Raw genomic sequence first — 57671 nt, forward strand, 5'->3', positions numbered from 1 at the left:
GAATGCCCATGTGAAAGTAGGTCATCGCCAAGCGCCTAATATCTCTCGTAAGAGAGTCGTTAAAGCCCTGACTTAACAGTCAGGGCTTTTTTCGTATTGGGGCAAAAAGAATAAATCCTAACGCTGATAACTTGAGTCATTAGCTGCTAGATAATATCGTAAGTGGTGAGTGGTGAGTGGTGAGTGGTGAGTGGTGAGTGGTGAGTGGTGAGTGGTGAGTGGTGAGTGGTGAGTGGTGAGTGTGGACGAATCCCCATGTAAAAGTAGGGGGGTAATGTCTGTGGTTATAAAGCAACACTTTATACAAACATGAAACGCGAAATACTTATCCGCAGCTAAATAGCGCCAAGCGCTTAATCTGGATTAAGAAGGCTATTGTTGTTCGCTTTTAGGATAATAGTGAACATGAGTTAGTGGCTGATATCTATTATGATTTTTTTGCTATAAACAATTGTTAGTGGTGTCTGTGAATTACATAGCTAGAGCAGCTAAAGGATTGTGGTTTCACTGTTGTTTAGAATAATTGATTAAAGCACTCATTAACATAGTGCTTTATATACTTTCTAATAGCGATGGAATTGTTGCTGTTACGCGAGTAACCTCTTAAGGATGGGGATATTGGCTTCAGGGAAATCAAAACTAGTTAGATTGGTTTTATTAACCCATTCAATTTTTTGGCCTTCAACACCACTGGCAGTGCCTGTAAAGTCTTTCACTAGGTGGATCTGAAGAAGCACTTGCTTATCTGGGTAATCATGTGAAATGACCATAAAAGGCTCAGTTGTATTAACTGTTAGGTTTACTTCTTCTTTTAGCTCTCTAATTAATGCTTGTGAGACCGTTTCATTTACTTCGACCTTACCACCTGGGAATTCCCACTTATCACCTTGGTGCAGGTGTGCGTGCCTCTTAGCTAATAAAACTTGTTGTTGGTCATTGATGATTATGCCGACGGCAACATTGACTCTTTTCATTAGAATGCTCGCTTGAGTGGAGGAGGTGATTAGTGTTTAAAGAAGTCGCCTTCGTCAAAACCTTCAGAATCTAACATTTCATGGTCAAACTCTGGCTTAACGGGAATAGCATGTTTTTCGCTGGCCCAATCGCCGAGGTCGATTAATTTGCAACGTTCACTGCAAAATGGTTTGAATTTAGATTCTTGACTCCACTCTACTTGAGTCTGGCAGATTGGGCATTTAACTGAAATAGACATAAGATTCCTCGCTGTAAAATTCTTGGTGATATTAAAGAATTTAGTTGCAAGTAGCCAGTTTGAATTTTACTTTTTTGTCAGTATGTTTTTGGTTGTCAAAATTGACAAAATGAATGGCATAGCGACTTTTGTGACCACTAATTGTGGGGTAACAACCTTCTTTGCTTTTGATTTTTACTCGAACAAGTGTCAGAGGGTGTGGACTGTTTCCTTGCAAGAAACCTTGTTCTGCTTCAGCGCTTCTAAATTCTGCAGTACTTCTTGTTAAATCGAGTAGTATTTTAATGGGTTCTAAAATGGGCAGGTAATGGGCTATCCATGTTTTTAAATCTTGCTGTCTTTCATCCCATGGTTTTGATAACCAGAAATGCAGTTGCGGTAAGTCGAAATTACAACAAGCACCTGGCATACCAAATCGTTGTTTTAGTGCGGCAATAAATCTGTCTTGCTTTAAATGGCAACCTATTCTTTCGTTGGTTTGTAGCGGTGCTTTTGCTTGAATCAGCTGATCAATAATACGTTGGATTTGAATTTTATTAACATGAGGTAAAACATGCCACTTTTCTAACAAGATAAGTTGTTTGTCGATATCTTTTAAGATGTCAGAACGATAGTCACAGCGATCTGTAAGTTCTGATAATGAAAACAATGGATAAAAACAATGATGCTGATGATCTGATTTTGTGTGTAGCTCGAGCTGTTCAGCTAAATACTCAAGGCGTAAGTAGCTTCTAGTTTTTTCGTTTAATGGTTGCTCATAAATCAGGTCATCATTCATTATTATTATCTTGAGATGCTTTATCTAAATATTGCTGATGTAATAACTGAACAGTGTGACGAAGTGCTTCAGGTGTCTGGGTATTATCAATGATAGCGTCAGCTTTTTGTAATCTTTGCTCTCTATCTATCTGACTATTAATTATTTGTTCAACTTGGGTTGAATCAACACCATCACGCTTAGCTGTTCTTGCTATTTGTTGGTGTGGTGGAATATCCACCACTAAAGTTGTATTGACTAACCTATCTAACCCATTCTCAAATAGCAAGGGTACAACCATAATTACATATATTGATTTAGCATCTGCTACTGCCTGAAGCATTTGCTGGCGTATCATGGGATGTAACAGATTATTGAGCCATAATCTCTGTTCGGGCTGATTGAATACCTTTTCACGCAGCGCAGGGCGATTAAGTTCGCCAGTGTCGAGTAATACACTGGCGCCAAAATGCTGCTGTATTTGTTGTAAGCCTGCTGAGCCTTTGGCGACCACTTGCCGGGCAATGATATCGGCATCAACGAGTTCGATGTCTAAATCTGCAAATAAGTTTGCCACGGTGGTTTTACCTGAGCCAATACCACCTGTTAGGCCAACAATGAAGTTACTCATAAATTTCTCACACACAGGAGTTAATAACTGGTTATAGAGTGCTTAGATACCAGTTTATGATGTCTTGTCCCCAGATTAATGCTACCCAGCCAGCAATGGCAATATAAGGTCCAAATGGAATTGGTTTGTCTTTGGCTAACTTTTTAAAAATGATTAGGGTGATACCCACAATAGCACCGACTAATGATGATAGTAAGATGATAAGGGGTAAATACTGCCAGCCAAGCCAAGCGCCAAATACGGCTAATAATTTGAAGTCACCATATCCCATGCCTTCTTTGCCTGTTGCCAGCTTAAATAACCAAAAAACTGACCACAAACTTAAATAGCCTGCCGCAGCGCCAATAATGGCATCGGTAGGGCTGGTAAATACGCCATTGAGGTTAATGATTAAGCCTAACCACAAAATAGGTAGTGTGAGTTGATCTGGCAGCAGCATTTCATCTAAGTCGATACCAGTAAGGGCAACTAGCACAAAGGTTAATATGGAGGCGAATAAAAACTGCCATGTTGGGCCAAAATGCCAAGCTAAGGTGGCAATGAGGGCTCCGGTAATAAATTCAACGATGGGATAGCGGGGACTAATCGCCGTTTTACAACTGGCGCACTTGCCTTTAAGTAGCAACCAACCTAAAACCGGCAAATTATGCCAAGCCTTAATGTTGTCGTTACATTTGGGGCAGGCAGAATTTGGCACCACTAAATTGTATTTTTTAGGGAAGTGGTCAATGGGTTTAGTTAATCTTGTTTCACCCACTTCTTTGACTATGTCTGGGTGATATTCAGATAAATAATAATTACACTCAGTTTGCCATTCTCGCTTCATCATTACTGGAAAACGATGAATGACAACATTTAAAAAGCTGCCAATGGTGGCCGCAAAAATAAAGCTAATCAGCATAAATAGCCAAGGATATTGGCTCATGCTAGTGGTAAATATTTCGAAAAATTCGGTCATTTTATTCTTATTTTAATTTAACTTAATGTGACTTGGAGTGCTAGCCAACAATATTACCCATTTGGAAGATAGGCAGATACATACCAACAATTAGTCCGCCGACAAGTGTACCAATAACCACCATCATAATGGGTTCAATTAAACTTGATAAACCATCAACAGCATCATCAACTTGCATTTCATAAATATTGGCGACTTTATTGAGCATATCGTCCAACCCACCAGATTCTTCACCGATCATCACCATTTGAATGAGCATGTCAGGGAATAAACCTGTGGTACGCATTGCCACGTTCATCTGCATTCCTGCCATCACTTCTTGGCGAACTTTTAGTAATGCTTTTTTGTATACAGCATTACCAGAAGCGCCAGCTGCAGATTCTAAGCCATCAATCAATGGAACACCGGCCGAGAAGGTAGTGGCGAGTGTTCTAGCAAATCTTGCCATGGCCGCTTTATGTAGAATATTACCTATTGCTGGGATTTTTAATAATGCCTCATCAACTCGGTCGCGAAAAGCTTGAGAATTTCGGTGAGCACGTCTGAACAAAAAAATACTAGCAATTATTCCAATGGCAAAGAAATACCAAGAACTTTGTAACCAGCGCGAAATGCCGACTATGAATTGAGTAAATGCAGGAAGTTCTGCACCAAATCCCTGGAATATACTTTCAAATTGAGGGACTACAAATAACAATAATAAAACGGTCACGGCTATAGCGACAATAACTACAGCAGCAGGATAAAACATGGCTTTTTTGATTTTTGATTTTAATTGTTCAGCTTTTTCTCGATAGGTGGCAATTCTGTCAAATACGGCATCTAGCGACCCTGAGTGTTCACCTGCCGCGACTAAATCCACATAAAGGTCATCAAAATACTGTCTGTGAGGTCTTAAGGCATCAGATAGTGGGATACCTGATTGGACATCAGTGACAATGGTGCCGAGTAACTCACGTACTTTAGCTTTTTCATGACCTCGACCGAGTAGCTCAAAGGTAGTCACCAATGGCACCCCCGCTGCTAGCATTGTTGCAACCTGTCGAGTAATCATTGCAATGTCCATTGCAGTAATTTTTTTCTCAGATTTAAACAAAGAGACTGACTTTTTTCTCACTCCCTTAGGCGTGACGCCTTGGGCTTTTAAAACACTGCGAATTTCAGCAATACTACTGCCACGTAATTCACCTGAAGTACGTTGACCATCACGATTGACACCTTTCCATTCAAAAGTGAACACCTTAGGTTGGTGCTTGATATCTTTTTTGCTCTTTTGCTTTCTTCTTAGGGTTGCAGTTGCCATCAAGCAAATCCTTTTTGTTTTTATTTGACAATTCTGTTGTTAAGCAATTTGTTATAAAACTGCTTGGTTGCTTTAGTTAAAACTGGTAACACGATTCACTTCGGCAATGCTAGTAATGCCTTGGGTGACTTTAAGTAAGCCAGAGAGTCTTAAATCACGCATACCATTGGCCTTGGCCTGTTTGGCTATTTGCAGTGAGTTACCGCCTTCCATAATAGTTCTGGCAATCTCATCGGTCATTTTCATCACTTCATATATACCCACACGGCCTTTATAACCGCCAGAGCAATGCTCACAGCCGACAGGTTTATAAACCGTAAAGTTAGAACTTATATTTTCGTCAGTAAAGCCTAGGCGTTTTAATTCTGCCTCGGGCACATCTTCAGGTGCTTTGCACTCTGGGCATAGGCGTCTGGCAAGGCGCTGAGCAATAATTAGGTTCACCGAACTGGCAATGTTGTAACCGGGCACGCCCATGTTAATCAGACGAGTCAAGGTTTCAGCGGCAGAGTTAGTATGCAGAGTCGATAATACTAAGTGACCGGTTTGGGCGGCTTTAATGGCAATTTCGGCGGTTTCTAAATCACGGATTTCACCCACCATGACCACATCAGGGTCTTGACGTAAAAATGAGCGTAATGCAGATGCGAAGGTTAAGCCGGCTTTTAGATTAATGTGAACCTGATTAACGCCTTCTAAGTTAATCTCTACCGGATCTTCAGCGGTGGAGATATTACGTTCTTCAGTATTGAGGATATTAAGGCCAGTATATAGGGATACGGTTTTACCAGAACCCGTTGGGCCTGTTACTAATATCATTCCCTGAGGTTTGGCGAGCATTTGCTCATAAAGCTCACGTTGGTCATCGTCATAACCGAGCTTTTCAATGCCTAATTGCGCTGAAGATGAGTCCAAAATACGCATTACAATTTTTTCGCCCCAAATAGTGGGCAAGGTGCTGACACGAAAATCGATTGATTTGGTGCGTGACAGTTTCATTTTTATGCGGCCATCTTGGGGCACGCGGCGCTCGGCAATATCAAGCTTTGACATCACCTTTAAGCGAGCGGATAGCCTGTTAGAAAGATTAACCGGTGGTTCAGATACTTCGTGCAAAATACCGTCGATGCGAAAACGAATGCGATAGCGCTTTTCATAGGGCTCAAAATGTAAATCAGAGGCGCCTTTACGAATAGCGTCAGTAAGGATTTTATTAATATAAATGACAATAGGCGCATCGTCGCTGCTTTCAGCTTCTTTTTCTTGATGCTGTTTATCGGTATCAGTTATTTCAATGCCAGCTAGTGCTTGCTCATCCATGCCGTCTAAGCTTAAGCCAGATATATCATCTTCTAGAATCTTTTCAACTGCGATTGTTAATTTATCGTCTTCAACGATAATGGCTTCGGCATGTAAGCCTAGGCTGAATTGAAAGTCTTCTAGGGCGGCAATGTTAGTTGGATCAGAAGTGGCGATATATATGCGATTACTGCGCTTAAATAATGGCAGGCAGCAGTGATTGGCGATGAGTTTTTTATTGATTATGTCTTCGGGGATATTGGCTAAATCAAACTCAGCTAAATCTAATAGTGGCGAGCCATACTCTTCATAACACAATTCAGCAATTGCTCTGGCGGATATGACTTTTGAATCAACTAAGGTTGTTACCAATGAATGTTTAGATTTACGGGATTGAGTAATAGCAGAAGATACCTGCTCATCAGATAATATCCCTTTACGGATAAACAAGGTTGATAAACCAAGATGTAAGCCGTTAGATGGCATGGAGGCTCCAGTTGAAACTAAGTATTAAATGATAACGTCTTTTTCAGAATTTGTCATAAATTAGAAGATTAAAAATATATCAATTTCAACAATAAATAGATATCTGTAAGAATAATATTTTTATTCCTATTTTAAGTGAATATTTCATTTGTGAATGACTTGCGTTAACAACCTGTTTAAACTGCGTTACCGGTCGATTGGGGCTACCTGTTGTGAAGTGTCTGTATTTTATAGATAATTCAATTTGTATTTACTTATGGGTGTTTATGAATTGAAATTTTTACAATGGATAATGTTGCTCAAGTAATGCTGGGCAGGATATTAATTTTGGCAAAACATGTGAGTCAACAATGGATAATGAATTGAACTTCCAAAGTTTGAATGTTCAAGGGGTGGTTAGCTGATGTACATTCAATTAAAAACTTATTCTAAATTGGTATTCATTAGCTTTGTATGTGTATTACTTCTTGGAACTGTATTTGCGAATGATTTTACACCTTTTGTTGGTGTCGATAGTCAATACGATATAAAACGCATGCTGGTAGTGTTTTTTATATGTTTGTCCTCTCTTGGTTTGTGTTTCGTTAAAGAAGTCGAATTCATCAGAGTATCTAAAGTAACAGCATCTTTTTTGGGTATATTTTTTTCATTAGCTATTTTATCTGCTTTGTACAGTAAGCATCCATTTTGGGGGATGGTTGAAATTGCCAATATGGGATTATTGTTGTGTGCATTTTTAGTTCTTGCTACCTGCATTAAAGCCCTTAACAGAGAAAGCTTTTTTTTAGGTCTTTACCTTTGTGCTTTACTATTCTCTATATTTACATTTATTAAATACATTTTATTTTTACTGTTTTCGTATGCTGATGCGCAAAGTTTTGACATTCATGGCCTAATTTCTGGCTATGTTAATGTTCGTTTTTTTAACCAATTACAAGTGATGGTTATACCACTGCTTTTTTTACCGTATTTTTGTCAAAATTTAGCTAAGTATAAGCATTTTTCATTCATTGTTTTATCGTTACATTGGCTAGTATTGCTACAGACGCAAGCGCGCGGTGGCATGCTATCCCTAATCCTTGCATCTAGTTTGATCGCATTTTTTTTATCTCAACATACTCGTCAGCAATTTATTTCAATTGTACTTAAAACAATAATGGCTGGAGTAGTTTTATGGTTGGTGTTTATCATTGCAATCCCTCATTGGTTAATGGAGAGCGCAAACTTTCAAATAAGAACGACTAGTTCAGGGCGAGTAGATTTATGGCTTTATATTCTAACTCGTATTCCTGAAAATCTATGGCTTGGGTTTGGTCCAATGAGCTTTACATGGGCTGAAGCAAAACCACTACCGCATGCACATCCTCATAATCTTATTATGCAAATATTGTATGAGTACGGTGGTATATCATGTGTAGCATTTACTACTTGGTGTGCTAATCGGTTATACAGCAGGTTAGATTCTATACAGCAACAGACTATTCCAGAGATTACCCCTATAGTATTTGCCGTATCATCAGGCCTTATATATTCGTTATTTAGCGGTGTCGCTGTAATGCCATTTTCACAGATTACTTTAGTCTTTTTAGTTGCAATACTTACAACGTTTGATTCTGGTCGTCATTATCAGCTTGAGTTACCTGTTAAGACTTTATTATTCCTTTTCGTTGCAGCTATAAGTTACTTACTATTTTTGACATACAAAAATGAAGAGCTGCTATCAGCACTTTTCCCAAGGATATGGGTGAATGGGTTGGTTAGTTATTAACTAAGGTTATGTATTAAACATTTCCAAAACATTATAAATGTATCCGATTTACCTGCTCACTTGACGAATAAAAGGACCTACGAGTTGGTATCCAACTATATATTGCTTCAACACGACTTGATTCGTTGTGCTATAGCTGCAAATTGCTTGAGTGGTCACACTACGTTACGACTGGGAGGAAGTAATAGCGGAAACTATTATAAGAGTAATTTTAAAGGCGGGCTTTTACTGAATCATTTTTAATTGCTTTATTAGCTTATATCTGAATTGAGTTAAGCTGTAGTAATATTTTACTCAAAGGTGAAATTACGCATGCTATGTTGTATGTTTCATCTTTAGATTATTGTATAGAAAAGGCCGCATATGAGCGGCCTTTTTGTGACAAAGGTGGGTAAATTAGGTACCTGCTTTACAAGTTGCAGTATCCCAAGTGCAGGTAATGGTGCTCGTTGACGTATCTGCAGCAGTAAAAGATACTGTACCGGTTAAGTCACCGATTGCAGCTGGTTTAGCTGTCGGGCCGCCACTTGCGCAAGCAACAGCGACATAGGCAGGAACATCAGCAGCATCTAATTCTGCAATTACTGCAGCAGAGGCGGCTTTAGTATATGCGGCAGCCTCGCCTAAACAAGAATTCACTTCACTTTTGTTTACATATTCTTTGTAAGCAGGCAATGCGATTGCTGCCAGAATACCGATAATCGCAACTACGATCATTAATTCAATAAGAGTAAAACCCTTAGTGTTTTTGATTTGGTTAATGCTTTTCATTTTTTATCTCTCTCTTATGATGCTTAAGTGTTGCGTCGGGTTTGTTGTCATCCTTGAATCTCATAACAGTTAAAGGCCCTTAATTGTTATGAGTGGTGTCCTAGTCACCACAACCTGTCGGCATTAATTTACTAGTGTTGTTTTGCATTACAGTCTACTGGGCAGAACTTACGGTTTAACTAGCTTGGCCCAATTGACTGTGATAACTGTTAAAAACTACAAAGGGTTTTAAATGAATGATTTCATCAAGAACAATCAAGCCGTTCTTGTAAAACGGATCAGTAAAACCAATATGTCCAACTAAATACCTCGAAAGCAGAATAGGCTAGTCATTAACAAATTGCTATCTAATCTGTAACTAGGGTCAACAAAGTGCTGCAAGGTCAGTTTGTTAACAAAATGTTTGATTTATCATTGTTCTTTTAAAAATCATTTTTCGCTCACTCAATGTTACATTTGTAACATGTTGAAAAGCTGATTATTAAAAGTTAAATCTGATACTTCATTCATCCAAGCTAAACGTTAGTATAAAGTTGCTGAAAATGGAATAGCTTGTGGCGAGTTTTTTAACTAAAAAGATAAAAAGGTTGTTTTAAGCTGCTGTTTGTAATGATTTTGCAGCACATTATTGACACTTTTAGTCGGTTATTTAGTCAATTTGACTTTGGTTGTTATTTGTCAAAAAAATGGCACCATAGAAAATGTAAGGTTATAGCGCTTGATTTATGTAGGTATTTAAGCCCTGGTGGTAAGGTTATTTGAGCTTTTAAGGGAGGTTATTTAAGCCCTTAGGGGGAGATAGTTGTCAAAGGTCAAAGGTGGGCACCAGTTTAATCTTTGTGGCTATTGATTCAAGCTACAGGGCTTATAGTAAGGCTACAATTGTTGTAAGGCTGCCATTGCGCTATCTATTTAGTCAGCCTTATTTAGCTAAGCTTTTAGTGCGAGCAAAAAAACCAGCTATAAATAGCTGGTTTTGATTGTTATTAGCGATTACTGACTTATCTTGCTATTTAACTGGGCTAATGATTTATCAAGCTCAGCTTAACATTAGTTTTTAAAGCGTAAGGATAAATCCAAGGCTTTAACGTGCTTAGTGAGTGCGCCAACTGAGATGTAGTCAACACCGGTTCTGGCAAAGTCTGCAATGGTGTCGATGGTGACATTACCGGATACTTCCAGCTTTGCGCCTTTACCTTGATCTAAATAGCTGGAATTAAGTGCTACTGCTTCTACCATCATGGTGACATCAAAATTATCGAGCATGATGATGTCAGAACCTGCTTCTAACGCTTGGGTTAGCTCGGCGATTGATTCTACTTCCACTTCAACTGGTTTGTCAGCGGCTACTTGTCGGGCTGTTTTTATTGCAAGTTCGATATTGCCGCAAGCCATAATGTGGTTTTCTTTAATTAAGAAGGCATCAAACAAACCAATACGATGGTTTTTACCGCCACCACAAGCGACGGCATATTTTTGCGCGGTGCGCAGGCCGGGAATGGTTTTGCGGGTATCGAGCAGTTTAGTGTGGGTATCAGCTAACTTGTTAACATAAAGCTTAGTGAGACTGGCAACACCAGATAGGGTTTGGATGAAGTTCATCGCGGTGCGTTCACCGGTTAAGATGGCTCTTGCTGGGCCTGATAATTCACATAACACCTGGTTGGGAACCAATAAGTCGCCATCATCCACATGCCAATGCAAGGCTACATCACCGCCGAGCTGATTAAATACTTGTTCTGCCCATGCTTTTCCGCAAAAAACGCCTTCTTCACGGGTGATTAACACCGCTTCAGCATGTTTATCTGCTGGAATAAGTTGCGCGGTAATATCGGCATTAAGCATATCTTGCGGGGTTTGGGCTGGCGTATGGCCTAGGTCTTCATCAAGTGCAGCTTTAACGGCATGACGGATGTCATTTTCAATCATGTGAATGTCCTTGAAATTACAACTAAATTGAGTTGCTTGGGCCAACTCAATGTTTAAAAAATGAGAAACAATATGCCTATTACTTTATCACAGTTGTTAATTTAAAATATAGCAGTCAAACTGTTACTGTGTTGGCTGCTAGGGCAATATTATTTTAAGGTTTTACAGCGACGAACCTTGGTGCTTTTTTATCTTTTATCGCAGGTATTTGTTGCTTGCTTTTTGGGCACTGATAATGGTGACTTACTGATGGTTCGTTGAGATGCAAACTGCAGCCACGCTGGCATGGTTAATTCATTACTTGAGATTTTATTATTAATTATGGATACACAATTGAAATCAGGCTGGCATCAAGGTGCACGGCTATGCCCATCACCGCATTTTAACCCGCGCCCTAATAATGAGGTTAGCGGCTTAGTTATTCATAATATTAGTTTGCCTGCAGGTTGTTATGGCTTGCCGCACATTGATGGTTTATTTCAGGGCTGTTTAGCGGTGGATGCAGATCCAAGTTTTGCTGATATTGCCGGGCTTGAAGTGTCGGCACACTTTTTAATTCGCCGTGATGGTGAGTTAGTGCAGTATGTTAGCTGTGATGACCGAGCGTGGCATGCTGGGGTTTCGTGTTTTAATGGCCGAGAAGGTTGTAATGATTTTACCATTGGCATTGAAATGGAAGGCACAGATAGCGACCCTTATACCGATGCGCAATATCGCGAATTAGTGCAATTAACCTTGGTGTTGTTTGCGCAATATCCTATGCTTAATCAAGCAAATATCGTCGGACATTGTGATATTGCTCCTGGACGCAAAACCGATCCAGGTGATAGTTTTGATTGGCAAAGATATTTAACTGCATTAACGGCTAAGTCATGATGTTAGTGTTACTTTAACCCAATATTTTTTAGATTGTTTGCAGAGGTCCCATGGCACTATTTTCATTGTTAATTGCAATTATGGTTGAGCGCTTAAAGCTGTTACCCGCACATTGGCAATTTGATGATTTACTTTCTAAATACCAGCAATTATTTTGGAAAGATAAAGCATTAGATTCTGCTGGCTGGGTTGCCTTTGTGGTGCTACTGCCAGCAATGACACTGTTTTTGGTGCTGCTGTTACTAGATGGTGTTTTTTTCGATGTGATCACCTTATTGATCTGGATGCTGGTTTCGATTGTGTGCTTTAGCCACCAAAGCTTACGGGCGGCATTTAAAAAATATATGCTGGCGGCTTGTCGCGGCGATGTTCAAGCCTGTTATCACCATGCAGAAAAGCTCGATTGCAGTGAATGTTTAGATGCGGTTGATGAAAAAGACTTAGGTCAGCAGATTGGTAAAACCGTGGCTTGGGTTAATTATCGCTATTATGGCGCGGTGGCATTATATTTGATTTGTTTTGGCCCTGTTGGCGCAGTGCTTTATTGTTCGGTGCGTTTTTATCAGCAATACAATCAGCAGCAGCAATTGGATATGCCATTTATTGATCAATTATTATTTTTATTCGATTGGTTACCGAGCCGAGTATTTAGCTTTGGGTTTGTATTAAGTGGTCACTTTGCTGCAGGTATTTCACAGTGGCGAAAGCAGGTTTTTAACCCTAATAATAGCGCCAAAAATATTGTTACCTATACCGCTTTAGCCGCTGAAGTGATGCCTGAGCAAAGCGATGCCCCTGTTTGCGCACAGCCCACATTGGCACTGCTTGCATTGAGCAAAAGAAACTTTATTTTACTGGTTACGGTATTATCGGTGCTGACTATATTTGGTTTGGTTAGCTAATAAGTTTTAATTGCGGTGATGGGCGGCCTGAGCCGCCGAAATAATGATCATAAGTTAAAACAGTGTTTTTATAAATTGTGCTGTGTAAAACGGATTTTTATAGCTACAATCTAAGCTTAAAATGAGTTTGTTATAGCGATAATAAGGCAATCAATGCTTTAGCGCGATAACACCGAGATGGTCAAACCTCTTAGACGTTTTTTTTCGTTATGCTCTTGCTCAAAGTGCGTAGCGATGTTTGAAACCTTCAATTAACACCCATTCAACGCTCGTCTAACTAGACATCAATTGTTTGATTTGATAAAGTGCGCTATATCATATAAATTGGTAAGACCAATTGACAACGGAGCCGAGCCCCAAATGGCTTATAGCAAAATAACTCAGCCTAAAATTTCAGATGTGATCATGGAGCAATTAGAGCGCATGATCCTCGAAGGAAGTTTACAGCCTGGGCAAAAATTACCGCCTGAGCGCGAGCTTGCTTTGCAATTTGAAGTGTCACGCCCTTCATTACGTGAAGCGATTCAAAAGTTAGAAGCCAAAGGCTTACTAATGCGCCGCCAAGGTGGCGGAACCTACGTTAAAGAACAACTTTGGCAAAGTCTTGCCGATCCTATCGTTGAATTAATGCATAACGACTCAGAAAGTCAGTACGACTTACTGGAGTTTCGTCATGCCACTGAAGGCATGATGGCTTATTTTGCTGCGCTGCGTGGTAATGATGCCGATATGCAAAGCATTAAACGTTCAATTAACGAAGTTGAAGCGGCTGTTGATGTAGAAGCGCAGGCTGATGCCATTGTGCGTTTTTACCGTGCGGTAGCCGAAGCGTCACACAATGTGGCGATGTTACACCTTGTACTCAGTTTAACCCCTGTGCTGCACAAAAACGTGGCACAAAATTTAGAGCTTTTAAGCCGTCGCGAAGAAGCATCTACCATGGCGAATGAACATAGGCGAGCACTGCTTGCTGCCATTATTCGTCGTGATCCTGAAGCGGCACGTGAAGCCTCGAACGAACATTTAAGTTATATCGAGGAAGTCATGTTGTCAGTGAGGGAAGAAGACAGTCGGTTACAGCGTAGCTTGCGCCGCTTAAAAAGTGGTGTTTGATACCGATTTATAATCAAACGCATTATAAATTTACCGAAACACATTAATTATCTGTATCTAGAGAAAGGACAGCGACATGTCTGAAGGTATTCTACAAGACTTAGATCCATTAGAAACTCAAGAATGGGTAGATTCACTGCAAGCCGTATTAGAGCAAGAAGGCCCTGAACGTGCACATTATCTACTTGAACAATTAATCGATAAAGCGCGCCGCAATGGTACACATTTACCATATAAAGCGACCACTGCTTATTTGAATACGATTCCATCTGGCCAAGAGCCACATATGCCTGGTAATCAGGAAATGGAACGCCGCATTCGTGCTATCGTTCGTTGGAATGCACTTGCAATGGTATTACGTGGTTCTAAGAAAGATTTAGAGCTAGGTGGTCACATTTCAAGTTTTGCTTCTAGTGCGACTATTTATGATGTGTGTTTTAACCACTTCTTCCGCGCTCCAAATGAAAAAGACGGCGGCGATTTAGTTTATTATCAAGGGCATATTGCACCTGGTATTTATTCTCGTTCTTTCCTTGAAGGCCGCATCACTGAAGACCAAATGAATAATTTCCGTCAAGAAGTTGATGGTAAAGGTTTGTCTTCATACCCGCATCCCAAGTTAATGCCTGATTACTGGCAGTTCCCGACAGTATCTATGGGCTTAGGTCCTATTCAAGCGATTTATCAAGCACGTTTCCTTAAGTATTTGACTGACCGTGGTATTAAAGATTGCTCTGAGCAAACGGTTTACTGTTTCTTAGGTGATGGTGAGTGTGATGAGCCTGAAACATTAGGTGCAATCGGGCTTGCAGCTCGTGAAGAATTAGATAATTTATGTTTTATTGTTAACTGTAACTTACAGCGTCTTGATGGCCCTGTACGTGGTAACGGTAAGATTATCCAAGAGCTTGAAGGCGAGTTCCGCGGCGCAGGATGGGAAGCTGTTAAAGTGATTTGGGGGCGCTACTGGGATCCATTACTTGCACGTGATACTAGCGGCAAGTTATTACAGTTAATGGAAGAAACCGTAGATGGTGAGTACCAGAACTGTAAAGCTAAAGGTGGCGCGTACACTCGTGAGCATTTCTTTGGCAAATACCCTGAAACTGCTGAAATGGTGGCTAACATGTCAGATGATGACATTTGGCGTTTAAACCGTGGTGGCCATGATCCAGTTAAGATTTATGCTGCGCTGCAACATGCTAAAAACACTAAAGGCCGTCCTACAGTAATCCTTGCTAAAACAGTTAAAGGTTACGGAATGGGCGATGCGGGCGAAGGTAAAAACATTGCCCATAACGTGAAGAAAATGGGCATTGAATCGCTTAAATACTTCCGCGATCGTTTTAATATCCCGATTAGCGATGATCAGTTAGAAGATATTCCTTACTATCATCCTGGTGCTGATTCTGAAGAAGTTAAATACTTAAAAGAGCGCCGTGCTGCCCTTCATGGTGCTATGCCAAAGCGTCTTGAAAAGTTCTCTAAAGATATTGAAGTGCCGCCATTAAAGATCTTTGATTCAGTACTTAAAGGCTCAAATGGTCGTGAAATCTCAAGCACTATGTCATTTGTGCGTATTTTAACGGCATTGCTTAAAGACAAGAAAATCGGCAAGCAAATCGTACCGATCATTCCTGATGAAGCGCGTACCTTTGGTATGGAAGGTTTATTCCGTCAAGTGGGTATTTACGCTCATGAAGGGCAAAAATACGAGCCACAAGATTCTGATCAAGTTGCTTACTACCGTGAAGATAAAACCGGTCAAGTATTGCAAGAAGGGATTAACGAGTTAGGTGCAATGTCATCTTGGGTTGCTGCGGCAACCAGTTACTCAGTTAACGATACCCCAATGATCCCGTTCTACATCTACTACTCAATGTTTGGTTTCCAACGTATTGGTGACATGGCATGGGCTGCAGGTGATATGCGTGCTCGCGGCTTTATGGTCGGTGGTACTTCAGGTCGCACAACCCTAAACGGTGAAGGCTTGCAGCATCAAGATGGTCATAGCCATGTATTAGCTAACACGATTCCTAACTGTATTTCTTATGACCCGACTTATGGTTATGAAATCGCAGTGATTGTACAAGACGGTATTCGCCGCATGTATGGCGAGCAAGAAGACGTGTTCTACTACTTGACTACCATGAACGAAAACTATGAGCAGCTTGCGATGCCAGAAGGCAGCGAAGAAGGTATCGTTAAAGGTATTTATAAGCTTGAAACTCTTAAAGGTTCAGGTAAAGGCTCTGTACAGTTAATGGGTAGCGGCACGATTTTAGAGCAAGTACGCAAAGCGGCTGTGGCATTATCGAAAGACTTCGGTATTACTGCTGACGTTTACAGCGTGACTAGCTTCAATGAGCTAACCCGTGATGGTCAGGCTGCAGAGCGTTACAACATGCTGCACCCAACTGAAACGCCTAAAGTGCCTTATATTTCTGAAGTGTTATCAAGTGATGCGCCAGCTATTGTAGCAACGGATTACATGAAGATTTATGGTGAGCAATTACGTGCTTACATTCCAACTGATTATAAAGTACTAGGTACTGACGGCTTTGGCCGCAGTGATAGCCGTGAAAACTTACGTCACCATTTTGAAGTTGACGCTAAGTTCATTGTCATCGCGTCATTAAAAGCCCTTGTTGACCGTAAAGAGTTACCAGTAGAAGTGCTAACGAAAGCTATCACTGAATACGGTATCGACGTTGATAAGATCAATCCACAGTTCGCATAGGGAGAAACAAAATGGCTGAATTAAAAGAAGTTTTGGTTCCTAACCTTGATACTGATGCTGTGCAGGTTATTGAGATCTGTGCTGAGATTGGTGAAGTGCTTGAAAAAGAAGCATCAATCATCACAGTTGAAACGGATAAAGCGACTATGGATATTCCAGCACCCTTTGCTGGCAAATTAGTTGAGCTGAAAGTGGCTGTGGGCGATAGCGTTTCTGAAGGCTCGCTAATTGCGGTACTTTCTGTAGAAGCGGCTGGCGATGCGCCAGCGCCTGCAGCTGAAGTGGCTGCACCGGTAGCGGCGCCTGTTCAAGCCGCTGCTGCTCAAACCGCGGCTCCAGTAGCAGAAGCGCCAGCAACCGTTGCGGGTGGCACTGAAGTTATTGAAGTGCATGTGCCTGATATTGGTGATGCTGATAATGTTGATATTATCGAAGTGTTAGTGAGTGTGGGTGAAACCATTGAAGCTGACACAGGGCTTATTACCTTAGAAACTGATAAAGCAACCATGGAAGTGCCTGCGCCAACCGCAGGTGTGGTGAAAGAACTTAAAGTGAACGTTGGCGACAAGGTTTCACAAGGCTCTTTAGTGCTGATGCTTGAAGTAGGCACTAGTGCTAGTGCGCCTGTTGCTGAAGCAGTATCAGCGCCTGCAGCAAGCTCTGCTCCTGCAACATCGGTTGTTGAAGTTAAAGAAGTTGCAGTACCAGATATTGGTGATGCCTCTGATGTAGATGTGATTGAAGTGCTAGTTGCTGTTGGCGATATGCTTGACGTGGATACAGGTTTAATTACCTTAGAAACCGATAAAGCCACCATGGAAGTACCAGCGCCATTTGCCGGAAAACTGGTTGGTTTAACGGTTAATGTTGGCGATAAAGTATCTCAAGGTAGCATTATTGCTACGGTTGAGACGCAATCAACCGCACCTGCAGCTCCATTGCAAGCCGCTCCGGCAGCTAGTGCTCCTGCAGTTACTGCAGCAACACCAGCACCAGTTACCGCTGCGCCAGCAAGTAAGCCGCCTGTGCCGCATCATCCAAGTGCTGGTAGCCAACCTAAAACCGGTGCTGTACATGCATCACCTGCAGTTCGCCGCTTAGCGCGCGAATTTGGCGCTGATTTAACCCAAGTGAAAGGCTCTGGCCGTAAAGGACGTATTCTGAAAGAAGACGTTCAAGCCTTCATTAAATATGAACTTAGCCGACCTAAAGCGAGTGCTGCCACAGCGGTTGCTGGTGGCGCGGGTGGCTTGAATGTGATTGCAGCGCCTAAAGTTGATTTCAGTAAGTTTGGTGAAGTGGAAGAAGTGCCATTAAGCCGTATCCAGAAAATCTCTGGGCCTAACTTGCATCGTAACTGGGTGACGATTCCACATGTGACTCAATTTGATGAAGCTGATATCACTGAATTAGAAGCATTCCGTAAACAACAAAATACACTTGCAGCTAAGAAGAAAGCGGATTACAAAATTACTCCGTTAGTATTTATGATGAAAGCCGTGGCGAAAACACTGGCTGAATTCCCTGTATTTAACTCAAGTTTAAGCCCTGATGGCGAGTCGTTAATCCAGAAGAAATATTTCCATATTGGTGTAGCGGTTGATACGCCAAACGGATTAATGGTGCCAGTGGTTCGTGATGTCGATAAGAAAGGCATTGTAGAGCTTTCTCGTGAGTTAACGGATATTTCAATTCGTGCCCGTGATGGCAAGCTGAAGTCAGCAGACATGCAAGGTAGCTGTTTTACTATCTCTAGTTTAGGTGGCATTGGTGGTACAGCATTTACCCCAATCGTTAACTATCCTGATGTGGCTATTCTTGGGGTATCAAAATCAGAAATGAAGCCGAAGTGGAATGGCACTGATTTTGAACCTAAGTTGATGTTGCCACTATCGTTATCATACGACCACCGTGTGATTGATGGGGCAATGGCTGCCAGATTTAGCGTGACATTATCAAGCATTCTTAGCGATATTCGTACGCTAATTTTGTAAACAAAAAGGCTGCTCATATTGAGCGGCCTTTTTATTCTTATCACTAGGATTGTGATCAGTATCAAACAAAGGGTAAAATGCGGCCACCTTACAAGATTTGACCACATTTTGCAGTTTGGACGGTTTTTCCGCCAACGATAGATAAAATAGAGGAAAACATGAGTAACGAAATCAAAACTCAGGTAGTAGTACTAGGTGCCGGCCCAGCAGGTTATTCAGCAGCTTTCCGCGCTGCAGATTTAGGTCTAGAGACTGTGATTGTAGAACGTTTTAGCACCCTTGGTGGTGTATGTTTGAACGTGGGTTGTATCCCATCAAAAGCACTTTTACACGTCTCTAAAGTCATTGAAGAAGCTAAAGCCGTTGCCGATCACGGTGTTGTTTTTGGTGAGCCTAAAATTGATTTAGACAAGTTACGCGGCTTTAAAGAAAAAGTAGTAGGTCAACTGACTGGCGGTTTAGGCGGAATGTCTAAAATGCGTAAAGTTGATGTGGTAAATGGTTTAGGTAAATTCACTAGCCCAAATACAATGGAAGTGACAGCTGAAGATGGCACTGTAACAGTGGTTAACTTTGATAATGCCATTATTGCAGCGGGTTCTCGTCCAATTAAACTGCCATTTATCCCACATGAAGACCCACGTATTTGGGATTCAACTGATGCTTTAGAACTGAAAGAAGTTCCTGAAAAGTTATTAGTGATGGGCGGCGGTATTATCGGCCTAGAAATGGGTACGGTTTACTCGTCTTTAGGTAGCCAAATTGACGTAGTTGAAATGTTCGACCAAGTTATTCCTGCTGCTGATAAAGATATCGTTCGAATTTATACTAAAAAGATTAAGAAGAAGTTTAACTTAATCTTAGAAACCAAAGTAACTGCAGTTGAAGCGAAAGAAGACGGCATTTATGTTTCTATGGAAGGTAAGAAAGCCCCATCTGAGCCAGTTCGTTACGACGCAGTATTAGTTGCTATTGGTCGTACACCAAACGGAAAAGGCCTAGACGCTGAAAAAGCTGGCGTAAATGTAGATGAGCGTGGCTTTATCAATGTTGATAAGCAAATGCGTACTAACGTACCTAATATCTTCGCTATCGGTGATATCGTTGGCCAACCAATGCTTGCGCACAAAGGTGTGCATGAAGGTCATGTTGCTGCTGAAGTTATTTCTGGTCTTAAGCACTTCTTTGACCCTAAAGTTATTCCTTCAATTGCATACACAGACCCTGAAGTCGCGTGGGTTGGTCTTACTGAGAAAGAAGCCAAAGAGCAGGGCGTAGCCTATGAAACTGCATCATTCCCATGGGCTGCAAGTGGCCGCGCAATTGCTTCTGATGCAAGTGACGGTATGACCAAGCTCATTTTCGATAAAGAAACTCATCGCGTTATCGGTGGTGCTATCGTTGGTGTTAATGGCGGTGAATTACTTGGCGAAATCGGCCTAGCAATTGAAATGGGTTGTGATGCTGAAGATTTAGCCTTAACCATCCATGCTCACCCAACGTTACATGAATCTGTAGGTCTTGCGGCTGAAGTTTATGAAGGTTCAATTACTGATTTGCCAAACCCGAAGGCAAAAAAGAAAAAGTAACATGTAGCTATTTGTAGCAATTTGTATTAAAGCACCTTTCGAGGTGCTTTTTTTTGCTCTAAATTTACTTTTAGGTGATATATTCAAATATTGTATTAAATTTAATTGTTTTTGTTGTTGCAGGCATAAAGCCATATAGGTTCACATAGAAGCGCTTAGCATAATAAAATCAATAAAAGAGTAACCCAGTCATAATGATAAAAGGCATTAAATCGTTTCTCACCTTGGTCGTTCTTACCCTTAGTTGCAGCTTTCCAAGCGTGGCTGACGATCTTGTCCAACGTTTATTTAATATCAAAGATGGCCTGGTTAATTACACTATCAATGACATTGCATTTGATGATTATGGCTATGTTTGGCTGGCAACTGAGCAGGGAGTATTTCGTGTTAGCGATACTGTTACCCGCCGCATTGATCAACCTGATAGTGATAATGCATTAGCTGCAGAAAACATTCATCTTATCGCTAAGGTGACTTCTCAGCGCCTTCTAGTCGCTTCTGGCACATCGCTTTACCTCTACGATATTAAACTCAATCGTTTTTCAGATGACATTATTGCCGGCCTCATAACTAGTGATGATTCTATTGTTGACGAAACACGTCTAGATAATGGTAACTTAATTCTGCTTACCCGTTTAGGTCAGGTGCTTGAGTTTGATGTGAATTCATTGTCAATCTCAGCGCTAACAGCCCAAGAATTGGATAAGACATTGCAATGGAATAGTGTTAATCAGCTAAGTGATGGCCGCTATATTTACTCATCCGCCTATGAAGTTGTGATAAAAAATGCCTGGGGCGAATTGATAAAACAAGTTAAGCGACCTATAGATAATATGTTGATTAAAAAGCTATTTGTAGATGCTGAACAGCGTATTTGGATCTTAAGTAACAAAGGCTTATATGAGCTAACCCTTCAAAGCTATCGGATGACTGCTACCACTGCGCTTCCTTTTGATATTCGTGGCGCGGTTGAAGGTAGTCGTGGTCATTTGTGGCTTTATACCAGAAGTGGGCTATTTTCATGGGATAAGCAATCATCGAAGGCAATTTCATATAAAGAGGAATTAAAAAATGATGCTGACGTTGATTATATCGACGATATGGCTGTTGATGACGATGGTTTAATTTGGCTTGGCGGCGCAGGCGAAGGTTTAGCGTTACTGGCAATAGCTCCTGAATTTTTATTGGAAAGTTTCACTCGTTCATCAACTTATCAAATTGAAGATGACATGATTTGGAGTATTTATGCCGAGCAAGATAAAGTTTGGCTCGGCGGTGATGGTGGCTTGACCATTGTTGATAAATTAACCAAGACTTCAAAATATCTTATCCCTGCAGGCTTTGAAGCGAGAGATTCAATTTACGGCGTTAATGAGCTTGATAATCAGCATATTGTGGTAACAACAACCAGTGGACTGTTTGTCATTAATAAACAAACTGATCAGCAAGTTGATTTTAGCCATTTTGCTGCATCAAGTGACTCGCTAAAAGGTAAATTGTTATTTAACTCCTATGCAGACCCACTGTTTAGCGGCAGGGTTTGGTGGGGAGCAGATAATGATGTTTATTATTGGCAGCCAGGGTTAGACAATATCGTCACTGTGTCACCGACAGAGCATATTCTTCTATCCCACTCAGTGAACATTCGAAGTTTTTTCCGTGAAAATCATGATCGTCTGTGGATCGGTGGCGCAGGTCTATTTGGCTATATAGATAGCAATAATAATGTCACTTCATTAAACGCAGCGTTAGGCATTAACCACAAGGATATTATGATTACTAATATCCACCAAGTTGATAATACAACCCTGTGGTTAGGGACTCGCCAAAATGGGGTCATTGTTTTTGACACCCAAACCCATGAGATTTCATCCATGAGTGACTATTGGCATGTTGATTGCCCGACGATTTACTTTATCGAGCAAACTGAAAAAGATCATTTGGTTGGCTGCAGCTCTTCGGTCATTAGACAAAATAAACAGACAAAAGCCATTGATGTATTTTTTACTAGCGATGGATTTATTGGTAATGAGTTTAATGAGTCAGCAGCTTATTATGACCCTAATGCAGGCTTATATATTGGCGGCCCTAATGGGGCGATGTTAGTTGATATTGATAAGCTTGCACCTCGAGTAAGTAATGATGATATCGCCCTTGAGTCCATTGCGATTTACTATGAGGACAATACAGAGTATCACTTGATACCTGAATCCTTTAACTTAGTGCGCCCTGGGGCTAACTTAATCAGTTTTCAAATAACCACTTTCGACTACGTGAATGAAACGCCAATCAGCTTAAAGTACCGTTTGCTTCATGAGCATAATAGCTTAGATAGCCAGTATATTTATCTGCAAGGCCAAACTCAGATTAATATTGCTGACTTAAAAGCGGGTAAATATACCCTAGAGCTATTGCATAAACAGCATGGGGTGTGGGCAAGCAGTCCGTTTCAATTTAGTTTTAAGGTTGAACAATTTTGGTGGGCGTCACAGTGGTTTAAAGCCTTAGTGCTTTTTGCCATTCTTTTTGGGGTATTTACCTCTTTATGGCTTCGTAAAAAACAAATAAACCGTGTTATTGGTATTAATCAGGCATTAAGGGAAAGTGAAGACAAATTACGTCAATCACTGCGCGGTAGCGATTCAGATTTATGGGAGTGGCAAGCTAGCACTAACCAAATCCAATTTGATAATAAATCGGGTCTGTTGGGTGAAAGAAGAAAGTTATCTTATCTCGTGCCTGATATACCGATTGTTGCCGCCGATAAAGATAACCTCCAGCAGCAATGGCGAGCTTTGTTAAAGGGCGATAAAGAAACCATTGATGTAGAATTTAGGTATCACCGTGGTGAAGAGGCTATTGGTTGGCTGCGCATCAGAGGCCGCGCAGTTACCCGCAATCAGACTACAGGGCAATTAGAGCAAGTTGCCGGTATTTATACTGAGGTGTCTGAGCAACGTGAGCTTCAAAATGAAATTGATTTGTTTGCCAAGGCATTTGAAAACACCTCAGAAGGCATGTTAATTCTTGATAGTCGCAAGCGGGTGAAATTACTAAATACCGCAGCTGCAACTATCTTTACCAGCAAGCATGAAGCACTTGATGGAAGGGGGTTTGAGTCATTATTGTATGTGGATCATGGCTCCAAAAATATCGATGATTTATTGCAAAATAGCCGCTCATGGAATGGCGAGTTAAGCTTTAAACGGGGGAATAATGAACATTTTCCTGTTTGGGCTAATATCTCTAAAATGTCTGATAAGCGCGATATCTCACAGCACTATGTGGTAGTGTTTTCAGATATTACCCAGCGAAAACAATACGAGTCTAATTTACGGCACTTAGCCAATAATGACGTGCTTACAGGCCTTGCTAATCGAGCGATGTTTACTCGTCAGTTACAACAGATTATTGAGCAAGCTAGCCACACTAATGAAAAGTTAGCATTATTGTTTTTGGATTTAGATCGCTTTAAGCACGTCAATGACTCTTATGGTCATAGCATGGGGGATGCTTTACTCGTTGAAGCGGCTAAACGCTTAAAAAATAGTGTTGGTGATGATCATCTGGTTTGCCGTTTTGGTGGTGATGAGTTTGTCATATTGGTTCGAAATGCTGATTCTATTGATCAGATAAATTTGATTGCTGAGCAAATTTTACAAAGGTTTGCTACGCCGTTTAAATTATTTGGCCGTGAGTTTTTTGTTTCAACCAGTATTGGTATCAGCATGTGGCCTGAAGATAGCCAAGATTCTGAAACCTTAATTAAAAATGCTGATTTAGCCATGTATCACGCCAAAGAAGAAGGCCGAGGTAACTTTCAATATTACTCTGCTGAGCGCAATGCTGAAGCGCAATATCATTTGAAAATTGAAGCTGACTTACGTAGCGCCATCGAAAATAACGACTTTGAGCTTTATTACCAACCTCAGGTAGACATACTCCAAGGTGATAAATTTGTAGGGATGGAAGCGCTGCTCCGCTGGCGTCACCCTATCGAGGGCTTTATTCGGCCAGATATCTTTATCAAGGTGGCTGAATCTTGTGGATTAATTATTGATATAGATCGCTGGGTGCTGCGCCAAGCCTGTATCGATGGTGCAAGATGGCATGCCCTTTACGACCAGCCTTTTCAGCTGTCAGTCAATGTGTCTGCAGTGCAGTTTAGACAAGTTGATTTTATTGAGAATTTAAAAGCGACCTTAGCCGATACTGGTATGCCGGCAAAGTGCCTTGCTATGGAAATTACCGAAGGGGTGTTGATGAAAGAGCTGCAGGTGGCAAGATCGCATTTAACCCAGCTTAAGCAGCTTGGTATTGAGGTGGCCATCGATGATTTTGGCACCGGTTATTCATCACTGGCGTATTTAAGAAGCTTTGAGGTGAATACCTTAAAAATCGATCGCTCCTTCTTAATTGATATTGCTACTAATGAAGCTGATCAAGCCATTGTGAGCAGTATTATTGAACTGGCAAGAAACCTAAAATTACAGGTGGTCGCAGAAGGGATAGAGTCTCACGCACAAATGGAGCAAGTTTTTAGCCGAGGTTGTTATATCATCCAAGGGTATTTCTTTGCCAAACCTATGCCAAAGGCTGAGCTGGATAAGTTTATCGGGATTGGGAAAAAGCTGTAATAAAGCTAAGTTCGCATGGTTAACAGTAAGTTATAAAGGTTTTATTCATGTGAGTTTTCTCTGTTAGAATGACGCGGTAGATCATGATTAAAGATAGGATGCTTTATATGGGCCGTAAGATTGCACTGCTGTTACTACTCAGTTTATTTTCACACAACTTAATGGCTAAAGAACGCCAGTCAGTGGGATTAGTATTAAGTGGTGGCGGCGCAAAAGGCGCGGCGCATATTGGGGTGCTTAAGGTGTTAGAGCAGCATCGCATTCCGGTTGATTATATTACTGGTACCAGTATCGGCTCCTACGTCGGCGGCATGTATGCCTTAGGTTATAGCGCCGCAGAAATCGAACACATTATGCTTAACTCCCCTTGGGCTGATGGCTACTCAGATACCATTCCTCGAGAAGTACTTACTTACCGCGATAAACAACACCGCGACAAATTTAATATCCCCATTAACGTAGGTTATAAAGATGGCGGCTTAGCCGTCCCCAGTGGCTTATTACTTGGCCAAACCATGTCGCAACTATTACGTTCATCAACTGATGTGGTAGAGCAATTTGGCGATTTTGATGATCTAGCTATTCCTTATCGCGCTGTGGCAACTGATCTAGTTACTAGTCATGCAGTGGTATTAGCTCAAGGCAGTATCGTTAAAGCCATGCAAGCCTCTGCAACGGTACCCGGGGCATTACAACCGGCTGAAATAGACGGCAAGCTACTGGTTGATGGTGGCATCTCAAATAACATGCCTGTCGATGTCATTAAAGCCATGGGCGCAGATGTGGTCATTGCCATTGATATTGGCTCACCATTGGCCAGCAAAGAGCAACTTAATGGCACGATTGCGGTGTTGGAGCAGCTTTCAACCATTTTGACCAAAGCCACCACAGAGCATCAAAAAACATTATTAACCGATGATGATGTGCTGATCCGTCCTGCGATTGATGACATGAGCACCACTGACTTTGATATCATGCCTGACGCATTAGCTGCCGGCACAGTGGCGGGCGAAGCAGCGCTGCCAATGTTGACACATTTAAGTGTCAGCGCTGAAGAATATCAGGCCTATCAAGACAATAAACAACGCGCCAAATTACTACTAGTTAATCAAGTTAACCGCCCAGTGATTAAGATTGTATTTGATAATCAATCTAGAGTGAGTGAAAGCCTGTTAGATGAAGAGTTAGCTCTTAAAAAAGGCACAGTGATCACCAAAGAAGCCTTAGACGAGGGCATAAAACGGCTTTATTCCCTTAATAAGTTTCAGCGTGTTGATGCCGAGTTTGAAGACACAGAAGCTGGACGCATATTAACAGTGACCACCCATGCCAAATCCTGGGGGCCAAATTATTTTGACGCCGGTTTTAACTGGGAAGATGACTTTACCTTAGATTCAGCCATTACCCTTAGTCTGGCTTATACCATGGGTGAGCTGACTGATAATGGCGGTGAGTGGCGTAACGAAGTTCAGTTAGGTTACGACAAGCGAGTTAGCTCAGAATTTTATCAGCCATTAGACAGAGACCAAGACTTCTACATTCGTTCTAAATACGAATTTGAGATCAAAAACTGGGATTATTATGATGATAACAACCGAGTCTTTGAGCTTAAAAACACCCTAAATCAATTGGCATTTGGAGTGGGTTATAACTATTCCCACGCTGGATTAATTGAGATTGGCGCAGTGGGTGAAATAGGTGATTTAAGTAATAAAGCCGTTTCTGCCCAAGATCTTGAATATGGCTCTTATGGCGGCTATTTTTCCTTTAGTTTTGACACCTTAAATAGCATTAGTTTCCCTACAGAAGGGCAGCGGTTAACGTTTACGGCCTCGGTAAGAAATGAAGATTATAAAGGCGCGGTTATTAATGACTCTGATGAACTATCTTGGCAGTTTGAAGCGGATTGGAAAGGGGCGCTTAAGCTAGGTAACCATGCCATTGTAGGTAAAGTCGCTTTAGCCACCGTTGATGTGGACCGTGATTTTACTTTACATGTTGCAGAGCTCGGTGGCTTTTTAAATCTGTCAGGTTTTCATAAAGGCGCATTGGCAGGTGCCCATAAAGCCTTTGGCGCCTTGATTTATCAATATGATTTAGGCCGAGATGTGTTACTCAGTGATGTGCCGTTATACATAGGTACTAGCTTTGAAGCGGGTAATGTGTGGACTAATCGTGATGCAGTGGACTTTGATGACCTTATCTATGCAGGTAGCTTATATTTAGGCACTGATACCAGCTGGGGTCCTGCCGCACTTGGCTTTGGTTTGACAGATACTGGCGAGCAATCGTTTTACTTATTTTTAGGTAAAAACTTTTAATTGTTCAGTTTGAATATAAAAAGCTGCCGTATCTTTAGATAAGGCAGCTTTTTTTATGGCAGATGTTAGCAAGACACTACTACTAGATATTTTCAATCAATGATTTAAGCTGACCTAAATGTGCTAGCTGGTGGTGAGCCACTTGCCAGCGAGACTGACCGGCGAATTCAGTCGCAGGGATTGCCACCGTTTGCATGCTTGCCGCTCTTGCTGCGATCAGGCCATTAAATGAGTCTTCAATAGCTAAGCACGTTGCGGGCTCAACGCCTAAGGCCGTGGCACAATTTAAATAAACCTCAGGGTGGGGTTTGCCATATTGCAGCTTTTCGGCAGAGGCTATGGCCTCAAAATAATCCCTAATAGCCAGTTTATTCATTACTGCAGCAATTAAGTCACTGGACGATGAGGTAGCTAAGCCAATTTTTAGCCCTTGCTGCTGACAAGCTTGTAATGCTGCCACTACCCCCTTCATCGGCTTGCCTTCAGTTTCAATAAAGTGAATAACCCCATCAATAATTTGTTGGGAAACCGCTTGATTATCATACTCAGGCCAAGGGTATTTTTGATACCAATAGTGGACCAGAAGATCAATTCTCATGCCGGTGGTTTTTTCGGCATCAGCAAGAGTGATAGGCACACCCAATTGACTTAATACTGCCACCTCGACTCGTTGCCAAGCGGGCTCGGTATCAATAATGACCCCATCCATATCAAAAATAACCGCGTTAATTTTTATCAATGTCATAATAGTCCTGTTTACCGTTTTGAATATCTAAGCAATAAGGTTGAGTAAGTATGTTGGTGGGTGCAAGTGATTAATATTAGCCAAATAACTATGCCTAACAGTCAAAATAATTGCAAAAAAATAGCGACAATTTGCTGAAGTAGACTCGGTTAAGTTTAAATTGTATGTATTACTTAATATATTGAATTAAATCATTTTTTATAATGTTTTAAACTATCGTCTAATTTTATTTGTTTAAAGTGAGCTGTAAATTAGCCATCGAACTCAAAATTCAGATAGATTTCGCCTCCGATAGAGTGTGATCTAATTCATACTTTTGCAAACCTGTAGTATACTACGGGTCGGATTTCAAGCCCGAACCTGTGGAATGGTCATTCTCTATATTGAATGACGTTCAGTTTCGCTGTTAGGCGCAATAACAAAGAGGAATGTTGCCGTGCTAGAAGCATATCGTAAACACGTCGCAGAACGTGCTGCAGAGGGTGTTGTCCCTAAGCCATTAGATGCACAACAAGTGGCTGAATTAGTGAAGTTAGTTGAGACGCCGCCTGCTGGTGAAGAGGCCGTGATTCTTGACTTATTAGAGAATCGTATTCCCCCAGGTGTTGATGAAGCTGCCTACGTAAAAGCAGCATTCTTAGATGCAGTGGCTCAAGGCACTGTATCGTCACCCATCCTTTCAGCTGAGCGTGCTACCGAGCTATTAGGTACCATGCAGGGCGGTTACAACATTGAACCGCTTATCGCTCAATTAGATAATGATGCACTTGCGCCAATCGCGGTTACTGCGTTATCAAACACCTTGTTGATGTTTGATGCCTACCACGACGTGGTAGAAAAAATGCAAAAAGGTAATGCTTTTGCTAAGCAAGTTGTTGAGTCTTGGGCCGAAGCAGAATGGTTCTTAAACCGTCCTAAATTAGCTGAAAAGATCACCTTGACCGTATTTAAAGTATCAGGCGAGACAAACACAGATGACTTGTCTCCGGCTCCTGATGCATGGTCTCGTCCAGACATCCCATTACATGCTTTAGCGATGCTGAAAAATGCCCGTGACGGTATTGTACCTGATGTTGCTGGCACTGTTGGTCCAGTTAAAGAAATCGAAGCCCTTAAAGGCAAAGGTTACCCGCTTGTTTATGTGGGTGATGTTGTAGGTACCGGTTCTTCACGTAAATCAGCGACTAACTCAGTACTATGGTTCATGGGCGATGATATCCCTTATGCGCCAAACAAGCGTGCTGGTGGTTTCTGCTTAGGTGGTAAAATTGCCCCTATCTTTTTCAACACCATGGAAGATGCAGGCGCGCTACCAATCGAGCTTAACGTCGACAAGATGAACATGGGCGATGTTATCGACATCTATCCATACGAAGGCGTCGTTAAGCGTAACGGTAGCGATGAAGTTATCTCTACGTTCGAGCTAAAAACCGAGGTACTGCTTGATGAAGTACGTGCTGGTGGCCGTATTCCATTGATCATTGGCCGCGGGTTAACTGACCGTGCCCGTGAAACATTAGGTCTTGCGGCTTCTGAAGTGTTTGTTCGCCCACAAGATGTGGTTGCAACCAATAAAGGCTTTACGCTGGCACAAAAAATGGTTGGTAAAGCATGTGGTGTTAAAGGTATTCGCCCAGGTCAATACTGCGAACCTAAAATGACTTCAGTTGGTTCACAAGACACCACAGGCCCAATGACCCGTGACGAACTGAAAGATTTAGCATGTTTGGGCTTTAGCGCCGATTTAACCATGCAGTCTTTCTGCCACACTGCGGCTTATCCTAAACCTATCGATGTGAACACTCACCACACCTTACCTGATTTCATCATGAATCGTGGCGGTGTTGCACTGCGTCCAGGCGACGGGGTTATTCACTCTTGGTTAAACCGAATGTTACTACCTGATACCGTTGGTACTGGTGGTGATTCACATACCCGTTTCCCAATCGGTATTTCATTCCCAGCCGGTTCTGGCCTAGTAGCATTTGCTGCTGCAACAGGTGTTATGCCTCTTGATATGCCTGAATCAATTTTGGTGCGCTTTAAAGGTGAAATGCAACCAGGTATCACCTTACGTGACCTAGTTCATTCTATCCCGCTTAAAGCCATTGAAATGGGTCTGTTAACGGTAGAGAAGAAAGGCAAAATTAACGCTTTCTCTGGCCGCGTATTAGAAATTGAAGGTCTTGAGCAACTTAAAGTTGAACAAGCATTCGAATTATCTGATGCATCAGCAGAACGAAGTGCTGCAGGTTGTACGATTAAGCTAGATAAAGAGCCAATCATTGAATACCTAAACTCTAACATCGTGATGTTGAAGTGGATGATTTCTGAAGGTTATGGTGACCGCCGTACCATCGAGCGTCGTATTACAGCGATGCAAGAGTGGTTAGCAAACCCAGAGCTAATGGAAGCAGATGCAGATGCTGAATATGCTGAAATTATTGAAATCGATTTGAACGATATCAAAGAGCCAATTCTTTGTGCGCCAAACGATCCAGATGATGCGGTATTACTATCATCAGTTGCAGAAACAAAAATTGACGAAGTGTTTGTTGGTTCTTGTATGACTAACATTGGTCATTTCCGCGCAACCGGTAAAATGCTAGAGAAGTTTGCCACGACCTTGCCGACTCGCTTATGGATTGCACCGCCAACTAAGATGGATAAAGACCAGTTAACTGAAGAAGGTTACTACGCGATCTTTGGCCGTGTTGGTGCGCGTATCGAAATCCCAGGTTGTTCACTGTGTATGGGTAACCAAGCACGTGTTGCTGAAGGTGCGACCGTTGTTTCAACGTCAACGCGTAACTTCCCTAACCGTTTAGGTACAGGTGCAAATGTGTACTTAGCTTCAGCTGAGTTAGCAGCAGTAGCGGCATTGTTAGGCCGTCTACCGTCACCAGCAGAGTATCAACAATACGCTCAAGAATTAGATGCAACTGCAGCTGATACTTACCGTTACTTGAACTTTGATCAAATTGATTCTTACACTAAGAAAGCTGACAGCGTGATTTTTCAAGCTGCAGTGTAATCTTTAAAAAGTAACAATCGATATAAAAAATGCCAGCGATTAAGCTGGCATTTTTGTGTCTTGGAATTGGGATTTTGAGCGGATAGCCATTACTTTTTGATGACTAAAAATGCCCAAACCAAGTTTGGAAATACCAAACTAAGAGTATTTGATATTCATATCAATCAAGGGTTCACGTGAACCTTTTTCGGCACGAAGTCGTGCTAAATACCGTTCCCAGATTTCCACTTGTTGATTACCCAGTTCAAATAAAATCTTCCACGAAAACAAGCCGGTATCATGACCATCATCAAAAATGATTTTTACTGCATAATTGCCTACAGGCTCAATGGCAGTGATATTGACGTTTTTCTTGTGGGTGACCAAAATTGGATTGCCGTGGCGCTGCACTTCAGCTGAAGGGGAGTGAACACGTAGCATTTCGCAGCTGATATTAAACACTTCACCGCTTTCAAAGCTCACTTCAAGTAACTTAGATTTACGCTTTAATTTAAGATTGGTTACAACGGGGCTATTGGCTTGCTGGTTCATGGCATTGCTCTCTTTAAAATACTGTCAGCAACGTTAAGATACTCTTGGCTGGCAATGATAGACAATAAAAAAGGTGATAGTCCATTGTGGCACTATTCACCTTTAATTTCCTAATATCTGTGAGGCTAAATTAGTAATAGATCACAGCTAGGTTGAGATAAGCTTAAGTAATCACTACAAAATGAAGCGGCTTAAGTCTTCATCTTCTACTAGGGCATCTAAGTGATCATTGACATAGTCGGCATCAATTACAAAGGTGCTACCTGATTTTTCTGAAGCGTCATATGAAATCTCTTCCATCAGCTTTTCCATCACAGTATGCAGGCGACGAGCACCGATGTTTTCAGTGGTCTCGTTCACTTGCCAAGCCGCTTTAGCAATGCGTTCAATACCACATTCACTAAATTCAACTTTAACGCCTTCAGTCCCCATTAACGCCACATATTGCTCGGTTAATGATGCATGTGGCTCAGTTAGAATACGTTTAAAGTCATCAGCGGTGAGTGCACTTAGCTCAACACGGATTGGTAAACGACCTTGAAGCTCAGGGATTAAATCCGATGGCTTAGACATCTGGAATGCACCTGAGGCGATAAACAAGATGTGGTCGGTTTTGACCATGCCGTGTTTAGTGGTCACAGTACAACCTTCGATTAATGGCAGTAAGTCACGTTGTACCCCTTCACGTGATACGTCAGGGCCTGAGCTTTCGCCGCGCTTACAAATCTTGTCGATTTCATCTAAAAATACGATGCCGTTTTGCTCTACCAAGTCGATAGCTTGCTCTTTCATGTCTTCTTGATTGACAAGTTTTGCAGCTTCTTCTTCGATAAGCAGCTTGAAGGCTTCTTTAATTTTAACCTTTTTACGGTTTTCTTTAGTTTGCCCCATGTTTTGGAACATACTTTGAAGCTGATTAGTCATCTCTTCCATGCCTGGAGGTGACATGATTTCAACACCCACTTGCGGCGCGGCTAAGTCGATATCAATTTCTTTATCGTCTAGCTGGCCTTCTCGTAATTTCTTACGGAAGATTTGACGGGTATTTGAATCATCTTTCTTTTCAGTATCCCAGTCTTCTTTTGGCTTAGGCAATAGGGCATCAAGAATGCGCTCTTCTGCAAGCTCTTCAGCGCGATGACGGCCTTTTTTCATTTGCTGTTCGCGGGTCATTTTCACGGCTGAGTCAGTTAAATCACGGATGATTTGCTCAACTTCTTTACCGACATAACCCACTTCAGTGAATTTAGTGGCTTCTACTTTAATGAAAGGCGCATTAGCTAGTTTTGCTAAGCGGCGGGCAATTTCAGTTTTACCGACACCGGTTGGGCCAATCATTAAAATATTCTTTGGCGTCACTTCTTGGCGAAATGAGGCTTCAAGCTGCATGCGTCTCCAACGGTTACGAAGCGCAACGGCTACAGAACGTTTAGCATTTTTTTGACCAATGATGTGCGAGTCTAGCTCATGGACAATCTCGCGTGGGGTCATTTCAGACATAGATAATTCCTTACGTGCTAATTTAGTAGTCGATTTGCTCAACGGTTTTATGTTGGTTGGTGAATACACATATATCACCGGCAATCGTTAATGATTTTTCTGCAATGTCACGGGCACTTAAATCGGTATTTTGTAATAAGGCTAGCGCAGAAGCGTGGGCATAGTTGCCACCAGAACCAATTGCAATTAGGTCATGCTCAGGCTGAACCACATCGCCGTTACCGGTAATGATTAATGATTCTTTGGTGTCGGCGACAATAAGCATGGCTTCAAGGTTGCGGAGCATTTTGTCGGTGCGCCAATCTTTGGCGAGTTCAACGGCTGATTTTAATAAATGGCCTTGATGCATTTCGAGCTTGGTTTCAAAACGCTCAAAAAGAGTAAATGCATCGGCTGTGCCGCCAGCAAAACCTGCGATAACTTTATTTTGGTATAAGCGACGCACCTTACGTGCATTGCCTTTCATGACGGTATTGCCAAGGGATACTTGGCCATCACCTGCGATGACAACTTGATTATTGCGGCGAACGGAAACGATAGTAGTCACGGTAAATCCTCTTAACGACTGCAGCGTAAAATAGTCTGCTGCTGGTTGATAAACTAGATATGGGGGTGGTTAATAGAAATTCAAGGGAATAAAAAAGACGCTAACAATGTTAGCGTCTTTTTTGAGTTGTTTATAAGTTCTTGGCTACTGAGGCTGAACTCTCACTTCGCTAAGTTTAGTATTCCCATAGCCAAATTTGGCAGCCATTAATGCTAGCACGCTGCAATTTATGTCTGGCACGCTCTGCGGCACGTTTTGACTCAAATGGCCCTAAGATCACTTTATGCCACACGCCAGTCGTGCCTTGGGTCGCTCTCACTTGGGCTTCTAGACCTTGAAAGGCAATCACGGCTTTCATTTCTTCAGCCTGAGCAAGCTTTCTAAATGAGGCGCATTGCATTTGGTAAGGGCCTTGAGACTTCATCGCACCTTCTGGCACTTCAATATCAATACTTTTATTTTCTAGCTCTTCCAAATAAGTCCACTGCTCCGTTGGCTTTGGCGGCAGGGCATTAGGGTCTTTTTTCGCAGGTTTTGGCGTTGGCTTTTCAACCACTTGGCTTGCTGGTGCTGACTCAGGCGTAGCATCATCAGAACTACCACTGATAAACCACAAGAAATAACCAAAACCGCCTAACAGTAAAATGACCACCAAGGTCGGCAAATAAGGAATAGAGCGCTTTTGCTGAGCTGCGCCTCTCTTTTTAGATGCCGAACGTTTTTTGGGACTAGGCTTTTTATTAGCGTAATCTCGGCTCATTTACATACGCTCTAAGGTTTCGATGCCTAACAGCGACAAACCGGTTTTTAAGGTTTTTGAAGTTAACTGCGCCAATAATAAACGGCTTTGTTTTTGCGCTTCAGTTTCAGCGGCAAGCACAGGGCAAGCTTCATAAAAACTTGAGAATTCACTGGCTAGCTCATAAACATAGGCACACATAACATGTGGCAAGCCTTTTTCTGTCATGCGAGTTAATACTTCGCCAAACTGAGCAAGCTTAGTGCCGAGTTGCTTTTCTTTATCGTGTTCAAGCACGATTTTAGCCTGACTTAAGTCAACATCTGCTGCACGTTTAAAGATGCCTGCAACACGGGTGTAAGCATAAAGTAGGTACGGAGCGGTATTACCTTCAAAGCTGAGCATTTGCTCAAAGCTAAAGATATAATCGCTGGCGCGGTTTTTTGAAAGGTCAGCATATTTAACTGAGCTAATACCCACAACGCGAGCCACTTCAAGGAGGGTCTCTTCGTCCATATCTGGGTTTTTGCTACGAACTAATTCAACGGCGCGAGTGTTTGCTTCATCGAGTAAATCCACTAACTTAACGACGCCACCACTACGGGTTTTAAATGGACGACCATCAGGGCCATTCATGGTGCCGAAACCTGTGTGCTCTAGCGATAAACCTTCACGGACGAAACCGGCAGTTTTAGCCAGTTTGAATACTTGTTGGAAATGCAGTGCTTGGCGCAAGTCGACAAAGTACAGGGCGCGATCGGCTTTTAATACATTTGAGCGGTAACGCATTGCCGCTAAATCAGAGGTGGCATATAAATAACCGCCATCTGCTTTTTGAATAATAACCGGTAGAGGCTCGCCTTCTTTGGTGCGAAACTCTTCTTGGAATACCACTTTAGCGCCATTACTTTCGCTTAATAATCCTTTAGCTGCTAAGTCTGTAACCACTTGGGCTAAATCATCGTTGTAAGCACTTTCGCCATGAACATCTTCACGGGTTAAGGTCACCCCAAGACGTTTGTATACCTCATGACAATGGGCTAACGAAATATCATTAAATTCACGCCACAGTTTGTTGCAGTATTCATCACCTGATTGCAGTGATACGACTAAGTTACGGGCGCGGGTAGCAAAGTCGCTTGATTCATCAAAACGTACTTTTGCTTCACGGTAGAAGGTTTCTAAATCAGATAGCTCAAGATCAGCTTGTTCGCCATGAGCTGCGCGAAGCTCTTCCATATATGCCAGTAACATGCCGAACTGAGTGCCCCAGTCACCCACATGGTTTTGACGAATGACCTTATGGCCTAAAAATTCTAGTGCGCGTACTACACTGTCACCAATAATGGTTGAACGTAGATGACCTACGTGCATTTCTTTGGCAAGGTTTGGTGATGAGTAATCAACTACAATGGTTTGTGATTCAGGTAAGGTGATCCCTAAATGCTCACTGTTTAATGCATCTTGCAGTTGATTCGCTAAGGCATTTTCATCAATAAAGAAGTTGATGAAACCAGGGCCTGCAATTTCAACTTTAGCCACATGGCTAGATGCCGGTAGGTTGTCGATGATTAGCTGAGCGATATCGCGCGGGTTCTTTTTAGCAACTTTGGTTAGCATCATCGCTAAGTTAGTGGCTAAATCACCATGAGTTTTATCTTTAGTGCGCTCAACTTGAATGCGAGCCTGAAAATCAGCTGGGACAATGCCTTGTTGCTTAAAAGAGTCGACGGTTTGTTCTAGTAAAGATGCAATATGTGATTTCATGGGCGTTTATCAGCACTAACTTAAAGTAAAAGACAGGAGTAACCGACTATTTTAGCCGCTTTTGATACTCGAATGCTATCTCGATAGTGTTTTTATTCGAGATTTTTTTTAAATTTCAGCAAAGCGAATTTTATCGCAGAATAAGCCAAGCTGATTACATTAAATCTTGCGGGTCGCGGTCAATGCTCCAACGGCATTTTTTACTTTCAGGCAATGCCTCAATGGTTGGCAATACTTGCTCAAAAACCTGTTGTAATCGTTGTCTATTTTTAGCTTGGAATAATAACTGGCGGCGGTATTTGCCCGCTTTACGATCCAATGGAGCAGGCATTGGGCCAATGACTTCAAACTCTTTATCTTGGGGTAATAAGCTGGCCACCTGATTGAGAAAGCTATCGGCATCTTCTGCTAAATGGGCATCGGCTCTAAGCAGCACCATGTGCCAAGCGGGTGGTAACAGGGCTTGTTGGCGCTCAAGTAATTGCCCGCGGGCAAACTTACCATAACCGTGCTGCAGTAAATCCCTTAATATGGGGTTATCACTTTGATGGGTTTGTAGTAATACTTTACCGGGCTTATCAGCACGGCCGGCGCGGCCTGAAACCTGGGTATAAAGCTGCGCAAAGCGCTCTGGGGCTCGAAAGTCAGCGCTGAATAAAGCGCCATCGACATCCATTAATCCCACTAAAGTCACATCTGGAAAATGATGCCCTTTAGCTAGCATTTGGGTGCCCACTAAAATTTTATATTCACCTTTTAAAATGCCGTTGAGCTGTTTTTCTAATGAGCCTTTTCTGCGGGTGGTGTCACGATCGATCCTCACTACCGGATATTGGGGAAACTCTTGTGCTAAGGCTTGTGCCAATTGCTCTGTGCCGGTGCCATGGCCCATTAACATGGTGCTGCCGCACTCATGGCATTGATGAGGAATAGCATATTGATTGCCACAATGGTGACAGCAGATTTCATTTAAACCTTGATGAACAGTAAAAAAGGCATCGCAGCGATCGCATTCATGCAAATGTCCGCACTCATGACAAAGTAGGGCTGGCGAAAAGCCACGGCGGTTTAGAAATAGTAATACTTGGTTGCCCGCATCTAGGTGCATACGCATTTCATTGATCATTGAGGCGCTCATGCCGGCCTTAAGCGGATGGGAGCGAATATCGATAATTCCTTGCTTCACTTTTTGGGCTGCACCTGCGCGTTCGCCGAGTTCTAAGTGGGCATAACGGCCTGAAATGGCATTCTGTAGCGATTCTAGCGATGGCGTTGCCGAACCTAAAATCACTTGAATATCTTCTAAGTGGCCGCGCATAACAGCTAAATCGCGGGCGTGATAACGCACCCCTTCTTGCTGCTTAAAGCTGCTGTCATGTTCTTCATCAAGAATGATAAGTCCCGGATATGCCATTGGGGTAAATAATGCCGAGCGAGTGCCGATAATAATCGCGGCTTCACCGCTACGGGCCTGACGCCAAGCCTCTAAACGCTGGTTGTCAGTTAATGCGGAGTGAATAACGGCAATATTGACATCAAATCGGCGCTTAAAGCGGTTAATGGTTTGCGGTGTTAAGCCTATTTCAGGCACCAAAATCAGCGCTTGTTTACCTTGCTTTAGGATAGTTTCTAATACTGACAAATAGACTTCGGTTTTACCAGATCCAGTAATGCCCTCTAATAAACTGCAATGAAACCCTTGCTGCTGATTAAGGATAGATACTGCCACTGCTTGCTGTTTATTAAGTTTAAGTGGGGTTTCTGTCATGACCAATTGTTGACGCCAGCTTAAGTCGGCGGCATTGGTGATGTGTTGGCGCTCAACCCAGCCTTTATCTTCAAGGGCTTTTAAGGCCAATTTACTGAGCTCTTGGGTGGTAAATTCATCTTGGCTGATGGCCGACTGCTGCAGTAATTCGAATAATTTCTTTTGTGCTGGCGCTCTTTTGAGCACGCTGATATCGACTTGCTTGCCTTGCTCGTTTAACGCAAATACAGTCACAGTCTGCGGTTGAGCACTTGACCCTTTACGCAGGGCAACCGGTAAGGCTTGGCTGAGCATTTGCCCTTGGCTGGCAAAGTAATATCTTGCCGCCCAAAGTGTTAATTTGTACAAACTTTCAGGCAGTAACGGTTTATCATCCAGCAGTTCAGTGATAGCTTTAATCTTGTTTGCTGGCACGTCGCAGTCATCTTTAATGGCAGTAATAAGCCCAATTAGTTGCTGTCGACCAAAAGGCACTTTTACCCGCAGTCCAAGCTTTATTTGTGCTACGTTGGCTTCAGGGATTTGGTAACTAAAGGTTTGCCGCATGGGAACGGGCAATGCAACCTCAACAAACACAGGCATAAGTCATCATCATTCAGAATTGTGAAGCTCTAGTTTACTCCAGCTAGACCGTAAATAAATAGGATAAGAGAAAATTGATGTTAAAAGGATTATTTAGCAAACATACCCTAGCACTGTCTGTGTTTTTATTTTCGTTTAGTGCCCAAGCAGCGCTGAGTCATATCAGTATCAATAGCCGCCATTTTAAGCTAGATCAGCATCCGCAATTAAAGCTTAATATTGTGGCAGCTAACGATGATCTTTCACGGCTGAGTTTTCACTTACGTCAAACCGTTGGAGCAAATGAGGTTGTTGAGGAGTTAATGCTGCAACCTGTGAGTCGCTTTATGCTCTATGCCATAGGTGTTGATGATGTCAGTGACCCTAATGCTAAGCTGATTGTCAGTGAATATAAGGGCAATAGCTGGCAGCAGTATGCGGTATTGTCGGTATTTGATGCCCCTTACATAAAGCCAAATGGTCGCAGTGATATTAAAATCGATGCCGCTAAAGCACTCAAAAAAGTCCCGTTAGCTGCAACACCAGCCGAAAAGGATCCTATTATTGTAACGGCGAGTAATAACAGCAATAACAGTCAAGCTTGTATGGTTGAGCGTAATAACACTGAGACCTTATGGGGGATTGCGTCACGTTATGCTACATCGTGGAATACCCATGTTTATGGGGCGATGTTAGCGCTTTATGAGGCCAATCCTCAGGCGTTTTCTCAGCAGAAAATTCACTTAATCAAACAAGATGTGCCATTGCGATGCCCGACAAAAGTTCAGTTGAATCAATATATAACAAAGGCTGATGCGAAGCTTGAATTTGAGTCGATAGAAGCTAAACACCGTAGCCAATAAATAGCACTTGTTTGGTCTGGACACATACTGTACTATTGCGCGCCTAAAACACTATTGTTATTAACGCATGTGGTGCTCAACTTCGGGTTGGGAGAGCGACGTGGCCTCTATTAAAAGGTAATCCAAATGAAAACAGGTATCCACCCAGACTACGCTGAAATTACTGCAACTTGTACTTGTGGTAACATCATTAAAGTAAATTCAACTGCTGGTAAAAACTTGCACTTGGACGTATGTGGCGCATGTCACCCATTCTACACTGGTACTCAGAAAGTTGTAGACACTGGTGGTCGTATCGACAAATTCAACAAGCGCTTTGGTGCACTTGGTAAAAAATAATTGCTCTTGCAATTATTTTAAGAAAAAGACGCTTCGGCGTCTTTTTTTGTAGCTGTCACTTTTTACACAAATTTATTTTCAGCTGAATAAAGTTTTTGGTTATAAATTATATAAACTCAACTGAGATAATAATATTGTTATTTAGACAAACTTTTGACAAGTTTAAGTAGCATTTTACGGTTTTTATTAGCAAATCTTGTTATTTTTCTACATTTTTAAGTCCTTGATTCTTAATGTGATGGTTAATTTTTTGATTAAAAAATATAACTTGACCAAATTCTAATTATTAAAGGTAACTTTTGTTATTTTTTGATTTATAATCCCAGCAGAAAGCGATCGCTGACGGATTAGTTTGATCTCAAGTTATTTTTAACTGGCCTCGTTTTCGCAGAATTACTTTTACTTCGCCGTATCACTTGCCTCACTCAGGAAAATACAATGCCAGATTTTCGCCAACAAGCTCTCGATTACCATGAATTCCCAGTTGCAGGTAAAACTGCTGTAACCCTCACTAAACCAGCGCAAACCAGTCATGATCTGTCGCTGGCATACAGTCCTGGTGTGGCAGAGCCGGTAAGAGAAATTGCGGCAAACCCTGATGACGCATATCGTTATACTAATAAAGGTAATACCGTTGCGGTGATTTCTAACGGTACGGCAATTTTAGGCTTAGGTAACTTAGGCCCATTAGCATCAAAACCTGTAATGGAAGGTAAGGCATTACTGTTTAAGCGTTTCGCCAATATTGATTCAGTTGATATTCAAGTGAAGCACAGAACTACGGCAGATTTTATTAATACGGTTGAGTCGATTGCAGATACCTTTGGCGGCATTAATTTAGAAGATATCAAAGCGCCTGAGTGTTTTGAAATTGAAAGAGAGCTTATTGCCCGTTGTAATGTGCCTGTGTTTCATGATGATCAACATGGTACGGCTATCGTAACTGCAGCAGGCATGTTGAACGCACTTGAAATTCAAGGCAAAAAAATTGAAGACGCAGTATTTGTTTGTTTAGGTGCAGGTGCTGCGGCCATTGCTTGTATGACCATGATTGTTAAGTGTGGCGCTCAGCGTGAAAATGTTTACATGCTCGACAGACAAGGCGTGATCCATACTCGCCGTGAAGACATTAACGAATACAAAGCCTTGTTTGCTAACAACACAGACAAGCGTACCTTACAAGATGTGATTAAGGATGCCGACGTATTCTTGGGGCTTTCTGGCGCTGATTTATTAACTGCTGATGACATTGCGCTAATGGCACCAAAACCGGTTATTTTTGCTTGTTCAAACCCAGATCCTGAAATTAAACCTGAGTTGGCTCACTCAATCCGTCAAGATTTGATTATGGGTACCGGCCGTAGTGATTACCCAAACCAAGTGAATAACGTATTGTGTTTTCCTTTCATTTTCAGGGGCGCATTAGACGTTCGAGCCAGTGTCATTAATGATGAAATGAAAATTGCTGCAGTTAAAGCGTTAGCGGCAATTGCTAAAGAACCGGTTCCCGCAGAAGTATTAGCAGCCTACCCACATGTTAATTCATTAAGCTTTGGCCCAGAGTACGTGCTGCCTAAGCCAATGGACCCTCGTTTATTGAAAAATATCGCCAGTGCGGTATCTCAGGCGGCCATTGATTCAGGTGTCGCGGTATTAGATAAGGTACCCACTGACTATTAATCTATTAATGGTTAGATATTCACCTTAGTTAGAAGGGGCATTAGCCCCTTTTTTATTGGCTGAAAATGGCGTTAATAATAAACGAGTTTGACTGCTATAATTAAATGATGCTGAGTAAATGTCACTATTATTTTTGCAAGATTGCAGCAGATAATATAGCTAAATAAGATTATTAAGCCTAAGCTCACTTTTTTAAAACTGCGACAGCATTTTTTTATTAAACAAGTGATAGTATGACGCGTTCAATATAAGGCGAGACTATTAGTATAAAGTAAACGCGTTTAGCATAAACTGAACATGTGATTTTAATATTATTTTTCTAAACTATTTCTCTAATAATAAAAATGTACTCGCAATAAAATAACAATAACTAATTCCCCTTGAGTGCTGTGTTTAAGCAGGATGCTGATAAATGAAATTAACGAAAATGCTAACCAAAAAGCTGATCAGTTTTTGGCTGTTATCGCTCACGGCTGTGGGCTTTATTTTTTTGGTGGGTGCTATGGTCAGTTTCACGCAACTGACCTATAAATTTCAGCAGCAAAAAGTCGATAAGTTAGGGTTGATGTTAGTTGAACACTATCAATCTAAGAGCCAATCCGCAAACCAATCCAAGAGCCAACCCAAGTATCAGTGGGATTTACATGCATGGCTACCGCCTATGCTGATGGCTTTTAACGCCAATTCATTTAAGTTGACCCGTGGTGATGATATTTTATTTGAGTATTACTCCCCTACGGCAGATCAATATCCCACTCTATATAAGCATACGCTTGATAAGTCGTCTAATTTAGCGATGGAGCTAAATTTGCCTCAGCCTTATCTAGTTCAACAATTGGGGTGGTATGAATATATCAGCTTGTTTATTGCTTTAAGCGCCATTGGACTGTTTGTCCGTTTTGGATTGCGCTGGTTTACTGAAGAGTTAGACGGCATTGAACATATTGCTCAGCGTAGTCATTTGATTTTGGATGGAGAGCATCAACAAGCATTGCAATATGCGGCTAAGGCCAGACCACGACTGATTAACCGTGCCATGACAAAGTTACTTGTGCAACTGCAAGATGCCCAAAAAGAGCGTGGCCGTTTTGATCAGTTTATTCGCTCGAATACCTTTTTGGATCCCAGCACCCGCATTGGTAACCGCATATTTTTTGAAAACCGTTTGGAGGCGTTAACGCACCAAGAAACCATGATTGCTCATGGAGTAGTGGTGCTGATGAACTTTGACGACTTAGATTTATTGCAGCAACAACATGGTGTTGAAGAAGTGAATGAGCAGCTTAATGACTTAGTGCAAGCTGTACAAAGGTTGCTGGTGAGATTTGAAGAGTCCATTTTTGCTCGCTACAGTTTTAATCAATTTGTCGTGGTAGCGCCGCAACTTTCCCTTGCTGAAGCGGACAGTTTAGCCGGCAAACTGCTTAAAATTGGCATTAGCCAATTACAAAATCAGTCTGACTCTCAAGATAACTATATTCATTTGGGGGCGGCCTTTTATAAGGCTGGCGATCAGCAGCAGCAGATCGTTGAAGAAGTTGAAATGGCCTTGAAAGCAGCGCAATTGCAACGAAATAATAACTGGTTTATGTATGACAAAGGCGCTGTGGATAAAGAGATCGCCAAAGGATCGGTGCGTTGGCGCAGTTTCTTAGAAAGCACCTTAGTTAACCGCCGCTTTGTGACTGTTACTAAAAAAGTGATTGATAGCGATGGCGCAACTTGTCATCAGGAAGTCTTTAGCCGGGCTATTGATAATCAAGGTAATGAGGTTAGGGCGACGTTATTTATACCTATGGCCAACAAATGTGGCTTGATGCCGCAAATTGAGCGGCAATTAATTGAAACTGTATTGTTCGAGCTAATGGCTAATAACCAACAGCATTTTAGTGTTAATTTAAGCCTCGATTCGCTAACCAGTCGCGCTTTTACGCGCTGGCTACAAACCACATTACTTGAGCATCGCCCTTTAGCATCAAGGCTTACTTTTGAAGTGGCTGAAAATATTGTGGTCAAACATCAACAAGACTTGGTAGCCACGCTCGAAATGCTTCGCAAAATAGGAGCCAGGTTGTGTGTTGACCATGTGGGCTTGCAAGTTGTGGGCACTCACTATATTCAAGAGTGTCATTTTGACTTAGTAAAATTGCATCGCTCTATTATTCACCAAATCCATTTAAAGTCAGAAAACCAATTGTTTATTCGTAGCTTAATTGGTGGCTTATATCGCGCTGAAGTGCAGGTATTTGCTGAAGGTGTCAGCAGTTTTGAAGAGTGGCAAACTTTAAAAATTCTCGGTGTTAGTGCCGCCCAAGGTGACTTTTTTAACCATTAGTATTGACCTTGTTTGGGCTAGCTTAAAAGCGTTTTGCTATAAATTGGTACAATAATTGTATCTTACTGTATCAGTAACGACTCATAGTGGGTCGTTATCGGTAGCCGTTCTGGGAGCAATGATAGATTTTGGCCATTTACTCAGCAGATTTTAGCACATTTAACAGTGATAGCATGTTTGATGAACAAGTGTGAAACTTGTATATCTTCGTTTAACAACCTATCTTATGTATAATGGAAAATTAGCCAAATATTACCCTATAAAATTAAGGGACTAGAGGTTAAAATGACACTCGTTATTTTTTTGACACTTTTTTAGTCTTAGTTGGCTATAGTCGTTATGACATCTCGGTAAGTGCGCTATTTTGATGTTGTATAATTGGTTTGATTTTGGCTGCGTAGAGTTGCTTTTCTATGTCATTACATTTGCGAGTCATTGAAGCACAGGGTTTTGAATGAAAAATGGTTTTTTGAACACATTAGCTTTTTGGCGCAAGCCTCAGCCTACTACAGAGTTAGGCTTATACCTTGGCGCGGATACGATTTCAGTTTTTCAGACTAATATTGTCAGCAATGCTGAACAACAAACTGATTCAAAAACAAAATCCTTTGTAAACTCGGCTAAAAACAGTGTTATTCATCAAATCGCTTTTAATGGCGATAATTACTCAAAAGCCTTTGAAATGCTACAGCAAGAATTTGGTGCAGCTAAGCTTCAAATTGTTTTGAGCGAAGCCTTTTATCAGTTAGTCACTGCCGACAAACCCAATGTACAAGCACAAGAGTTAACTCAGGCGCTATTGTGGTCGGTTAAAGATTTAGTTTCAGAGCCTGTTGGCAACATTCAATTAGATTACTTTGAGTCTTCATTAAATACATCCGGAAAAATTAATGTGGTGGTAGCTAATAAAGCGCAGCTGTCACAATTGGCACAAGCTTGTGAGCATCATGGTTTTGTCATTAGCGGCATCAGCATTGAAGAACTTGCCATGACCCACTTATTTGACGATGAGTCAGCCCACATGATTGTTAGTCATGTATCAGGGCAAGAGTTGCTATTAACCGTGGTTAAGCAAGGCGAGCTATTAATGCAGCGCCGAGTGCGCGGTTTCAGTCAAATAGATAGCGCCAGTGCCCAAGACTTACAATATGGATTAGCCGATAATTTGAGTTTAGAAATCCAACGCTCAATGGATTACTTCGAGAGCCAATTACGCCAAGCGCCAGTTCATTCGATTAATTTACTTATCAGTGGTGAATCCCAAGCCTTGGTGCCTTTGGTTGCACAAAACTTTAATCAAACGGTCAGTGTGATCTCACACGACTCAGTAAATGGTCATTTTGCCGCCATGGCATATGCGCAACTCGCTGGAGGTGTTAAGTGATCAAAACCACGGTTAACCTGTTTAGCGTAGACTTATTGCCCGCCAAGTTAAGGCTATCTTTTGAGCGCATGATGCTGGCGGTTGCCGCCGTAGTTGTGCTCAGCCTTATCGCCTGGGGTGTTGGTTTTTGGTTGGAGTCGACTCTTGCCAGTCAGCACGGCGCATTATCAAAGCAAAAGTTGCAATTAGACAACCAAAAAGCGGCGTTAGAGCTGCAATTATCCACCCGTCAACCGGATGCGGATTTAGTTGCTAAAGTCGAGCTTGAGCAGCAACGTCTAGAGTTAAAGCAATTATTATCAGATGAAATAAAACAACGAGATAACATGATAAGTCATGGCTACGCAGGCCTGCTCACCGATCTTGCCTCTGTATCTGATAGTTCTGTGTGGCTAAACCGTATCGTGATTAATCAGCAATATTTTGAATTTGAAGGTTTTGGCTCTCACCCCCAGAGCATTCCGCTATGGGTTGAGCGATTAAAAACCACTGAAACCCTTAAAGGTTATGCCTTTGCCACCATGACAATGGATAGAGGCGAAAACCAGCCTTTGGCGTTTAAGTTGGCGAGCACTGCTGAACAGGGGGCGAAGCAATGAAGCAAACATGGCAAAAACTCGCCACTCAGTTTAATGAGCTTAGTCAGCGCGAAAGAGTATTGATTGCCCTTGCCAGCATAATTGTTGTCGCAATGCTGCTTTATATTCCGGTTGAAACTATCTGGAAAGAAAGATTAAAGCTGTCACATCAAGTCACGCAAATTGAATCTGAAAATGATATTTCAGAGCAACAAATTGCGCTTTATCAGCAGCGATTAGCCATGGATCCTAATAGCGATTATCGCAATAGATTGACCATGATTGAGCAGCAAAATCAGCAGATGGATGCCAATTTAGAAAGCCAGATGATCTCCATGGTGCCAGCCAATTATATGCCGACAGTATTAACCACTTTGCTGGGTAATATTAACGATGTGAAGTTAGTGTCATTTTCCTCTATCGCCCCGCAGCCACTTATTGAGGTGGGCGAAGAAGACAAAATGAACTTATATAGCCATGGTATTCGCTTGACCCTAGAAGGGCGCTATTTTGCTATTTTAAAATTTATTCAGTCCATTGAAGCGATGCCAGACAAATTATATTGGAAGCGTCTCGATTACCATGTTGAGCAACACCCCAATGCCACAGTAGAAATAGAGCTTTATACCTTAAGTATTAATAAGGAGTTTATTAGTGTTGCACAATAAGCAGATACTCATAATCACCTGTGCTATCAGCCTAAGCTTTTTGCTATTCAGTAGCTTAAGTTTTGCAAAAGCATTGAGAGATCCGACACTACCAGGCAAAGGCTACGCAGTGTCATCGACTCAAGTTAATCGTCCGGGCTCATTAGTACTTAATAGCATAATGCATAGTAATAAACCCCATGCGGTGATTAACAACAAAATATTTTTTGTTGGTGATCGTGTCGAAGGGGTACGAATTGAATATATTGGAAAGCAATACGTTAATTTAGCTGATGGCAGAAAATTAACGCTATTTCAATCGATAACAGAGCGATAGGAAATCAATAACAATGAATGTAATTAAGTATATAACCCCTCTGCTATCTCTATGTTTGCTAGGTTGTCAAACCACAGACAGACCCGATCCAACCACGTCTAAAAGTGAGCTGAGTCAATCTCTTGAGCAAGCACAAGCGGCGCAAAATATTGTCCCGCCGCCAGCGCAAATGCCTGAAGATGTGCAGCGTGAATTAAATGGTTCAAGTTCCCTTGGCAGAACCAGTGCATCTTTACCGACTGAGCGCCGCTTTGATGTGTCTGCTAACGATGTTGATGCAAAAGTGTTTTTCCCAAGTTTAGTCCAAGGCACCCCTTTAAGTGTGGCGGTGCATCCTGATGTGACGGGCTCTATTTCTGTATCGCTCAATGGCGTGACGCTTTCTGAAGTGATTAAAGTGATTGAGGACATTTATGGTTATGAAGTTAGCCAAGATGGCCGTATTTTACGGATCTTCCCAGCGGGCATGCGCACTGAAACCTATCCGTTAAATTATATTTATATGGAACGTGAAGGCTTATCACTAACCTCTGTCAGTTCTGGCCGTATCTCAGATAGTAATGACAACTCAAACTCTAATTCAAACAGCAATAGTTCAAATAACAGTAATAGCAATAGCTCAAATAACAGCAGTAATAATAGCAATAACGATGGTAACGATAATACCAACGGCACCTTTATTCGCTCGACCACCAAGTCAAATTTTTGGGGTGAGCTAGAAAAAACCTTAGTATCAATTATTGGCGATACCGGTGGTGGACGCCAAGTGGTGATTACCCCTCAAGCTGGCTTAGTAACTGTGAGGGCTTTTCCAAACGAGCTACGCCAAGTCAGCACCTTTTTAAATATTGCAGAAACCCACTTACAGCGTCAGGTTATTCTGGAAGCCAAGATTTTAGAAGTGACCTTATCTGATGGTTATCAGCAAGGTATTCAATGGGATAACGTATTAGGCCATGCAGGTAGCACAGACATTAGTTTTGGCACTTCACCGGGTAATGGCTTAAGCGATCAAATTACTAATGTGATAGGTGGGGTGACCTCTGTCAGCTTAACCGGTACCGACTTTAGCACCATGATAAGCCTGCTGGATACCCAAGGGGATGTAGATGTACTTTCAAGCCCTCGGGTGACCGCATCTAACAACCAAAAAGCAGTGATCAAAGTGGGTAATGATGAGTACTTTGTTACTGACGTATCATCAACCACGGTTGCAGGAACAACGCCAGTGACCACGCCGCAAGTTGAACTCACGCCATTCTTTTCGGGGATAGCCTTAGATGTGACCCCGCAAATTGATGGTGAAGGCAATGTCTTGTTGCATGTTCATCCATCAGTGATTGATGTGTCTGAGCAAATCAAAGAAATTAAAGTGAGTGGCTCATCATTAGAGCTGCCATTAGCGCAAAGTGAAATCCGTGAATCTGACACTGTGATAAAAGCGTCATCAGGTGATGTGGTGGTGATCGGTGGCCTAATGAAGAGCGAGAATATTGAAATTGTCTCTAGAGTGCCGCTACTGGGTGATATTCCTTTCTTAGGGGAAGCATTTACCAACCGCAGTAAATCAACCAAAAAAACCGAGCTTATCATTATGCTTAAGCCTACGGTTGTTGGCGCAGACACCTGGACCAATGAGCTAAAACGTTCAAAAGACCTGTTAGATCGTTGGTACCCAGAGCAAGAATAGCGATGTAAGCACGAGCAAACATTATGTATCAGCAGCACTTTGGCCTGAGTCAGTTACCGTTTACGCTTACGCCAAATACACAGTTTTTCTTTGGTTTGACGCCCCATGTGGAGGCGTTACAAGTGCTGCAAACTGCCATCGCTAATGGTGAAGGCTTTATTAAAGTAACTGGTGAGGTAGGGACAGGTAAAACGCTGATTTGTCGTAAGCTGATGAACGATTTACCGACTAATTATCACTGCGCATATATACCGAACCCTTATTTAACCCCTGACGAGCTTCGTTGGGCGTTAGCGGCGGAGCTCGGGGTTTTATTAACTGAAAACCTCAATCAGCAGCAACTTACCAGCTTAATTCAAAGCCGTTTACTTGAGCTCAACAGCCAAGGCTTTAAAGTGATTCTGGTGCTCGATGAAGCTCAAGCCTTACCTAATAACAGTTTAGAAACGCTGCGGCTATTTACCAATTTAGAAACTGAAAGCGCCAAGTTAATTCAAGTGGTGTTGTTTGGTCAGCCAGAACTAGATAAGCGCTTACAAGACCCAGCAATACGGCAGCTAAAACAGCGGATCACCTTTAGTTATAGCCTTAGGCCATTAGTATGGGATGAAATTAAAGCGTACCTTAATTATCGCTTAAGTGTTGCAGGCTACCAAGGCAAAGGTTTGTTTAGTGATAAAGATATTAAATTAATCGCCCAAGCGGCAAGAGGCATACCACGGTTAGTTAATGTAATTGCTAATAAAGCCATGTTGCTGTGTTATGCAGAAGGGCGAGCGCAAATAAGCACATCACATTGCCGCGCAGCCATTGCCGATACTGAAGATGCCACACATCTATCACCCAGCAATACCATAAATGCTTGGGTATTTTTTATATTAATTATTAGCGCATCACTGACATGTTTATATATTGTCGATGTTGACTGGTTAGCTGTTTTAAGTGAGTCAATATGAGCGTAATAAATAAAGTTTTAAAAGATTTAGATAAGCGCCAGCAAACCGCAGTAGATGAAAATGGCGCTGCCAATACGACTGAGGCTTTTGTTACTCCCAAAGTGCAATTCCACAGTCAGTTGCAACCAGAATCAACATCTGGCTCAGCAATGGGGGCGAACCGAGGCTTATTCATCGCGCTGGTGATGATAATTACCATGTTGATATTAGGCTTCATGCTTTATCAACAAGGTAAGCAATTACAAAACCTGCAGCCTTTGGCTGAGCATAATCTTCAGTCTAAGGCTGATACTAGCAATGCCAGTGCGAAGGTAACCATAGCGCAGCAAGAGACTGAGAATAATATTACTGAGGCTGAGATTAAAACCTCGGATCCGCTTGCAGGCGCTGAGCTAAAAGAAAGTGATCTAAATAAAAGTAAGCTAAATGAAACTGATGCTAACCAGCAATCAAAGCTAGCAAATGTAGAGCTAGTAAATGTAGCGTTAGCTGAGCAACAAGACATAGTCGTTAGTGAGCCAGCAAGCCTCAGCGCAGAAGCTAAGGCAGTAACACAACACCAAACGCTGGTTGAGCCTGAAGCCGTCAAAGTGGCTGATAAAACGGCGGATGTAAAAGTGCATTTTGCCCAACATCGCCGTTCAAGCAGCAGTGCAACCGTGGCCAATGTAAATCAAAAAGGTCACATGGCGGTTAAAGAAGTGACCTTAACTAATGAACAATTAGCGAAGAAAAAATTCGACGCAGCAGAAGTGGCTGAGCAGCAGCAAAAAATTGATCAAGCGATTAAAAATTATTATGAAGCTTTAGTACTGCAGCCTTCTATGCATCAAGCAAGAAAGCAACTCGCCGCGCTGTATTACTCAGTCAATAACTTAGGCAGAGCCGAGCAAATTTTAGCCCAAGGGGTGAGCCTTTTTCCTGAAGAGGTTGAATTAGCCATCTTAAAGGCAAAAGTGCAAATCGCCGCGTTTAGTCCCAATAAAGCGCTCAATACCTTGAGTGAGATAGACGATAACAGCGAATGGGCCAGAGACAAGTGGATGTTACAAAGTGATATTGCACAACAAGAAGGTCAATTTGCACTGGCAGAAGCGGCTTATCGCTCATTACTTTCCATTGAACCCTCGCAAGCGCGCTGGTGGATGGGCTTAGCTTATGCGTTAGATTCACAACAACAATACCCTCAGGCGGCAGATGCTTATCGAAAGGCAATGTCATATAGAGGTTTATCAACGGGTGCTATGACTTATATAGAGCAGCGTTTAATTCAACTAGGAGGTAGCCAATGAAACCTAAATTGAAAATGCGTTTGGGCGATCTACTAGTTCAAGAACACATTATTTCAAACGATCAGTTAATGCAGGCTTTAGCGGAGCAGCGTAATTCCGGAAAAAAACTCGGTCGTACCTTAATTGATCTTAACTGTATTACTGAAGATCAATTACTGAAGTTTTTATCCCAGCAGCTTAATCTGCCTTATTTAGATATCAGTCGTCTTTCTATTCCTGCTGAAGTGGTCAGTTTGATCCCTGAAGTACAGGCGCGCCGGTATCGCGCCTTAGTCGTTGAAGCCACCGCTGACAGCGTGACCTTGGCGATGAGCGATCCTGCTGATTTACAAGCAATCGATCACCTTGAAGTGTTTGTAGCACCGAAAAAATTGACCATTGCGGTGACGCCAGAGCGACAGTTACTGGATGCCTTCGATAACCTCTATCGACGCACCGATGAAATTGCAAAAATCGCGGGTGAATTAGAAGAAGAATATGCCGCAGATGACATGTTCGACTTGGCCAGTATCACCAACAGTGACAGTGATAATGAAACCACAGTGGTTAAATTATTACAGTCGATTTTTGAAGATGCTGTGCAAATGCGTGCCTCGGATATTCATATTGAACCCGGTGAAAAAGTACTGCGTATTCGTCAGCGTATCGATGGTCAGTTACATGAAAACACCTTAGATGAAGTCAATATTGCCTCAGCATTAGTACTGCGTTTAAAGCTAATGGCTGGACTTGATATCTCTGAAAAGCGTATGCCACAAGATGGCCGTTTTAATATAGAGGTAAAAGGCCACAAAATTGATATACGTATGTCTACCATGCCGATTTATCATGGTGAGTCGGTGGTAATGCGTTTATTGGATCAATCAGCAGGCTTACTGACGTTGAATGAAACCGGTATGCCGGACCATATTTTGCAGCGCATTCGTAAACAGATTAAGCGACCTCACGGCATGCTGTTAGTGACAGGGCCAACTGGTAGCGGTAAAACCACCACCTTGTATGGCATTTTAAGTGAGTTGAACAAAGCTGATACTAAGATCATTACCGTTGAAGATCCGGTGGAATACCAATTGCCGCGGATTAACCAAGTACAGGTAAATCATAAGATAGGCTTAGATTTTTCCAATGTACTACGTACCACCTTACGTCAAGATCCCGATATCATCATGGTGGGTGAGATGCGTGATCAAGAAACCGTCGAAATTGGCCTTCGAGGCGCATTAACCGGTCACTTTGTGTTATCGACCTTGCATACCAATGATGCCATTACCAGTGCGCTACGTTTACTCGATATGGGCGCAGCCAGTTACCTAGTTGCCAGTGCGCTAAGGGTGATTATTGCCCAGCGGTTAGTGCGCCGCGTATGTGCGAACTGTGTGACTGATTACCAAGCCACAGCAGGCGAATTAGCCTGGATTAACGCCGTAAGCAAAAAAGATCCTAGCCAAGCCAACTTTAAAGTAGGTACAGGTTGTCAAAGCTGTAATGGCTCCGGCTACCGTGGTCGTATAGGTATTTTTGAAATTCTTGAGCTTGATGATGCCATGGTGGATGCGATGCGCACCGGTAACCCGCAAGACTTTGCCCATGCCGCCAAGCAAAGCCCAAGTTTTGTGCCGCTGGCAGACTCAGCATTTGAATATCTATTTAATGGCATGACAACCATAGAAGAGGTAGCCAAACTGGTTGAAGATGTCAGTGAGCTGCGAATGGAGCCCCCCGCTCTGCATAATATTGCTTCAGGGGTCTAATTATGCCGACATTCCAGTATCGAGGACGAAACTCCCAAGGCGCTGCCGTTACTGCCTTAATTGAGTCAGCTAACGAGAATAGCGCCGCAGATGCGTTAATGTCTCGTGGCATTATTCCCCTTGAGCTGCGTGAAGTAAAACCGACCAAGCCTTTTAATTTTGGCGGTATTTTTACTCAAAAGGTGTCATTAGAAGAGCTACAAATTTTTACTCGGCAAATGTATTCGTTAACTCGCTCTGGCATTCCAATTTTGCGTGCTATTGCAGGTTTGGCTGAAACTACGCATTCCCAACGAATGAAAGATGCCCTTAATGATATTTCAGAGCAATTAACCTCAGGTCGCCCTTTATCTGCCGCCATGAATCAGCATCAAGATATTTTTGATTCGCTGTTTATCTCTATGGTTCATGTGGGTGAAAACACCGGTAAATTGGAAGATGCTTTTATTCAGTTATCTGGCTATATCGAACGAGAGCAAGAGACTCGCCGCCGAATAAAGTCAGCTATGCGTTATCCGATATTCGTACTGATAGCCATCGGTATTGCCATGGTGGTGTTGAACATCATGGTTATTCCAAAGTTTGCTGATATGTTTTCCCGTTTTGGCGCCGAACTGCCGTGGGCAACTAAAATTTTAATTAACACCTCTAATTTATTTGTTAATTATTGGCATGTAATGACAGTGGTTTTAGTGGCCATTATTGTCAGCATTCGATATTGGCATCACACCGAAAAAGGTGAGCGACAATGGGACAAATGGAAATTACATATTCCTGCGGTGGGCTCAATCATTGAACGCTCAACCTTATCGCGCTACTGCCGCAGTTTCTCGATGATGTTGGGAGCGGGTGTGCCTATGACTCAAGCGCTCAGTTTAGTGGCAGATGCCGTAGATAATAGTTATATGCATGACCGTATTGTTGCCATGCGCCGCGGAATTGAATCTGGTGAATCAATGCTAAGGGTGTCAAACCACAGTGGTTTATTTACACCATTAGTGCTGCAGATGGTGGCAGTAGGCGAAGAAACCGGTCAAATCGATAAATTACTTAATGATGCTGCTGATTTTTATGAAGGTGAAGTGGATTACGATTTAAAGAATTTAACCGCCAAATTAGAGCCGATTTTAATTGGCTTTGTAGCAGGCATTGTATTAATTTTGGCCTTGGGTATTTATCTGCCAATGTGGGATATGCTCAATGTGGTCAAAGGTGGCTAACAATGCATAACGCCACAATGTTTGAGTTAATTGCATAATGCAAAAACAACAGCAATCAGAAAATAATTTGGTTAAGAGCTATATCCGTATTATCAGCATCACCTTAGTGCTCGTGATTATGGTTGTTATCGGAGCGAAACATTTTGCAAGCGTCGAGAGTATCGGCGCTCAAAGTATCCACCGAGAACATAATCGGCTGCTGTATGTGCTGGCGATGGTAAAAAGCCAGTGGCTTAGTCAGGGCAAGCCTCAGCGCTTGAAGTTAAGTTGGGAAAACCTAGCTTCAGGTTCAGCTAAACAACTTAAAAATGATAAGTTGGCTGGGGAGGATAATATTATTTTGATGTCGACTTTTGGCTGGCCAATGCTAAAATCCGCCTCCGCACAGGGTTGTGTTGAGTTATGGCAACAATTGATGGCAAGCAACTTGCTAGATATGGGAGTTAAGGTAAATTACCAAACCGAATTAGAGATTTGTCATTTCGCTACAGCGCAAAGTGGTAGCATTAGTTATCAGGTTTCATCGGGGCGGGTTATTTTTACCGGGTCAGATTAAATTTTAATCGATACAGGTGTTTAATCTACATTAAGTGCTAAAATTATTTACATATAAGCTTTAGCTAGTTAACAATAGGCAGTATGACTGCAGCTCAAATAGGTGTCAGTCTCAATAGAGGTATTTTATATGAAAATGAAGCAACAAGGCTTTTCTTTAATCGAACTGGTTATTGTTATTGTCATTCTAGGCTTGTTAGCGGCAACCGCAATTCCACGTTTTTTAAATGTCACTGAAGATGCGCAAAACGCCAGTGTCGAAGGTGTTGCTGGTGGTTTGGCGACTGCGGTGGGTTTTGTTCGCGCCCAGTGGGAAGTGGACGGTCGTCGTAATACCTCTGTGATTTTAGATGGCACGGTTGTTTCTTTAGATACTCGCTTTGGTTTTCCGACAGGTCGTACAAATACTGACGTTACAGCAATGACTGACCTAACGTGTCAGGAAGTGTTTAATAGTGTGCTGCAAAGTGCCCCTCGTAACGACATCTATACTGAAGACGCGCGTGATTTACGCTACACAGTAAAAGTTGAAAAGGGTATTGGCGGAACGGCTACCGGTATCGATGGCTCAGTGGTTCAAAGTATTGATGTTTGTGTCTATCATCAAATTGCTTCATTAACCTTGAATACCAATACAGGTGTTCCGGCGCCAACACCGAGCTTAAATACCGCTGGAGCAAAAGGTGTGACTTATAATCCAGGTACTGGCCAAGTATTCAGTTTTAGTAACGATTAATTTATTGATTAAGGTAACTAAAGCCTTAATCACGCTGAAAGTAATAGTTAATTACTGAATAAGGATTATTCAGTAATGTTGTAAATGCCATAAATTTTATTTTTTAAAGAGGGTCGACATTATGCAAATCAAACGTAAGCAACAAGGTTTTACATTAATTGAGCTAGTAGTAGTTATTATCATTCTTGGTATTTTAGCGGTAACCGCAGCGCCTAAATTTATTAATTTGCAGTCAGATGCACGTCAAGCATCACTGCAAGGTGTTAAAGGTGCTATTCAAGGCGCTAACGGGTTAGTGTTTGCTAGAGCGGCGATTGATGGTCATGAGAAAAAAGCAATAGCAGATTGGGGTACTGACGAAGGTGTCGATATAGGTGCAGAAGAACTTGCTGTGACAAATTTTGGCTACCTTCAAGCTGATATGGATGAATTTAATAACGCCATTGATGCCGACTTTGGTGCAGTTGGTAGTGATTCAGAGTGGATTGTCGTTGCTGATACATCTTCTACACCGACTCTAACCATCACTCAAAATGGTTCACCAGCAGAAGTGACAGGAACAGATGCTACAGCTTGTAAGTTGGTTTATACCGAAGCTGCTGATGCTAATACAATCCCTACTTATGTGATTACTGATAACGGTTGTTAATAGGAGTCTTTATGAAACAGCAAAATGGTTTTACATTAATTGAACTAGTTGTCGTGATTATTATTTTAGGTATTTTAGCGGTAACCGCAGCACCTAAATTTATTAATCTGCAGGGTGATGCGAGAGTTTCTGCTTTAGCTGGCATGAAAGCTGCTATCCAAGGTGGTAATACATTAGTCTATTCTAAAGCAGCTTTGGCAGGTAAAGAATCTGAGGATGAAGATACTCTAGATATTGATGGTTCTGGTACTGAAAGCTTAAATATTGCTTATGGTTATATTAAAGCGACAAAAGCCGACTTGGAAGAAGCTTTGGATGTCACATTTGATCCTGGAACTTCAGCCACTGACCCTACAGTAGCAACTGCTGATGATACAGGTGCTGATTGGGTTATTTTTCCTGATGACGACTCAGCTAGTATGGTTACAATTTGGCAAAAAGGTGCTCCAGCGACTTGTGACTTTCAATACACAGAAGCTTCAGATGGCGTATTACCACAATATGCAGTCGAGACAGATCCTTCAAATTGTTAGAATAAGCTAACTAGTTTAAAAGCCTGCTTATGCAGGCTTTTTTGTTTTTAAAGGGAATATTTTTTCTGCTGTGTAACCTCGGTAACACATGATACTCATAAAGGAGTGATAAAATTGTTGCCATAAAGGGGTAAGCTCGTAATTTTTGAGCTGAAGTTATTCATTTTTATTCAAGGTTTTTATATATGCAAAAGCAACAAGGTTTTACGCTAATTGAATTAGTGGTAGTGATTATTATTTTAGGTATTTTAGCGGTGACCGCAGCGCCTAAATTTATCAATTTGCAAGGTGATGCTCGTGTATCAACTTTACAAGGTGTTAAAGCGGCGATTCAAGGTGCTAATAGCCTTGTATATTCAAAAGCAATCCTTGCTGGTGAAGAAAAGAACAACCCAGGTTCAGTAAGTATTGGTGCTGCAGCGGATGCTGAAACAGTATTTGGTTATATTGCAGCAACAGAAGCTGAATTATTAAAAGCGGTAGATATTTCAGACGATGAATGGGATTTTACCGTGGTATCTGCTGCTGCAGATGAGCCTAAATCTATTGAGATCGTTCAAGTAGGCGCTCCTGAAGCTTGCAAACTGACTTATACCGAAAGTGCTGGAGAGAATAAACTCCCAACATTTTCAACATTACCAGTCGCTTCAGCTTGTTAATATTGATTTAACTTAATACTAAGCCTGCTTACGCAGGCTTTTTTATTGGCAGTATTTCAGTATGTAAGCTTACTACTGGCTAACATTATCAATAGGCTAAATGGCAATTTTAATAAAGGATATCAAGACGTTTATGCTATATTTTGCCATACTATATAACTGATTTACTTTTTGATAGGTGGTAACGATCTTTTCACTCGGGCTTAAACATAAACGCGTTCATTGTGGCTTTACCTTAGTTGAGCTGGTGACTACGATTCTAATCGTAGGGATTATCGCTGTGTTTGTGATCCCAAGGCTCATTCCTCAGTCCAGCTATAGCGCGTATTCTCTGCGAAATGAATTTATCAGTGAGCTGCGCCAAGTGCAGTTAAGAGCAATGAATAATAGCGATCGTTGTTATCGTATTAGTGTGTCGCCAACGGGTTATCAGCTTAGCCACTATTCGCAAACGATTAACACCGCCTCCGCAAGCTGTAATACCGCAAACCTGTTGAGAACAGAAGTGGAACAAGCTTTTCAGGGTGGCGCTTATATCGAGCTGGCCAGTACAAGCGCGACGACCTTCTTTTTAGATTTTGATAATTATGGCCGCTCAAACATTAATTGCTCAGGCTTGTGTTTTAATGCGGTAGCCGATGAAACCTTGGGGATTGCAATGGAATCAGAGGGCTACATTCATGGCCTATAAATTATCCCCATTTAATGCTTTTACGACTAAAAAATCAGGCTTTACCTTGATTGAATTAGTGGTGGGAATGCTGGTGTTAAGCATTTCTATTGTACTGATGACTTCAATGTTATTACCCCAAGCCGATCGCGCTGTTGAAACACTTTCCCGAGTTCGCTCTGCAGAGCTTGCCCATTCGGTGATGAATGAGATTTGGGGTAAGCGCTTTGATGAAAATACCGATCCAAATGGTGGTATACCAGCGTGTAATTCTGCTGCTGGGGTAGCTTGTTCAACCACGCTGGGGCCAAACGGTGA

The 57671-nt window shown here is 42.0% G+C and carries 46 protein-coding genes (1 of these 46 running past the window's edge); 30 read left to right on the forward strand and 16 right to left on the reverse strand.

The genetic code is table 11. The features are described from left to right. Nucleotides 1–587 precede the first annotated feature (587 nt). The 7 genes from mutT to pilB form a co-directional block, all read right to left on the reverse strand. Nucleotides 588–974 carry an 8-oxo-dGTP diphosphatase MutT gene (gene mutT / locus AB4140_RS12185; RefSeq protein WP_102440042.1) on the reverse strand — a complete coding sequence of 129 codons (387 nt, stop codon included), beginning with the start codon at nt 972–974 and terminating at the stop codon, nt 588–590. A gap of 29 nt (nt 975–1003) precedes the next feature. Then, nucleotides 1004–1213, reverse strand: a complete 210-nt coding sequence (gene yacG / locus AB4140_RS12190; protein WP_102440041.1) for a DNA gyrase inhibitor YacG — start codon at nt 1211–1213, stop codon at nt 1004–1006. Between the two features lie 40 nt (nt 1214–1253). After that, nucleotides 1254–1991: a cell division protein ZapD gene (gene zapD, locus AB4140_RS12195; protein WP_372001091.1), complete on the reverse strand. Its 738-nt coding sequence runs from the start codon at nt 1989–1991 to the stop codon at nt 1254–1256. Then, nucleotides 1984–2601 (reverse strand): dephospho-CoA kinase, encoded by a 618-nt coding sequence (gene coaE / locus AB4140_RS12200; RefSeq protein ID WP_102440039.1) that lies wholly within the window; start codon nt 2599–2601, stop codon nt 1984–1986. Before coaE ends, zapD begins: the two co-directional genes overlap by 8 nt. Before the next feature lie 31 nt (nt 2602–2632). After that, on the reverse strand, nt 2633–3559 hold the full coding sequence (locus AB4140_RS12205) for an A24 family peptidase (protein WP_372001093.1): 927 nt from the start codon (nt 3557–3559) through the stop codon (nt 2633–2635). Nucleotides 3560–3599: 40 nt separating this feature from the next. Then, nucleotides 3600–4862, reverse strand: coding sequence for a type II secretion system F family protein (locus tag AB4140_RS12210; RefSeq protein WP_372001095.1), 1263 nt, complete (start codon nt 4860–4862; stop codon nt 3600–3602). Between the two features lie 72 nt (nt 4863–4934). Continuing rightward, nucleotides 4935–6647: a type IV-A pilus assembly ATPase PilB gene (pilB, locus tag AB4140_RS12215; RefSeq protein WP_372001097.1), complete on the reverse strand. Its 1713-nt coding sequence runs from the start codon at nt 6645–6647 to the stop codon at nt 4935–4937. A 403-nt stretch (nt 6648–7050) separates the two neighbouring features. Here pilB and AB4140_RS12220 point away from each other — a divergent pair, with 403 nt between their 5' ends. Beyond that, nucleotides 7051–8415, forward strand: a complete 1365-nt coding sequence (locus tag AB4140_RS12220; protein WP_372001099.1) for an O-antigen ligase family protein — start codon at nt 7051–7053, stop codon at nt 8413–8415. A gap of 396 nt (nt 8416–8811) precedes the next feature. On the opposite strand, the gene AB4140_RS12225 is transcribed toward AB4140_RS12220, so the two are convergent. Both AB4140_RS12225 and nadC read right to left on the reverse strand, forming a co-directional pair. Then, complete coding sequence (locus AB4140_RS12225; protein ID WP_372001101.1) at nt 8812–9186, reverse strand: prepilin-type N-terminal cleavage/methylation domain-containing protein; 375 nt, start codon at nt 9184–9186, stop codon at nt 8812–8814. A 1050-nt stretch (nt 9187–10236) separates the two neighbouring features. Next, nucleotides 10237–11115: a carboxylating nicotinate-nucleotide diphosphorylase gene (gene nadC / locus AB4140_RS12230; protein ID WP_102440033.1), complete on the reverse strand. Its 879-nt coding sequence runs from the start codon at nt 11113–11115 to the stop codon at nt 10237–10239. A 321-nt stretch (nt 11116–11436) separates the two neighbouring features. Between nadC and ampD the strand changes: the two genes are divergently transcribed. From ampD to AB4140_RS12270, 8 genes are all read left to right on the forward strand, one after another. Further along, nucleotides 11437–11991: a 1,6-anhydro-N-acetylmuramyl-L-alanine amidase AmpD gene (ampD, locus tag AB4140_RS12235; protein WP_102440050.1), complete on the forward strand. Its 555-nt coding sequence runs from the start codon at nt 11437–11439 to the stop codon at nt 11989–11991. Between the two features lie 50 nt (nt 11992–12041). Then, nucleotides 12042–12893 (forward strand): beta-lactamase regulator AmpE, encoded by an 852-nt coding sequence (gene ampE / locus AB4140_RS12240; RefSeq protein WP_102440032.1) that lies wholly within the window; start codon nt 12042–12044, stop codon nt 12891–12893. Nucleotides 12894–13253: 360 nt separating this feature from the next. Further along, a complete protein-coding gene (gene pdhR / locus AB4140_RS12245) occupies nt 13254–14006 on the forward strand; it encodes a pyruvate dehydrogenase complex transcriptional repressor PdhR (protein WP_076538482.1) in 753 nt (250 codons plus the stop codon). 76 nt (nt 14007–14082) lie between these two features. Further along, the gene (aceE, locus tag AB4140_RS12250; RefSeq protein WP_102440031.1) at nt 14083–16746 is read left to right on the forward strand and encodes a pyruvate dehydrogenase (acetyl-transferring), homodimeric type; all 2664 of its coding nucleotides are present in this window, start codon (nt 14083–14085) and stop codon (nt 16744–16746) included. An 11-nt stretch (nt 16747–16757) separates the two neighbouring features. Next, nucleotides 16758–18740, forward strand: a complete 1983-nt coding sequence (aceF, locus tag AB4140_RS12255) for a dihydrolipoyllysine-residue acetyltransferase (RefSeq protein ID WP_303411918.1) — start codon at nt 16758–16760, stop codon at nt 18738–18740. Nucleotides 18741–18898: 158 nt separating this feature from the next. Further along, nucleotides 18899–20329: a dihydrolipoyl dehydrogenase gene (lpdA, locus tag AB4140_RS12260; RefSeq protein WP_102440029.1), complete on the forward strand. Its 1431-nt coding sequence runs from the start codon at nt 18899–18901 to the stop codon at nt 20327–20329. Between the two features lie 194 nt (nt 20330–20523). Then, nucleotides 20524–24966, forward strand: a complete 4443-nt coding sequence (locus AB4140_RS12265) for an EAL domain-containing protein (RefSeq protein WP_372001104.1) — start codon at nt 20524–20526, stop codon at nt 24964–24966. Between the two features lie 107 nt (nt 24967–25073). After that, nucleotides 25074–27287: a patatin-like phospholipase family protein gene (locus AB4140_RS12270; RefSeq protein WP_102440027.1), complete on the forward strand. Its 2214-nt coding sequence runs from the start codon at nt 25074–25076 to the stop codon at nt 27285–27287. Nucleotides 27288–27369: 82 nt separating this feature from the next. Here the strand turns inward: AB4140_RS12270 and hxpB are convergent, their stop codons facing one another. Further along, nucleotides 27370–28032: a hexitol phosphatase HxpB gene (gene hxpB, locus AB4140_RS12275; RefSeq protein WP_372001106.1), complete on the reverse strand. Its 663-nt coding sequence runs from the start codon at nt 28030–28032 to the stop codon at nt 27370–27372. Nucleotides 28033–28468: 436 nt separating this feature from the next. On the opposite strand from hxpB, the gene acnB reads away from it, so the two are divergent. Then, entirely contained in the window at nt 28469–31066 is a 2598-nt protein-coding gene (gene acnB, locus AB4140_RS12280) for a bifunctional aconitate hydratase 2/2-methylisocitrate dehydratase (RefSeq protein WP_303411910.1), read from the forward strand. Nucleotides 31067–31204: 138 nt separating this feature from the next. On the opposite strand, the gene AB4140_RS12285 is transcribed toward acnB, so the two are convergent. The 6 genes from AB4140_RS12285 to priA form a co-directional block, all read right to left on the reverse strand. Beyond that, nucleotides 31205–31597, reverse strand: a complete 393-nt coding sequence (locus AB4140_RS12285; RefSeq protein ID WP_076538497.1) for a gamma-butyrobetaine hydroxylase-like domain-containing protein — start codon at nt 31595–31597, stop codon at nt 31205–31207. 174 nt (nt 31598–31771) lie between these two features. Continuing rightward, on the reverse strand, nt 31772–33097 hold the full coding sequence (gene hslU / locus AB4140_RS12290; protein WP_102440020.1) for an ATP-dependent protease ATPase subunit HslU: 1326 nt from the start codon (nt 33095–33097) through the stop codon (nt 31772–31774). 22 nt (nt 33098–33119) lie between these two features. Beyond that, nucleotides 33120–33644 (reverse strand): ATP-dependent protease subunit HslV, encoded by a 525-nt coding sequence (hslV, locus tag AB4140_RS12295; RefSeq protein WP_076538501.1) that lies wholly within the window; start codon nt 33642–33644, stop codon nt 33120–33122. Nucleotides 33645–33819: 175 nt separating this feature from the next. Next, complete coding sequence (locus tag AB4140_RS12300; protein WP_102440019.1) at nt 33820–34404, reverse strand: SPOR domain-containing protein; 585 nt, start codon at nt 34402–34404, stop codon at nt 33820–33822. Next, nucleotides 34405–36150, reverse strand: coding sequence for an arginine--tRNA ligase (gene argS, locus AB4140_RS12305; protein WP_102440018.1), 1746 nt, complete (start codon nt 36148–36150; stop codon nt 34405–34407). A 154-nt stretch (nt 36151–36304) separates the two neighbouring features. After that, nucleotides 36305–38500, reverse strand: a complete 2196-nt coding sequence (gene priA, locus AB4140_RS12310) for a primosomal protein N' (RefSeq protein WP_372001109.1) — start codon at nt 38498–38500, stop codon at nt 36305–36307. Nucleotides 38501–38577: 77 nt separating this feature from the next. On the opposite strand from priA, the gene AB4140_RS12315 reads away from it, so the two are divergent. From AB4140_RS12315 to AB4140_RS12410, 20 genes are all read left to right on the forward strand, one after another. After that, nucleotides 38578–39342, forward strand: coding sequence for a FimV/HubP family polar landmark protein (locus AB4140_RS12315; protein ID WP_102440016.1), 765 nt, complete (start codon nt 38578–38580; stop codon nt 39340–39342). A gap of 126 nt (nt 39343–39468) precedes the next feature. After that, nucleotides 39469–39681, forward strand: a complete 213-nt coding sequence (gene rpmE, locus AB4140_RS12320; protein WP_076538513.1) for a 50S ribosomal protein L31 — start codon at nt 39469–39471, stop codon at nt 39679–39681. Between the two features lie 438 nt (nt 39682–40119). Further along, entirely contained in the window at nt 40120–41361 is a 1242-nt protein-coding gene (locus AB4140_RS12325) for a malic enzyme-like NAD(P)-binding protein (protein ID WP_372001111.1), read from the forward strand. A gap of 412 nt (nt 41362–41773) precedes the next feature. Further along, a complete protein-coding gene (gene csrD, locus AB4140_RS12330) occupies nt 41774–43696 on the forward strand; it encodes an RNase E specificity factor CsrD (RefSeq protein ID WP_102440014.1) in 1923 nt (640 codons plus the stop codon). Nucleotides 43697–44150: 454 nt separating this feature from the next. Continuing rightward, the gene (locus tag AB4140_RS12335; protein WP_303446118.1) at nt 44151–45080 is read left to right on the forward strand and encodes an MSHA biogenesis protein MshI; all 930 of its coding nucleotides are present in this window, start codon (nt 44151–44153) and stop codon (nt 45078–45080) included. Further along, nucleotides 45077–45679: a fimbrial assembly protein gene (locus AB4140_RS12340; protein WP_102475449.1), complete on the forward strand. Its 603-nt coding sequence runs from the start codon at nt 45077–45079 to the stop codon at nt 45677–45679. Before AB4140_RS12335 ends, AB4140_RS12340 begins: the two co-directional genes overlap by 4 nt. Next, nucleotides 45676–46326 carry an MSHA biogenesis protein MshJ gene (locus tag AB4140_RS12345; RefSeq protein ID WP_102440011.1) on the forward strand — a complete coding sequence of 217 codons (651 nt, stop codon included), beginning with the start codon at nt 45676–45678 and terminating at the stop codon, nt 46324–46326. The genes AB4140_RS12340 and AB4140_RS12345 overlap by 4 nt, the downstream gene beginning before the upstream one ends. Next, nucleotides 46313–46642, forward strand: a complete 330-nt coding sequence (locus tag AB4140_RS12350; RefSeq protein ID WP_372001113.1) for an MSHA biogenesis protein MshK — start codon at nt 46313–46315, stop codon at nt 46640–46642. The genes AB4140_RS12345 and AB4140_RS12350 overlap by 14 nt, the downstream gene beginning before the upstream one ends. A 13-nt stretch (nt 46643–46655) precedes the next feature. Beyond that, nucleotides 46656–48332, forward strand: a complete 1677-nt coding sequence (gene mshL, locus AB4140_RS12355) for a pilus (MSHA type) biogenesis protein MshL (protein WP_102440010.1) — start codon at nt 46656–46658, stop codon at nt 48330–48332. A gap of 23 nt (nt 48333–48355) precedes the next feature. Next, on the forward strand, nt 48356–49288 hold the full coding sequence (locus AB4140_RS12360) for an ExeA family protein (RefSeq protein WP_303411892.1): 933 nt from the start codon (nt 48356–48358) through the stop codon (nt 49286–49288). Continuing rightward, nucleotides 49285–50580 (forward strand): tetratricopeptide repeat protein, encoded by a 1296-nt coding sequence (locus tag AB4140_RS12365; RefSeq protein WP_372001115.1) that lies wholly within the window; start codon nt 49285–49287, stop codon nt 50578–50580. Before AB4140_RS12360 ends, AB4140_RS12365 begins: the two co-directional genes overlap by 4 nt. Beyond that, nucleotides 50577–52331, forward strand: coding sequence for a GspE/PulE family protein (locus AB4140_RS12370; RefSeq protein WP_102520449.1), 1755 nt, complete (start codon nt 50577–50579; stop codon nt 52329–52331). The genes AB4140_RS12365 and AB4140_RS12370 overlap by 4 nt, the downstream gene beginning before the upstream one ends. 2 nt (nt 52332–52333) lie before the next feature. Continuing rightward, nucleotides 52334–53551, forward strand: a complete 1218-nt coding sequence (locus AB4140_RS12375; protein ID WP_102531494.1) for a type II secretion system F family protein — start codon at nt 52334–52336, stop codon at nt 53549–53551. 37 nt (nt 53552–53588) lie between these two features. Further along, a complete protein-coding gene (locus tag AB4140_RS12380; RefSeq protein ID WP_303446117.1) occupies nt 53589–54107 on the forward strand; it encodes an MSHA biogenesis protein MshF in 519 nt (172 codons plus the stop codon). A 129-nt stretch (nt 54108–54236) separates the two neighbouring features. Continuing rightward, entirely contained in the window at nt 54237–54842 is a 606-nt protein-coding gene (locus tag AB4140_RS12385) for a prepilin-type N-terminal cleavage/methylation domain-containing protein (RefSeq protein ID WP_102475453.1), read from the forward strand. A gap of 121 nt (nt 54843–54963) precedes the next feature. Continuing rightward, entirely contained in the window at nt 54964–55491 is a 528-nt protein-coding gene (locus AB4140_RS12390) for a type II secretion system protein (RefSeq protein WP_372001118.1), read from the forward strand. 11 nt (nt 55492–55502) lie between these two features. Further along, nucleotides 55503–56024, forward strand: coding sequence for a type II secretion system protein (locus AB4140_RS12395; protein WP_372001120.1), 522 nt, complete (start codon nt 55503–55505; stop codon nt 56022–56024). Between the two features lie 185 nt (nt 56025–56209). Beyond that, nucleotides 56210–56683, forward strand: coding sequence for a type II secretion system protein (locus AB4140_RS12400; protein WP_372001122.1), 474 nt, complete (start codon nt 56210–56212; stop codon nt 56681–56683). A gap of 187 nt (nt 56684–56870) precedes the next feature. After that, nucleotides 56871–57374: a Tfp pilus assembly protein FimT/FimU gene (locus AB4140_RS12405; protein WP_102520487.1), complete on the forward strand. Its 504-nt coding sequence runs from the start codon at nt 56871–56873 to the stop codon at nt 57372–57374. Continuing rightward, nucleotides 57364–57671 carry the 5' portion of a prepilin-type N-terminal cleavage/methylation domain-containing protein gene (locus tag AB4140_RS12410; protein WP_102440001.1) on the forward strand. It continues 220 nt past the right edge of the window, so 308 of the gene's 528 nt are visible here — the first part of the coding sequence; the start codon lies at nt 57364–57366; its stop codon lies beyond the right edge, outside the window. The genes AB4140_RS12405 and AB4140_RS12410 overlap by 11 nt, the downstream gene beginning before the upstream one ends.

Source organism: Shewanella sp. 10N.286.51.B2, assembly GCF_041469265.1.
GTDB lineage: Bacteria > Pseudomonadota > Gammaproteobacteria > Enterobacterales > Shewanellaceae > Shewanella.

Coding starts and splice junctions, on each gene's coding strand:
- mutT (WP_102440042.1), bottom strand. CDS start 974: ATGAAAAGAGTCAATGTTGCCGTCGGCATAATCATCAATGACCAACAA.
- yacG (WP_102440041.1), bottom strand. CDS start 1,213: ATGTCTATTTCAGTTAAATGCCCAATCTGCCAGACTCAAGTAGAGTGG.
- zapD (WP_372001091.1), bottom strand. CDS start 1,991: ATGAATGATGACCTGATTTATGAGCAACCATTAAACGAAAAAACTAGA.
- coaE (WP_102440039.1), bottom strand. CDS start 2,601: ATGAGTAACTTCATTGTTGGCCTAACAGGTGGTATTGGCTCAGGTAAA.
- AB4140_RS12205 (WP_372001093.1), bottom strand. CDS start 3,559: ATGACCGAATTTTTCGAAATATTTACCACTAGCATGAGCCAATATCCT.
- AB4140_RS12210 (WP_372001095.1), bottom strand. CDS start 4,862: ATGGCAACTGCAACCCTAAGAAGAAAGCAAAAGAGCAAAAAAGATATC.
- pilB (WP_372001097.1), bottom strand. CDS start 6,647: ATGCCATCTAACGGCTTACATCTTGGTTTATCAACCTTGTTTATCCGT.
- AB4140_RS12220 (WP_372001099.1), top strand. CDS start 7,051: ATGTACATTCAATTAAAAACTTATTCTAAATTGGTATTCATTAGCTTT.
- AB4140_RS12225 (WP_372001101.1), bottom strand. CDS start 9,186: ATGAAAAGCATTAACCAAATCAAAAACACTAAGGGTTTTACTCTTATT.
- nadC (WP_102440033.1), bottom strand. CDS start 11,115: ATGATTGAAAATGACATCCGTCATGCCGTTAAAGCTGCACTTGATGAA.
- ampD (WP_102440050.1), top strand. CDS start 11,437: ATGGATACACAATTGAAATCAGGCTGGCATCAAGGTGCACGGCTATGC.
- ampE (WP_102440032.1), top strand. CDS start 12,042: ATGGCACTATTTTCATTGTTAATTGCAATTATGGTTGAGCGCTTAAAG.
- pdhR (WP_076538482.1), top strand. CDS start 13,254: ATGGCTTATAGCAAAATAACTCAGCCTAAAATTTCAGATGTGATCATG.
- aceE (WP_102440031.1), top strand. CDS start 14,083: ATGTCTGAAGGTATTCTACAAGACTTAGATCCATTAGAAACTCAAGAA.
- aceF (WP_303411918.1), top strand. CDS start 16,758: ATGGCTGAATTAAAAGAAGTTTTGGTTCCTAACCTTGATACTGATGCT.
- lpdA (WP_102440029.1), top strand. CDS start 18,899: ATGAGTAACGAAATCAAAACTCAGGTAGTAGTACTAGGTGCCGGCCCA.
- AB4140_RS12265 (WP_372001104.1), top strand. CDS start 20,524: ATGATAAAAGGCATTAAATCGTTTCTCACCTTGGTCGTTCTTACCCTT.
- AB4140_RS12270 (WP_102440027.1), top strand. CDS start 25,074: ATGGGCCGTAAGATTGCACTGCTGTTACTACTCAGTTTATTTTCACAC.
- hxpB (WP_372001106.1), bottom strand. CDS start 28,032: ATGACATTGATAAAAATTAACGCGGTTATTTTTGATATGGATGGGGTC.
- AB4140_RS12285 (WP_076538497.1), bottom strand. CDS start 31,597: ATGAACCAGCAAGCCAATAGCCCCGTTGTAACCAATCTTAAATTAAAG.
- hslU (WP_102440020.1), bottom strand. CDS start 33,097: ATGTCTGAAATGACCCCACGCGAGATTGTCCATGAGCTAGACTCGCAC.
- AB4140_RS12300 (WP_102440019.1), bottom strand. CDS start 34,404: ATGAGCCGAGATTACGCTAATAAAAAGCCTAGTCCCAAAAAACGTTCG.
- argS (WP_102440018.1), bottom strand. CDS start 36,150: ATGAAATCACATATTGCATCTTTACTAGAACAAACCGTCGACTCTTTT.
- priA (WP_372001109.1), bottom strand. CDS start 38,500: ATGCCTGTGTTTGTTGAGGTTGCATTGCCCGTTCCCATGCGGCAAACC.
- AB4140_RS12315 (WP_102440016.1), top strand. CDS start 38,578: ATGTTAAAAGGATTATTTAGCAAACATACCCTAGCACTGTCTGTGTTT.
- rpmE (WP_076538513.1), top strand. CDS start 39,469: ATGAAAACAGGTATCCACCCAGACTACGCTGAAATTACTGCAACTTGT.
- AB4140_RS12325 (WP_372001111.1), top strand. CDS start 40,120: ATGCCAGATTTTCGCCAACAAGCTCTCGATTACCATGAATTCCCAGTT.
- csrD (WP_102440014.1), top strand. CDS start 41,774: ATGAAATTAACGAAAATGCTAACCAAAAAGCTGATCAGTTTTTGGCTG.
- AB4140_RS12335 (WP_303446118.1), top strand. CDS start 44,151: ATGAAAAATGGTTTTTTGAACACATTAGCTTTTTGGCGCAAGCCTCAG.
- AB4140_RS12345 (WP_102440011.1), top strand. CDS start 45,676: ATGAAGCAAACATGGCAAAAACTCGCCACTCAGTTTAATGAGCTTAGT.
- mshL (WP_102440010.1), top strand. CDS start 46,656: ATGAATGTAATTAAGTATATAACCCCTCTGCTATCTCTATGTTTGCTA.
- AB4140_RS12360 (WP_303411892.1), top strand. CDS start 48,356: ATGTATCAGCAGCACTTTGGCCTGAGTCAGTTACCGTTTACGCTTACG.
- AB4140_RS12365 (WP_372001115.1), top strand. CDS start 49,285: ATGAGCGTAATAAATAAAGTTTTAAAAGATTTAGATAAGCGCCAGCAA.
- AB4140_RS12370 (WP_102520449.1), top strand. CDS start 50,577: ATGAAACCTAAATTGAAAATGCGTTTGGGCGATCTACTAGTTCAAGAA.
- AB4140_RS12375 (WP_102531494.1), top strand. CDS start 52,334: ATGCCGACATTCCAGTATCGAGGACGAAACTCCCAAGGCGCTGCCGTT.
- AB4140_RS12380 (WP_303446117.1), top strand. CDS start 53,589: ATGCAAAAACAACAGCAATCAGAAAATAATTTGGTTAAGAGCTATATC.
- AB4140_RS12385 (WP_102475453.1), top strand. CDS start 54,237: ATGAAAATGAAGCAACAAGGCTTTTCTTTAATCGAACTGGTTATTGTT.
- AB4140_RS12390 (WP_372001118.1), top strand. CDS start 54,964: ATGCAAATCAAACGTAAGCAACAAGGTTTTACATTAATTGAGCTAGTA.
- AB4140_RS12395 (WP_372001120.1), top strand. CDS start 55,503: ATGAAACAGCAAAATGGTTTTACATTAATTGAACTAGTTGTCGTGATT.
- AB4140_RS12400 (WP_372001122.1), top strand. CDS start 56,210: ATGCAAAAGCAACAAGGTTTTACGCTAATTGAATTAGTGGTAGTGATT.